Consider the following 57,671-nt stretch of genomic DNA (forward strand, 5'->3'; position numbering starts at 1 on the left):
TCTACCGAGATTGTAATCACGGAAGAGTCGATCGAGGATCCGATCTGATCGAGGTCGTCCTCGCAGGAGATCATTGTTGCAATCAATGCAAAAGGCAATAACCAATGAAGTTTCATAAGATTTTCGTTACTTATTTGTTGGCATTTTCCCAAACAGTATCATAGAACTCATTATAAGCATCGATGTATGTTTCGGGATTCTGATAGGGTAAGAATGGTTTTCCTGATGATTGAGCGTATGTCATAACATCGGGATTTATCATTTCGCTAGCCTGTATTACGCCATCGGAATAATTGATGGCTAATTTCGATAATGTAGCATAATCGACAGGTTCGTTATCCTTGAAATTTAAACTTCCCGCATCAATATCGTCTGAAGTAAGTTTGGCTGCTAAACCTGGTTTAAGTGGAGATTTAAAATCATTTTCATAAACAGAGAAAACGATTTTCGAATCCCTGAATGAGGGATCTTCGGCATATACTTTTTTTATGTAAAGTGGAGCAAGGGCCGTCATCCATCCATGGCAATGAATAATATCTGGAACCCAACGGAGTTTTTTTACAGTTTCCATAACTCCTCTTACATAAAATATGCTTCTTTCATCATTGTCTTCGAACTCGACCCCGTTTTCATCCTGTAAAGTAGCTTTACGCTGGAAATAATCATCATTATCGATAAAATAAACCTGCATGCGTGCAGATTGGATAGATGCGACTTTGATAATAAGGGGATGGTCGGTATCGTCGATGATCAGATTCATACCTGATAATCGGATAACTTCGTGCAGCTGGTTTCTGCGTTCGTTAATCGTTCCGTATTTGGGCATGAATGTCCGTATTTCGCGTCCGTGTTCCTGGATCCCTTGTGGCAGATTCCGACATATAGTAGCGATTTCCGATTCCGGAAGATACGGTGTAATTTCTTGTGTAATAAATAATACCTTACTGGCTTTCATTTTTAAAGTCCTCTTATCTCAAAAATTGTCCTGCAAAGATAATAAAAAAATTATCGTAAAACTCCAAATATTAGAAGTATTAACAAGTCATAGATGCATATCGTATCATTTATATTTCTTTTTGTTATGGTTTGTAAACTTACAGATTTGGTTGAAAAGTCCCTGTATTATAATTTATAGTAATATCGAAACATTTTTTCTTTAATGCTTCTTTGTTTGGGTTTTATTTACTTCTTTTGCATCCGATTTTAAAAGATTAGAAATGAAAGTAATTACTAAGATCGCCGATTTACAACGGGAAGTAGCTGCTGTTAAGGGAGTTGGTGGAAAAGTCGGTCTCGTTCCTACTATGGGGGCACTACATAACGGACATTTACAATTAGTAAAACGTTGTGTATCCGAGAACGATTGCTGTATTGTAAGTGTATTTGTGAATCCCACACAATTTAATGACAAAAACGATCTGCTGCATTATCCTCGTTCTCTCGAAAATGATTGTAAGTTACTCGAATCGGTCGGTTGCTGTATTGCCTTTGCTCCAGCGGTAGAAGAAATGTATCCCGAGGAAGATACGCGTGTCTTTAATCTCGGTAAAGTAGCTGAGGTGATGGAGGGTAAATATAGGCCCGGACATTTTAACGGTGTCGCACAGATTGTTAGTAAGCTTTTTTATGCAGCTACTCCTGATCGTGCTTATTTTGGAGAAAAGGATTTTCAACAAATTGCGGTGATACGCTCGATGGCAAAACTTATCGATTCTCCGGTAGAGATTATCGATTGCCCTATTGTGCGTGAAGAAGACGGCATGGCTTTGAGTAGTCGAAACGCTCGCCTTACCCCTGAACAAAGAAAAAATGCAGTAAATATATCTGCTACTTTATTTAAAAGTCGTAACTTTGCATCTGGTCATTCAGTAACCGAAACGCTTAATTATGTGGTAGATACTGTTAATGCTGTTCCCGGGCTAGAAGTTGAATATTATGAGATTGTCGATGGGAATACTTTATTGCCGGTAAGTGATTGGAATGAGTCGGATTTTATTGTCGGTTGTATTACCGTTTATTGTGGTGAAGTTCGTCTTATCGATAATATTGCGTACCGTCGTTAAAATATAAAGTTGTTTAATAAAAAGAGGATACAATATGTTAATAGAAGTCGTAAAATCCAAGATACATCGTGTAACTGTGACTCAAGCCGATCTGAATTATATCGGTAGTATCACCATCGATGAGGATCTTATGGATGCGGCCAATATCATTGCAAACGAGAAAGTAGATATTGTAAATAATAATAATGGAGAACGGTTTTCGACCTATGTGATTAAAGGAGAACGCGGTTCTGGGGTTGTGTGTCTTAATGGGGCTGCGGCCCGTAAGGTGCAACCCGGAGACATCGTTATTATTATGTCTTATGCTATGATGGATTTTGAAGAAGCCCGAAATTTTAAACCTTCGGTGATTTTCCCCGATACTAAGACGAATAAACTTATTAAATAATTGTAGCTGTACCTGGGAAACAATTTGTTTCTATAATGAGTATGGTACAGGAAATTACCCACCTGTTGAGGTGGGTTTCTTTATCTAAATATGGTACGTGGATGAGATAGTTTCCTGAGGACAGAAAAAATGGAATTTTTGTAATGTTTACACGTAAAGAGATATGGACGGTGTCTTATCCTATCCTGATAAGTCTTGTCGTACAAAATCTTATCAATATAACCGATACGGCATTTTTGGGTAGGGTTGGCGAAGTAGAATTGGGTGCGTCTGCTTTGGCTGGTGTATATTATATGGCTGTGTATATGATCGGTTTCGGTTTCAGTACCGGATCGCAGATATTGATGGCCAGGCGTAACGGAGAAAAACGCTTTAAGGATATCGGCAGTATTATGTTGCAAAGTACCTTTTTCCTTATTTTGTTAGCTGCTTTGTTATGGGGACTTAATGATTTCTGTTCGCCGTGGTTTTTACGATTGATGATAAACTCGAAAGAGATTTATAATGCGACGACCGAATATCTCGATTATCGTATATACGGGTTGTTTTTTTCGTTTATCTCAGCGATGTTTCGGGCCTTTTATGTAGGAATAACCAAAACTCGCATATTAACGGTGAATGCCATTATAATGGCGGTATCGAATATTATTCTTAATTATATTTTTATATTCGGTAAATTCGGATGTCCCGCGATGGGAATCGGAGGGGCAGCTTTAGGATCGGTATTATCTGAATTGATTTCGGTAATCTATTATATCTTATATACCAATGTAAAAGTAGATACGAAGAAATATGCTTTTTTCGATTTTACTCATTTTGATCCGAAGGTGATCGTGAGAGTATTGAATGTTTCTATCTGGACTATGATACAATTTTTTATTCCCATCATAACCTGGTTTGTATTTTTTGTCGCAATAGAACATTTAGGAGAACGTCAGTTGGCGATTGCAAATATCGTACGCAGTGTTTCCACTATATTTTTTATGCCGGTTAATGCATTTGCCGCTACAGCTTGTACTCTTGTGAGTAATGCTATGGGAGCCGGACACCCGGATGAAGTCCCTCGTATTTCGCTGAGGATAATGAAAATGTGTTATATGGTCATTCTTCCCTTGATGTTACTGGTATTTTTATGGCCTTCGTTATTATTACGTATATATACCGATAACCAGGAACTTATACAAGGGAGTATCTTGTCTATGTATGTTATGGTATTGTATTATTTCTTGGCAGTACCGGGTAGTATATGGTTTCATACGGTTGCCGGAACCGGAAATACACGTACTACTATGGTGATCGAAACATTTACGGCTTTTGTATATATGGTTGCTATTTATGTGATAATACTTCTCTTCCGACCGGCAAATGTAGCTTTATGCTGGTTTGTAGAATACATATATTGGGCTGTCTTACTTTTGCTTTCGTGGTTGTATATAAAAAAAGCCCGTTGGCAAAACAAAAAAATATAGAGAATCCCAACCTTTTTTTGTACTTTTGCGTCTTATGGAAAAATTGTAAAAGAAAAAAAGAAATAAGATACTATGTTTGAGAATTTAAGCGAAAGACTTGAACGGTCATTTAAAATATTGAAAGGTGAAGGGAAAATCACCGAAATAAATGTGGCCGAGACTCTGAAAGATGTACGTAAAGCGTTACTCGATGCAGATGTTAACTACAAAGTGGCCAAACAGTTTACCGACACGGTAAAAACAAAAGCGTTGGGAATGGACGTGCTTACGGCTGTTAAACCGGGGCAGTTGATGGTAAAAATCGTTCATGACGAATTGGCGACCCTGATGGGAGGTGACGCAGTGGATATAAACATAACCGGTTCTCCGGCTATTATACTCATGTCGGGGTTACAGGGATCGGGTAAAACGACGTTTTCGGGTAAGCTGGCTAATTTGCTAAAGACAAAACGTTCGAAAAAGCCATTGCTTGTTGCCGGTGACGTATATCGTCCGGCTGCGATCGAACAGTTAAAGGTTCTCGGAGAACAGATACAAGTACCTGTATATAGTGAAGAAGGCAATAAAAATCCGGTTGAAATCGCAAAAAATGCAATTAAACAGGCAAAAGTCGACGGGAATGATTTGGTAATTATCGATACCGCTGGTCGTTTGGCTGTAGATGAGCAAATGATGCAGGAAATTCAATCAATTAAAGATGCTGTAAAACCTCAGGAAATTCTTTTTGTTGTAGATTCCATGACGGGGCAAGATGCGGTAAATACTGCCAAGGAATTTAATGATCGACTGGATTTTACGGGAGTGGTATTGACAAAACTCGATGGTGATACCCGGGGTGGTGCTGCATTGTCGATACGTACAGTCGTAAATAAACCTATAAAATTTGTAGGTACGGGAGAGAAGATGGAAGCACTCGATGTTTTCCATCCGGCACGTATGGCCGACCGTATTCTCGGAATGGGAGACATTGTTTCACTGGTAGAACGGGCTCAAGAACAGTATAATGAAGAAGAAGCCAAACGCTTACAGAAAAAAATTGCCAAAAATCAATTCGATTTCAATGATTTTATAAGCCAGATACAGCAGATAAAGAAAATGGGTAACCTGAAAGAATTGGCTTCTATGATACCGGGAGTGGGAAAAGCGATTAAGGATATGGATATCGATGACAATGCTTTTAAAAGTATCGAAGCGATTATTTATTCGATGACACCTAAAGAAAGGACCAATCCCGAAGTTCTTAACGGTAGTCGTCGTCAGCGTATTGCTAAAGGAAGCGGTACTTCTATTCAAGAGGTGAACCGATTGATTAAGCAATTTGATGAAACGCGTAAAATGATGCGTATGGTGACTCAGACAAAGAATCCGGCTCGAATGATGAAGGGGTTGAAAAGAAGATGACTTTTCCAAAACAGTGATATGATGGAGATTGCCGGCTTTGGATACGAGTTTTTACCTTTCCGTATTACTTTATGCGGGATAGATAAAGACGGAGACAAAGCCGGTAATTTTTTAAGATAACCATAAAATAGATGCTATGCAGTTGATAGACGGGAAGGCTATAGCCGATCAGATCAAAAGTGAAATTGCGCTCGAGGTTGAGCAGATAAAGGCGGCAGGAGGGAAGATACCTCATTTGGCAGCCGTATTGGTAGGGCATGACGGGGGAAGTGAAACATACGTCGCTCATAAGGTAAAAGCTTGTGAACAATGTGGCTTTAAATCGACGTTGATACGGCTCGAAAGCGATGTGACGGAAAAAGAATTACTGGATGTAGTTGACCGTTTGAATAAGGATGTCGATATCGATGGATTTATAGTACAATTACCGTTGCCCAAGCATATCTCGGAGCAGAAAGTGATCGAAGCAATCGATTATCGGAAAGACGTGGATGGATTTCATCCTATTAATGTGGGACGTATGTCTATCGGTTTGCCTTGTTTCGTTTCGGCGACTCCTGCCGGTATTCTGGAATTGCTGAAAAGATATAATATAGAAACAAAAGGAAAACATTGTATTGTATTGGGGCGTAGCAATATTGTAGGGAAACCGGTTGCAACGTTGATGATGCAAAAGTCTAATCCTGGAAATGCTACGGTAACGGTCTGTCACAGTTATTCGACCGATTTAAAAGAGATGTGTTTAAAGGCGGATATTATTATTGCCGCTTTGGGTGTTCCTGAATTTTTAAAAGGAAATATGGTAAAAGAAGGAGCGACAGTTATCGACGTAGGAACGACACGTGTACCGTCGGATAAGACGAAATCGGGTTTTAAACTTACTGGAGATGTTAAATTCGATGAGGTAGCTCCGAAATGTTCTTATATTACTCCGGTACCGGGAGGTGTCGGTCCCATGACAATCGTTTCGTTGATGCGTAACACATTGCTTGCCGGCAAAAAGGCGATATATCAATAATAGTAATTGTATAGGATGCGAAGTTTTGAGCGAAATCTTAAAACTTCGTATCTTCTCTAATTTAATTGCATGAAAACACATTTAATTAATAAGCGATCTTTAGTTATACTGAGGTATTTGTCTGAGGTATTTCTTTTTATTATTATTTCCTTATATGCTTGTACCAGTAATTCTCAGGAAAAACATAACCATAGGTATGGAGAACGATCTTTTAATTATGAATCCCGTTCAGATACTCTTACTCTTTTGTTTGTAGGAGATGCTATGCAGCATTTGCCACAAGTTACGAATGCTAAGATTGAGGGAGGATTTGATTACGACGCCTGTTTCGATAAGATAAGAAATGAAGTGCGATCGGTAGATATTGCTGTAGTGAATTTTGAAACTACTTTAGGTGGAAAACCTTATTCTGGATATCCTCAGTTTAGTTCACCTCGTGAATATGCGGCTGCTTTAAAAAATGCAGGTTTCGGTATATTTCTTACTGCAAATAATCATTGCCTCGATCGTTACACAAAGGGACTAAACCGTACCATTGCCGCCCTCGATACTTTGGGTATAACTCATTTGGGTACTTATACCGATTCGGTTAGCCGAGTACACGAATATCCCTTGATTATCGATAAGAATAATATTCGTATGGCTTTTTTCAATTATACGTATGGTACAAATGGTATCGGTGTCATTTTACCGTCGGTTGTAAATTATATCGATACGGTGCAAATTAAGGCCGATTTGGAAACAGCTAAAATGAAAGGAGCAGAATTGATGATTGCTTGTATTCATTGGGGAGAAGAGTATCATAAAAAACCGACCTATTTTCAAAAACAAATAGCTACGTTTCTACGAAGAGAAGGAGTACAGCTTATTATCGGAGCACATCCTCATGTAATACAACCGATGTCGCTCAAAAAAGACTCTATAGGAGCTTCATGTTTGATTGTGTATTCTCTGGGAAACTTTATCTCGAATATGCAGGATCCCGATACACAGGGAGGCGCTATTGTAAAAGTAAAGGTAATTAAAAATGATCATGGGATCGATATATCTGATGCCCGTTATGCATTACATTATACCCAGCGTCCTGCTCATCGTGCCGGGAAAGGATATGAGGTTCTTCCTGCTGCATCTGTATTGCCTTTTGTAAAAGATTCGTTTCCTTTACTGTATATTCCGATGAAACGATTTGTCGAGAATAACCGACATTTCTTACAAGAAAATAATTATGGGGTTGAAGAATATATTTTTTGAAAAAAAGACGTCGAAGGTATTGTGTGATTAAAAAAAACTTCATATCTTCGCATCGCAATTGAGAAATGGTGAATGTAGCTCAGTTGGTTAGAGCGTCGGATTGTGGTTCCGAAGGTCGTGGGTTCGAGCCCCATCTTTCACCCCAAAGCTATCTGGTTACAGATAGCTTTTTTATTTTATTTACGGAACTAAAAATCCTTTTTATTCGGTATTGTATAAGAAAAGGTCCTGTAAATATGTTATTACAGGACCTGAGAGAATAATATATCGGTGATTATTTCAGTCTTGAATTAATACTTTTTTTGATACCGTGCCTTTTCCCGAAATAATTTTTACAATATATATTCCATTATCGAGGGTACGATAAAATGAACCGTTAATTACAGAAGAAAGTATTTTTTGCCCTTGTAATGTATATAAATCGACTTGTACTTGGCCGTCGGTCGTAATTTGTATTTGATTGTGGGTAGTCGTTATCTTTATATCCGTATCTTTAGAAGTATAATCGCATATACTACTTATATCTCCTATTTCGAATGAGGGGGTCGTAGACATTATGTCTTCGGTAGCAACCATATATGTCTGAAACGGTTTTAATTGTACCGACTGTTTCAATACGAAGTTGTTCCCTTCCAATACATATACATTTGTTGTTTCAGAATTTTTTAATACGTTATTTACATAGATGTTTTTACCGGCAATGGCGTTGTCGGTTACTGTACCGCGGATAAAGTTTTTTTGGACGGTAGGCTCAATGCCTGTAAAAGTGATTTCTCCCGTACCGTTCAGAGCATAGAGGTAGCCTTTATCCGATTCGATTTGAGATAATGAAGTAATATACTCCCAACTATTGTTTTCGGGATTATATGAGATTACATTCAAACAATTATTTTCTTTTGTTTCTGATAAAGTGATTTCATTACCTTCTGCATCGGTAATGGAATTTAGAGTGAAAGGGAATGAGATAGCTTCCCATTTTTGGGCTTGAGAAAAATTATATGTATAATTGATTTGTCCGATTATTTTCTCATTTTCAGTGATTAGCTGTGAATTTTCATTCATGTGGAATACACCGTCTTCATTTGGGTCTAAGGTATGTTCTGTATCTTCGATATTATAATTAATCAGAGCGGAAACGGCAAATAATGCGGTCCATGCATTTACATCGCTGATCGATATTTTGTTTATCGTTTTATTCGGGTCGGTAACGATTCTCATCTCACATAAAGTACGAGTATCACTGTCGTTCAAAGTTCCTGATTTATAATTGAAGAGCCCGGCAGAATAAGCGCCGCCGTTTTTGTTTCCCCAATTACCCATTATCGATTGGTTTGTAACAATTGTTCCATTGGTATAATGTGCTGTTACTGGAGACTGACCGTTATAAACACTAAATCCTAATACCAATATTTCACTAGCATTTACTTTAGTATTGAGAGTAAGTGTTCCACCTCCCGACAATACGTTATTTTTATTATAATCGGCAAGTTTGTATTTGCAACCGGTGTGATCGGAGACAATGTTTCCATCTGTAGGCAATCCGTTTTTCAGAGATTCGTTAACCGATTGCGAATAGAAGATATTACCTTGTCCGTCGCATAAACCTAAGCCTCTCGCATCGTTATATGCATTAGTCGATAGGGTATAGTTTCCTGAAGTACCTGATAATGTCCCCGATTCTGCGATTATGTCCACATTGAATCCTGAGAGAGTAAGGGGGCTGTAATGTTTCATTAATGGCGATGTTTCCATCGGAGCATTCGGATCGTTCATGGCAATGAGGTATTCATTCCATAGTTCTGTCATATTTACAGTTTTGTTAAGCCCATAATATACGGCTTTGGTAAAATTCCAACTGAATCCTAAAGCAATAGGAGCATAGTTGAATCTTTTAATGAATTCGGGATTCTTTTCTTTTGTAAGCCATCCGAAAAAAAATCCGGTATATCGATATCCATCTAAATAGTTACCTCCTGCTGGCCGGTCGGCCATTGTAAAATGGTCATTTAGATAACGTACTGCATCGGCCATACCTTCAATTGCAGCCCATTGCTGGTTTCCGGTTTGGTAGCCCGATAATTCTACCTGTAAAGCATGAGTCATTTCATGTAGTAATACGCCTTTTGTTTCGTACATGAATTTTTCAATTTCAATGTCGGTAGGATTTGATGCATCTCTGAAAAGTTTTTCGATATAGTCGATCGAATAATCGATACCTACGCGTATGTTACCGTTTGCGTCGCTTCCTCCCCATTTAGCTGATGGTGTATTACCCATTCCCGATTTGAGAGTATAAACGAGTGTAACTTTGCTTGGGGAGGGTACTCCGGGTGAGGAGGGATCGTTATAAAGTGTGCGCATAACATCACGCCCCGCAGCATAAATATATTCGTTCATATCGGGTATAAGACGGTGGTAGATTTTCGAACCGGTACGGTCAGTTTCATTATCGACAAGTTCTATTTTACCGAATTTGTAGTTTTCCCAGGGATCGGCATTTTTGTTTTCGCATTTACCTTTTAAGGGGAATAGTATTAATAGTGCGATGAATACTACATGAAATTTTTTTTTCATTTCATTTTATATTTAAAAAGTTAGATATAAGGTTCTGTTCAAAAATTGAAACAGAGAAAATTTATTACAATCATTTAAAATAAGCTAAGAAAATTATCATTATTCAAAGATAAGGAATATTTTGAATGCGTATATTACGGACATACTATTTTGTGATAGTAATATTTATTTAATTATAAGAAATTAAGAGGATGTTTGTAAAAAACATCCCGGTTGCTTTAAACAACCGGGATTGGATGGAAATAGTTGTTTTTTGAATTAAGATATGATTTTTGTTATTTTTTCGGGTAATGCAGGCATTGCTCCTGCACACGAACAGACATACGCAGATGTATCTACTGCGATTTTGTGTGCTTCACATATATCTTTTCCTTTGATTATCGCACTGCAAAATGCTGCGGTGAAAGAGTCGCCGGCTCCAACAGTATCGACTACTTTGACTTGAGGAGTTGTTTGAAAAGACATAGAAGTAGGGGTGAAAACGTAACTACCATTAATCCCACAAGTAAGAATGAGCATTTCTAGTTTGAAATCGGAAACAATTCTTTTACATATTTCCTGTAAGTCGGGTGTATCATAGCCAAACATACGTGAGACGGTGATTAGTTCTTCATCATTGATTTTTAATATGTTGCAATGAGATATCGATTCACGTACGGTATCGGTTGTATAGCAATGTTGCCTTAGGTTTATGTCGAAAATGCGGAGGGATTCTTTGGGTACGAGTCTGATGATATGACGGATGCTTTTACGAGAGATTTCGTTTCTCTGGGCCAGTGATCCGAAACAGATAGCTTTCGCTTTACGGGCAATATCCTCGGCTTCAGGAATAATAGGAATATTGTCCCAGGCTACATTTTCGCATATTTCATAACAGGGGATTCCGTTTTCGTCAAGAGTGATATTTACAGTTCCCGTGGGAAAATCGATTTCGGGTAGTATATAATTTAGTTTTTTCCTTTTTAGATTTTCAATAATTTCTTTACCGAGTTCATCTTTCCCAACAGCACTTATGGCATATCCTTCAAAGCCGAATTGTCCCGAATGATAGGCAAAGTTTGCGGGTGCACCTCCTAATACTTTTCCGGTAGGCAATACATCCCAAAGAATTTCACCGATACCGATAATAATATCTTTGTTTTTCATAAATAATAAATTAACGTTTTCTGTTAGGTTAAAGCCTATAAAATTAGATAAATAATAAGGTATCCAAATTAAAGGTGTGATGAAGAAATGGCAGCTGTTTTTTTAATTTTGAGTAGAAACACAGAAGGGATTACTCATTTTCGGTAGTCCCTTCTGTGTTTTTTATTTATATCGAATTTTTAAAGACGATAAAATTCGAGGTCTTCGATATTGAACTTTTCAATATATTCTGCATTCTTCATTACTTCCGATTCACCGTAATGTATATATACTTCTGCTGAATTTCTGAACGAATTGCATCTGCTCGTATCTTGCAATAGCAGGTGTCCCATAATAATATGTCCTGCCATTTCTACCATACGGCGTGCGTGGAAATCGATATATTCGGGATCTTTAGTTTCGGTAACTGAAGAAACGGTTTTTTCGTATATAGCTGTCATTGCTTTCAACCGGTTTTGTAACGGTATAAGCTCGGGACATATTGGCTGTTCTTCATAGAATTTCATCATGTTGAGATATGTTCCCGTTGTTACGTGACGGATTGCTGCAACTACTTGTAATTGGGTAGTGCCTTCGTAAATAGAAGTAATACGGGCATCCCGGTAAATTCTTTCACAAGCATAGTCTTTCATAAATCCTGAACCACCGTGTATCTGTACACAATCGTATGCGTTCTGGTTACAAAATTCGCTGCCTATTCCTTTTGCCAAAGGTGTAAATGCATCAGCTTGTTTCTGATACATTTTCATTTCGGCACGTTCTTCTTTCTCGAGCTTGCGTTCTTTTGAGATATCTTCGAGAGTTTTATACATATCTACAAAACGAGTTGTTTCGTATAGCAGAGAACGAGAGGCGTCGAGTTTTGCCTTCATTAAAGATAGCATTTCATAAACGGCCGGGAATTCGATAATGGCTTTTCCAAACTGGCGACGTTCTTGAGCATATGACAGAGCTTCGCGATATGCAGCTTCTGATACACCAACCGATTGTGCGGCAATGCCTAACCGTGCACCGTTCATCAATGCCATTACGTATTTTATCAGTCCCATTTTACGGTCTCCGCAAAGTTCAGCTTTTGCATTACGGAAAACCAGTTCGCAAGTGGGAGAACCTTTTATACCCATTTTATTTTCGATGCGTCTAACGGTTACTCCTCCGTCATTCTTGTCATAAATAAACATCGAAAGGCCACGTCCGTCTTTAGTTCCTTCTTCTGACCGAGCCAACACCAATGCGATATGTCCGTCACCGTTGGTAATAAACCGTTTTACACCGTTGAGATACCAGCAACCGTCGGTTTCGCTGTAAGTGGCTTTTAGCATTACGGCTTGTAAGTCCGATCCTGCATCGGGTTCGGTCAAGTCCATAGCCATTGTTTCACCGGCACATACTCTCGGTAAGTATTTTTGTTTTTGTTCTTCGCTGGCAAATTCATAAATTGTTTCTGCACAATCTTGCAATCCCCATATATTTACAAAACCAGCATCTGCCCGGCTCACCATATCAGCTGCCATTATATAGGGTACTAATGAGAAGTTCAACCCATTGTAACGGCGGGGAAGAGAAATGCCCATTAAACCGGCATTGATTAATGCTTCGAGGTTTTTTTCTGTGCCTGATGCATATTTTACATGTCCATCGATAACTTGAGGTCCTTCATGATCGACACTTTCTGCATTTTGAGCAACAATCTCACCACTGATTTCTCCGGCTATTTCAAGGACTTTTTCATAACTATCCATTGCATCCTCAAAATCGAAAGGGGCATAATCGTATTTTTCAGCATCGCTGTAATCTCTTTCTTTCAAGGCGACCAGCCGCTTCATGAGCGGATGATTTAAGTGATGTTTCAGATCACTGTTATCTAAATAGAAATTAGACATATTATTTAATCGTTTTTGTTTTTATTACTTATATTTTCTCATCCCTGCATTTTTCAAAATATCATCGTATTTGTATAATCAGTTCGTATCCTTTCTTGTGGGATTATTTTCTCTGATCCCTGAGAATAAGTCGTGTCGGCCTGAACTGAAACTTCCAATATGATGAAGTTGAAAACGACATTTATTTAGAAATACTTTGTCATAAGGATAAGAGTTTGTCGAAATTTATTATTTAGAATTCTTCTTGTAATATTTTATCATTTTAGGAAGAATATCTTCAACGGTTCCGGTAATTACATAATCGGCGATCGTATTTATCGGGGCATTCGGATCGTTGTTTACCGAAATTATAATAGAACTATCCTGCATCCCGGCAATATGTTGAATTTGTCCCGAGATACCGCAAGCGATATATAATTTCGGACGAACGGTAACACCGGTTTGGCCGATCTGCCTTTCGTGTTCTGCGAAACCGGCATCTACGGCTGCACGTGAAGCACCTACTTCTGCTCCGATTGTATCTGCAAGATCGTATAATAGCTTAAAATTTTCTTTCGACCCTACGCCATAACCTCCGGCTACGATGATCGGTGAGCTTTTGATGTTGATTTTCGATTTTTCCATGTGACGTTCGATCACATCAACTGCAAAATCGGTATCGTAAACATATTTTGAAACATCGAGCTTTACGATTTCTCCTTTATATGTGGGAGAGACGATTTCTTTTTTCATAACGCCTTCCCGCACGGTTGCCATTTGAGGACGGCATTCGGGGTTTACAATGGTCGCTACGATATTCCCTCCAAAGGCAGGACGTATTTGATATAAAAGATTTTCATACTTTTTCCCCTCTTTTTTGTCTTCGTGAGGACCAATTTCGAGAGATGTACAGTCGGCGGTAAGACCGCTATGCAAATAAGATGATACTCGCGGACCCAGATCGCGACCGATACTGGTAGCTCCCATCAGACAAATTTGGGGCTTTTGTTCTTTAAAGAGATTTACCAATACCGATGTATGTGGGAGTGATGTATAGGGAAATAATCTTTTGTCATCAGCCAGATATATCGTATCGGCACCGTAGGGAAATATTTGTTTTTCTACGCCATCGAGGTTACTTCCTACGACGAGAGCTTCGAGTTTACAATTTAGTTTATTAGCCAGGGAACGACCTTTTGTCAGCAATTCGAGGCTTACATCGGCGATAATGCCGTCTTCTATTTCGCAATATACAATTAAATTGTTCATAAAATACTTTTTAGAGAGTTAATGAATATCACCGGTATTATCCGATGGTGTGGTTTACGATCAACTCTTTCATCAGTTCGTCGATCTCATTATCCGATCCGCTGAGCTGTTTGCTCTCTTTAGCTTGGAAAACCACATTTTCTATCGATTTCACTTTTGTCGGAGATCCGGCTAACCCTACTTGATTAAGGTCGGCATCTACATCGGATACGCTCCATTCGGTGAGGTTCAAATAAGGTCGTGATTCGTATAATTTATCGAAATAGTCGTTATCTTGATTTTGCCTTTCGCTGATGGTTTTTGCATATTTATATTTTTGTATCAGTCTTGCGTTGCGCGGACGACAATCGTCGGCACTTCCATTTACTGTGATGACCACAGGCGTTTTACATTCCACTATTTCTATACCCCGTTCGAGACGACGCTTTACGGTTACTTTATCATTATCTGCTTTAATAATTTTTTCGGCGTAAGTGATCTGAGGTATTTTTAATTTTTCGGCAACCTGAGGACCTACCTGAGCTGTATCACCGTCGATAGCCTGACGGCCGCCAATGATAATATCATAATTTTTCAGTTTACGTACTGCGCAAGCCAAAGCATAAGAGGTTGCAAGTGTATCGGCTCCGGCAAAAGCACGGTCGGTCAGTAAAACTCCGCCGTCTGCACCTCTAAAAAGTCCTTCTCGTATGATATCGGCTGCACGGGGAGGACCCATAGTCAATAAAGATACGGTAGAACCCGGGTGTTGGTCTTTTAATTGCAGAGCCTGTTCGAGTGCATTCAGGTCTTCAGGATTAAAGATTGCAGGCAGGGCGGCGCGGTTAACAGTACCGTCTGCTTTCATTGCATCTTTTCCTACATTTCTTGTATCAGGTACTTGTTTAGCAAGTACAATAATTTTTAAGCTCATAATTAAATCGGGATATAGATTATAATATTTTTGTTTATTTTTAATTACGTCAGTTGTAAATCACAAATTTACGGAATGCTTTAAAATAGCCAAGTATTTTCAACGAAAAAATATCTTATCAGAGATATAAAGCCTACCGAGAATTTTCGATGATTCTTTGTTTTATTCATAACTACTTCCATCGAAACAATGCGTACAGATACATTCTTTAGGTAATCCTATCGATTTTACGAGTGTTTCTATCGGATTGAATTTTAATGTAGTTATATTTAATTCTTTACAAATACTGTCGACCATTCTGCAATATTTCGGTGAATTTGTCGTAGCATATTCCGAAAGGTCTTTATCATGATTTCCTTCCAGTTTTTGTATTGTACGGCGGGTAATCAGTTCGAGATCCGATTTAGATGCCGTAAAATTGAGAAATTTGCAGGGGTAAATCAAAGGCGGACAACTGATGCGCATATGTACTTCTTTTGCTCCATAGCGATAAAGATCGTTTACATTATCCCGTAACTGAGTTCCTCTTACGATAGAATCGTCGCAGAATACGACTTTTTTATCTTTGAGCAGGCTTTTATTGGGAATTAGTTTCATTTTGGCTACCAGCTCTCTCATTTCCTGATTGGGGGGAGTAAAACTTCTTGGCCAGGTAGGAGTATATTTTACGATTCCCCGCTGATAGGGTATTTGTTTACCTACTGCGTATCCTAAAGACATGCCTACGCCGGAGTCTGGAATTCCGGAAACAAAATCAGCTTCTATATCGTCTGTTTTTCCCATTTCGAGTCCACAATCAAATCGCATGGTATCGACGTTTTTTCCTTCGTATTCGCAAACAGGATAACCATAATATACCCATAAAAAAGAACAAATTTGCATTTTCTCCCCCGGTTTCCGTAATTGGGTAAATGTGTCTGCAGTAATGTGTACGATTTCTCCCGGGCCGAGATTGTATTCTGTTTCGTATCCTAAATTGGGGAAACTACAGGTTTCTGAAGAAACGGCATAGCAGTTTTTTCCTTTTCCTAATAAAACAGGAGTTCTTCCATATTTATCGCGTGCTGCGATAATCCCGTCTTCGGTAAGTAAAAGAATCGAACAAGATCCTTTGATACGGTTGTATACGTTCTCGATTCCTTCGACAAAGTTTTTCCCTTCTATAATGAGCATCGATACCAGTTCCGATTGATTCGTGATGCCGTTGCTATGTTCGCAGAAATGGTTTCCTTTGGCTAATAATTCTTTTTCGAGTTCGGGTATATTATTGATTTTAGCGACGGTAACGATCGCAAATTTTCCTAAGTGTGAACTTATAATAATTGGTTGAGCGTCGGTGTCGCTAATAACACCGATCCCCGAACACCCTGAAAATGAAGGAAGATCATCTTCGAATTTCGACCGAAAATATGAGTTTTCAATATTATGTATTGCACGAATGAAATTCCCGTTATCTTGTGTAACCATACCGGCTCTTTTTGTTCCCATGTGCGAATTATAGTCTACACCGTAAAACAAATCGGCAACACATGATTTTTTCTTTATAGTTCCAAAAAATCCTCCCATAGTTATTCTGATGTCTTTAGTTTTTTTGAGCTTGTGATGATATATTACTGTATTTTAAATAAAAAGGGAGAGTGCTCGTTCGTACGTCACTCTCCCTTTTAAGGATCAGTTATTTACCGTTTTGTTTTTCTACCCATTTACGTGCATTTACAAAAGCTTCGATCCAGGGTGTAACCTGGTCTTCGTTTTTACGGTCATAAGGATAATAAGCCCATTGCCAGGGGAATATTGCTCTTTCGAGATGAGGCATCAAAGCTAAGTGACGACCATCTTCCGATGCAATACCGGCTATAGCCCAGGGTGAACCGTTGGGATTTGCCGGATATGCGTCGTAACTGTACTGTGCGACAACATTGTATTTATCTTTATCGTATGGTAATTCAAACTTACCTTCACCATGGGCTACCCAAATTCCTAATTTGCTGCCCGATAATGAACCGAACATAACTGAATTGTTTTTCGGTATGGTAAGACCGATAAATTCCGATTCGAATTTATGAGAATCGTTGTGACGCATTTTAGGTTTCTTCTCATGATCGGGAGTGAGCAAACCGAGTTCGACCATCAACTGACAGCCGTTGCAGATTCCTAAACTTAAGGTATCTTTACGGGCATAAAATCTATCGAGGGCTACTTTGGCTTTTTCGTTCCATAAAAATCCTCCGGCCCATCCTTTTGCCGAACCTAAAACGTCAGAGTTGGAAAAACCTCCGCAATATACGATCATATTTACGTCTTCGAGCGTTTCCCTGCCACTGATAAGGTCGGTCATATGCACGTCTTTTACATCGAATCCTGCCAAATAAAGGGAATATGCCATTTCACGATCCCCATTTACTCCTTTTTCACGTATAATGGCTGCTTTTATGCCGTTATGTTGACGCCGGTCGGGATTAATTCCGTATGAAGATAGTTTTCCGGTGAAAGAGGAATTAAATTTAATTTGTATCGGTTGTTGTTTATAATTTTCGAAGCGGTCTTTTGATGATTTTTCTCCGCTTTGTTTACGATCCAATAGGTATGAGGACGAATACCAGACGTCTCGCAGGTGATCGATACCGAATTGATATTCGGCTTCGTCTTTTTTGACGAGTAAATGTCTTTCATTACAAGGGCGTCCTATTTTCAGAAAACCGATTCCGTTATCTTGTAATATTTTTTCTACTTGTATTTTATCTTTTACTTGTATGAGTATACCCGGGTTTTCACTGAATAGAATTTTAATAATATCTTTTTCAGCTATCTTATCGAGATTAATTTCGAGTCCACCTTCTACATTGGCGAAATTCATTTCTAATAAAGCGGTGATCATTCCTCCGGCCGAAATGTCATGGCCGGCAAGTATAAGTCCTTTGTTTATCAATTCTTGTATAGTCTCGAACGCCGAAGCAAAATATTCACTATCTTTTACTGTCGGTACTTCGTTTCCGATTTTATTCAGAGATTGAGCAAAAGCAGATCCTCCGAGTTTGAAAGAATCGAATGAAAAATCGATATAATAAACGGCACTATTGCGATCGTGTACAAGAACGGGGGATATCACTTTCTTAACATCCGATACTTCTGCTCCGGCTGAAATGATGACTGTTCCGGGTGAATATACTTTTTCATCTCCGTATTTTTGCGTCATCGATAAACTGTCTTTACCGGTAGGAATGTTTATACCCAATTCGCAGGCAAAACGGCTACAAGCTTCTACAGCTTTATAAAGTCGTGCGTCTTCTCCTTCGTTTTTACATGGCCACATCCAGTTTGCACTTAAGGAAACGCTTTGCAACCCTTCGCTGAGAGGTGCCCATATTATGTTAGTCAGTGATTCGGCAACCGCCAATACCGATCCGGCTTCGGGATCGGCCATAGCGGCTTGGGGAGCATGGCCTATAGAGGTTGCGATACCGGCTTTTCCCCGGTAATCGAGGGCAACGACTCCGCAATCGCTAAGCGGAAGTTGTATTTCTCCCTGACATTGCTGGCGGGCTACTTTACCGGTTACCGAACGGTCTACTTTATTTGTTAACCAGTCTTTGCAAGCGACAGCTTCGAGTTGCAAAACATTTTCGAGATATTCGTGTATTTTACTTGTTACGTATTTTACGCCTTGATATGTTTCGATAATTGTTTTATCTTTCATGACAGTACGCGGTGCTTTTCCGAACATATCTTCCATTGCGAGATCAATAGGTCTTACTCCGTCTGCTTGTTCGAATACAAATCTCATGTCTCCGGTAGTTTCTCCTACTACATACATGGGAGCTCGTTCCCGATCAGCTATTTGGCGTACTTTTTCGATGTCTTTTTCTTGTATTACCATTCCCATTCGTTCCTGGCTTTCGTTCCCGACAATTTCTTTTGCCGATAAGGTAGGATCTCCAATGGGCAGTTTATCCATTTCTATTTTACCACCTGTGCTTTCAACTAATTCCGAAAGGGCGTTCAGATGCCCCCCGGCACCGTGGTCGTGTATCGATACGATGGGGTTTTCATCAGCTTCAGCCAAGGCTCGTATCACATTAGAGGCCCTTTTTTGCATTTCAGGATTAGCCCGTTGAATGGCGTTTAATTCGATTGCGTTGGCATACACACCGGTTTCTACTGAAGAAACAGCTCCTCCACCCATTCCGATACGGTAATTATCACCGCCCATTACCACTACTTTTTGTCCGGCTTCGGGAGTTCCTTTTAATGCATCCCTCATTGTCCCGAATCCTACGCCTCCTGCCAGCATGATTACTTTATCATACGCAAATTTTTTGTAATTTTCGGCATGTTCGAAAGTTAATAAAGATCCACAGATAAGAGGTTGTCCGAATTTGTTACCGAAATCAGATGCTCCATTAGATGCTTTCACTAATATTTGTTCTGGAGTCTGATATAACCATTTACGCTCGGGCATGGCATTTTCTTCCCATTCACGACCTTCTTCGGTACGTGGGTACGAAGTCATATATACGGCGGTACCTGCTATAGGGAGACTGGCTTTTCCTCCTCCCAGACGGTCTCGTATTTCTCCTCCGGTACCTGTTGCTGCTCCATTGAAAGGTTCGACTGTAGTAGGGAAATTATGAGTTTCGGCTTTTAACGAAATGACAGTTTTTATGTCTTTTATTTCGAAATAGTCGGGTTTGTCTTGCGAAGCGGGTGCGAATTGTTCGACTTCGGGGCCTTCGTTAAAAGCGACATTATCTTTATACGCTGATACAAGACGATTCGGGTTGTATTCTGAAGTCTTTTTAATCAGTTTAAATAACGAACTTTCTTTTTCTTCTCCATCGATAATAAAAACACCGTTGAATATTTTGTGGCGACAATGTTCCGAGTTTACTTGAGAGAAACCGAAAACTTCGCTGTCGGTAAGCTTACGGCCGATTTTTTTACTTAGCTCATTTAAGTAGTTAACTTCGTCATCACTCAGGGCCAAGCCTTCTTGTTTATTATAGGAGACAATATCGTCGATATAAACGATAGGATCGGGTTTTTTATTTATTTCAAATATTTGCTGGTTCAATCCATTATACATGCGTTGCAACATGGGATCATGTTCTGCATCTTTGTCTTTTGCCGCAAAATATTCTTCAATACGGGTTATTCCGGATAGTCCCATATTCTGGGTAATTTCTACCGCATTTGTACTCCAGGGAGTAATCATTTCTTTCCGGGGGCCTATAAACCATCCGCCGAGTTGTTTGTCATCCGTTACTTCGGCTTGGCTGAAAAGCCAGCACAACTTCTCTTTCTCTTCAGGGGAAAATGAGTGATCAGCTTCTACGGCTATCACTGTCTGATCTGGTGTTTTGAAAAAAAGAACCATTTTTTGTTATTTAGTTGTTCGATCTATGCAGTATGGAATGCCTGGAAATGAAAAAATATGATAAATATCTTATACTCAAATTGCTATTGTATTTATCTTTATATTTTCAGTTTAATAAGGTTTGCAATTCCCCTGCAAAATTAATCAAAACCTGCATTCTTTAAAACATTTAAGACAAAACAATTTATGCGGTTTTCACAATTAACTATTATATTTGCATTCACAAAGTATATTTTTCATCTTTTATAAATAGAATAAAACTGATAATAGTGGATTTAATGCTATACACGATCATAAGGGGAGTAGCTATCGGTTTGCTGGTTTCTGCACCGATGGGACCCATCGGAGTCTTATGCATTCAACGTACTTTAAACAAGGGCAGGTGGCCCGGATTCGTGACTGGTTTAGGAGCTTCTTTATCTGATTTGTGTTATGCTTTACTAACAGGCTTCGGGATGTCATTTATTACTGATTTTATAGAAACAAATCAGAATTTGTTGCAGATATTAGGCAGTTTTGTTTTGGTTGGTTTCGGGGTATATTTGTACCGTCAAAATCCGGCGAAAAATATCAGGAAGCAAAGTAAGAATATAGGTACTTATACACAGGATTTCGTAACGGCTTTTTTCCTTACTTTGTCAAATCCGCTTATACTGTTTCTATTTATCGGGTTATTTGCTCGCCTTAATTTTTTCCTTCCCGAATCTCATTTACCTGAATATATTGCCGGATACATATCGATAATTATAGGTGCTATAGGTTGGTGGTTGACTATAACTTTCTTGGTAAATAAAATACGTACCCGATTTAATTTAAGAAGTTTATGGATGATAAACCGCGGAATTGGCATTGTCATGGTTATTATGTCTTTGGTAGGTTTTATTATGGGAATAGATGCGTATTTCAATCTTAAATTAATTTAATCAATAATGCTATGAATAAATCGATTGTTGTCCCGTATATTGCTAATCTGGATAATGTTGCACTCGAAGATCTTTCTGATATAATGGAAGAAAAAGCAGCTCGTCAGAGTATTGAGTGTGTAAACTGGCCTGGTCAGTTTAATTATAAACCGATTACAGTATTTAATATAGCTCGTAGCGATAAATATCTGTATATTAATTTTTTTGTCCGTGGAAATTGTCTCTTGGCGGTTACGACTTCAGATAACGGACCGGTATGGGAAGACAGTTGTGTGGAGTTTTTTATGCAGGTTCCGGGAGAGCAGGAATATTATAATTTTGAGTTTAACTGCATCGGTACTGCATTGGCTGCAAAGCGTAAGAGTAGGGAAGAGTGTGAGCATTTTCCTCTCGAAAAAATGGCTTTAATTAAAAGATATGCTTCAGTCGGCAATAAACCTTTTCAGGAAATGCAGGGTATTTTCGCATGGGAACTTTTAGTGGCCATTCCGTTTGAGTTGATGGGTCTTGATGGTAAGGCTCTCCCACCGAAAATTAAGGCGAATTTTTATAAATGTGCCGATAAAACAAGTCTTCCTCATTTTTTGAGCTGGAACCCGGTGAAATCTCAGTCCCCTGATTTTCACCGTCCCGAATTTTTCGGAGAATTGATTTTCGATGCTGAATAATATAGAATAATGGTAATATATGCAAGGCGGAAAATATATTTTTCCGCCTTGTTTTATGGGTATTTATTGTGGAATGTATCCTTTATATTTTCCGGTAAGTTCGTTTCGCATGAGATATTGTGCGGTTTGTAACATCGAGAATACATAATTTTTCATACTATCCTGTAATGCCGGATTTATTATTTTTTCCTGTTCTACACTGTTCTTTACATGAAGTAACCATTCTTGTTTGTCGGCTGGCCGGTTGATATAAAAATGGTCATGATCGATGCACCCTATTGCGTCGTCGGATGTAAAAAAGATATAAGGCCTTTTATCATGAAGCAGATCGACTCCAAATCCGTTATTCGTATAATCTATATTCAGTAATCCGAGTAGGGTGGGACCTATGTCGATTTGTCCGCCCAATGCATTATTCGCTTCAGGTTTTATATAATTCGGAGAATAAAATAGGCAAGGGATATGGTTGTAGGATAGTGGCATATCGCTGTGAGGTTCACCGACTTTTTTCCCGTGATCTCCAAAAAATACGAAAATTGTATTTTTGAACCACGGTTTTGATGATGCTTGTTTCATAAAGTCTGCGATTGCCTTATCTGCGAATTCTACAATACGAGTTTCATCGGTATGACTGTGTGCTTTAAAATCTTTCGGAACGATATAAGGGGGATGATTGCTGATACTTAGTAAAACACTAAAAAAAGGATCTCCGTTTTTCGATTCTCGATCGATCGTTTTAAGGGCATATTCGTATAAAAAGTCATCCTGCACTCCGAAGCTGTTGACTACTTTTTCTTTGGGGTAGTTCTCTTGGGAATAGATTTGGTCGAATCCGTTAGTTCGTAAAAATCCGTTCATGTTGTCATATTGTGATTCATGAGTCATAAAAAATAAAGTCGTGTATCCGTTATCTTGTAAAATTGTAGGTAATCCTGCATAAAACGGAATGACAGCTCCTTTCATCGAATTGTGCTTCATTAGTGCAGGATATGAATACAATACCGAATGTATTGCATGGTTAGTGTGAGTCCCTGCCGAATAGAAATGATCGAAGCATAACGAATTGTTGGCAATGCTGTCGAGAAAGGGTGTTAATTCTTGTGTGTTGCCGTATCTTTTTAATAATTTGGCCGACATCGATTCCATAAAAATGAGAATGACGTTTTTTCGGTTCGGTTCTCCTATATGAGTGATATTGCGTGCGATCGGAGAAATATCGGGTAGAGAGTCGGTTATGTTCAGTTCTTGCCGAACGAGCTTTATTGCTTTTGTATCGTCCATGAGTTTTATTCCTTGATTTTCAGATTTTGAAGCTTCGAGAGAACTTCTCAGAAGGTTAAAAGAAGGACTTATTCCCAATTGATTTAAAAAAGTATTGTTACAATAGTATGCCGCGCTTACCCGTATCGGGTTATAACCGGTTCGTCCTCTGATGCCGAAGAAACATGCTCCAATGATAAGGACAGAACATCCTCCGATCGCTAATTTAGTTACTCCTGTCGTTTTTTTTACGGGCGATCCTATTTCCTTTAAAAACATTTGTAAAAGACGGTGGGTTATAATATAGAAGGATATAATGATCAATAGGAGAAAGCCGAATGCCAGCAGGTAAGATAGTTCGCCGAACATCATGCCTACCGTGGTCCCTACATAAGAAAACCAGTTAAAAATAGATGCATTTATATGTTTGAAAAAATAATCGAAATAAGGAATGTCAGCAGCCGAAATGGTAAAAGCAATGCTGTAAAAGATGCAAAAGTATAGGTTGATACTCTTATAAAGTCTTTTCCCGTAATAGTTGAACAGTGAACTGATAGAAACCGTTATCAGAGGTAATACAAGAATGTAGCACGCTACTACGTTATCCATCCATAATCCCCTGAGAAAGGCTTGTGACTGTATCAGAAATCCTCGACTGGCTTCATCGATATAACTATGACCTTGTATGTACAAAATAATTCTGAACAGGGTAAATATGGCAAGTCCGAGAAAATGTATTGACAGGATATACCGTAGAGAAATAAAATATTGTTTCATTTTAATGAAAGATATATGAATTTTATGCTGCAAATATACTTTTAATTTTATTCAAAAAATAATAAGCCGGTTTACGATGAAATACCTTTTTATTGAAATGTTAAAAGAATACTTCTGATAAAGGAAAAGATATGACTGCGAATGTAGAACTTATTACTATTGTTTATAGGCATGGCAGGTAAAAAAATACCCTGTCTATTTCGAAAAGACAGGGTAAAGTTATATAATCATAAATTTTTTTTAATCTTCTTCGGTATAACGAATAATCGTTTGTTCACGATCGGGACCTACCGAAACAATTTTAATAGGAACTTCTAATTCGGTTTCGAGAAAATCGAGATAGGCATTAAATTCTTCGGGGAATTCATCTTCGCTCTGCATTCCGGTCATATCGGTTTTCCAACCGGGTAGTTCCACATAAACAGGTTCTATTTTTTCGTCGATTTCGAAAGGGAATTCTGTAATTTCTTTTCCATTTATTTTATAAGCGACACAGGCTTTTATCGTATCGAAACTATCGAGTACATCGCTCTTCATCATTATTAGGTGGGTAACGCCGTCTATCATAATGGAATATTTCAGGGCTACCAGGTCTATCCATCCACAACGACGTGAACGTCCGGTAACAGCCCCGAATTCGTGACCGATGCGCCGAATGGTTTCTCCCGTTTCGTCAAATAATTCGGTGGGGAACGGACCGCTACCTACCCGTGTACAATATGCTTTAAAAATACCATAAACATTTCCTATTTTACTGGGGGCTATGCCTAAACCGGTACATGCTCCGGCACATATGGTGTTTGAGGAGGTAACAAACGGATAAGATCCGAAATCTACATCGAGTAGTGTACCTTGCGCACCTTCTGCAAGTACCGACTTTCCTTCTTTCAGGTAATTGTTTATTACGTGCTCACTATCGATAAGATTGAATTTTTTCAGATATTCTGCTGCTTCCATCCATTGGGCTTCGAGTTCGGCAATGTCATAAACATAATTAAGCGATTTCAGTATTTTCTCGTGTTTCGCTTTTGCTTCGGCATATTTGCGGTTGAAATCATGTAGCAAATCTCCCACTCGTAAACCGTTACGACTTACTTTATCGGTATAAGTAGGACCTATTCCTTTCCCGGTAGTTCCTATCTTGGCCGAACCTTTCGCTGCTTCATAAGCCGCATCGAGCATTCGATGAGTTGGCAATATCAGATGTGCTTTTTTTGAAATATACAAACGTTGCGTAAGATCATGTCCGCTTTTGGCAAGTTCTTCGGCCTCCTGTTTGAACAATAATGGGTCGAGAACGACACCATTTCCGATTACGTTTATTTTACCTCCTTGAAATATACCTGAAGGAATAGAACGTAATACATATTTCTGACCGTCGAATTCTAAGGTATGACCAGCATTAGGCCCTCCTTGGAAACGGGTAACGACATCATAGTTGGGAGTAAGTACGTCTACGACTTTTCCTTTTCCTTCGTCTCCCCATTGCAATCCTAACAGAACATCTACTTTCATTGGTGTTTAAATTTATTGTAATAATTATTTTCTCTACAGACAAAAAAAAATCCACTTATTTGTGGATGGCCTTTTTCTTTTCGGCTTGCGCACACCGGTTACATATACCGTACACGTAAAGTGTATAATATGTTGTGGAGAATTTGCCGAATTTTTTATTGGCAAGTACGTTCAATAAATCTTGGTCTTTTACTTCTTGTACCTTTCCACATAACGTACATATCAGATGATGATGGCTAACGGTATTATAGGCTTTTTCGTATTGTGCGGGATGATGGCCGAACTGATGTTTTCGAACGAGACCTGCATTCACGAAAAGATCGATCGAATTATACACAGTAGCTTTACTTACTCGGTATTTACTTTTAGCCATAATCTCATACAACGAATCTACATCGAAGTGTTCATTCGTTGAATAAATTTTGTCGAGAATAGCGTATCTTTCAGGGGTTTTTCGTAACCCCTTCGATTCAAGATACATCGTAAGTTTTTGCCTTACAATTTCTTTTGTTTTTTCTTCTGGTATCATCTTATTCGTACGATACAAAGATATATATTTTTATGAGAAGCACAATAACAAGTAGTTCAATATATTTTACAGAAATTAAAAACTTTCGGTTATAAATTCGTATTCATCATCTATTATTTGTTTGGCTTCTGTGTTTCGGAAAGAATTATGCATAGGTATCCATTTGTCGAAAGATAATTTTATTGTTCCGGCATTATCGAGACCGGTATGCATAGCCTTTATTATGCTGTTCAGTGCGATGGTCATAGTCGTACTGTTATTCCTGTCGATAGCGTTTTGTGTTGCCTCTATGAGTGAATTCAGCATACTTGCAGAAATATATTTCTTCTCGCTAATTATTCTCCCGGCAAGCTGAAATCCTGTATATTGAAGCATGTCGTTATTCTGTGAGATCCATTCTCGAGCTTTTTTTTCGGCGTAAGGAGTTTTATTAAATAAGTGCATACATGCTATATCTGATAATTCCCTGAAACGGATGTTTTCCGCCCATTCCTGCATTTCTTCCGGTTGCATTTCTTCTGGAGGAAACAAAAGTATGGCTAATATGTTCGATTCGCGCACATCTTCATTGCGTAGTGTCCGTGATAACGTGGCGTCGGGATAATAATCTTGTGCTATACGTTTTATCAAGGGGAGCGTAAGGCCGAAATTGATACGATAATCCATGCCTTTTTCTCGCATACTTCCCGATACGATACCGTTCATCGCCATTCTGAATTTCCTTTTTATCTCTTTTATTTTTTCATCCATATTTTAATATCCGATCTGTAATTATAAGCACCGACTTGTATTTTTTAATTGTTATAATCGGGTAATAATGAATAATCTTTAGAATATCGTAACATCTGTTGAGCATACCCTTCTTTATATGTGACATTTATATCGGATATATTTCCGTTTTTATCATATACCGGTATGTATACCGGATTGATAAATCCTTTATAGGGAGCTATGTTTAATTTCTTATATCGTTCTAAAATTTCTCGGTGTAATACGGGATCTACTTTTACGGCATAAGTTTCTACCAATTCTTTTCCGGCGTTAAAGTCTCCTGTCGATTTTATGCGTTGTATTTCAGCGAGTAAATCTCCGATTATTTTTCTCATTTTTATGTAATCATTGATGACGACATATGTTTTTTCTTCTTTTTTGCGTAATTCAACGACTTTATCGGGCATTCCTTTTTCGTAAATCCACCGGGCGATAAGCTGTCGGTTACGCATATGTGATTCTTCTAAATTATTACCGGGTAGGATGCGTGTAAGTTGAGTCAAAAGACCATTCATCATGTATTTGTAATATTCCGCTTTGTATGCTTCCTCATCGGGTAATAAATTTAATTCCACTATGCGGGAGTCGGCTATATAATAAAGGGCGAAAAGGTCGGCACGGGCTTCTTCTAATGTGGCTCCGTATGCTTTCAGTGCATCAGGATCGGTTCCCGGAAGCAGTTGTCCTGAACCGTGTCCCAAACATTCGTGCAGGTCGGTGTGCAAATTATCGGCTAAAAATCCGTATTTTTTTATTAACTCTTTTTCATTTTCACCCCAAATGAATTCTTCTGCAAAACCATTATTTTGCGATGCTCTGTCGTAGGCTTCGGTGATATTTTCTATGGTAACCGATTTAGATCCGTGTATCTGTCTTATCCAGTTTGAATTCGGAAGGTTTATACCGATAGGAGTAGAAGGATAAGTATCTCCGCCTAAGATTGCAGCTGTAATTACTTTGGCTGATACTCCTTTTACTTTTACTTTTTTGAATTGTTGATCTACCGGGGAATTATCTTCGAACCACTGTGCATTTTCACTGATGATTTGTGTACGTTCGGATGCCTGTTTATTCTTGAAATTTACAAGAGATTCCCAACTCCCTTTTATACCGAGGGGATCTCCGTATGTTTCGGTAAAGCCGTTGATAAAGTCGATTTCTGAGTTCGTATCGTTTACCCAAAGAATCGCATATTCGTCAAATTCTTTCAGGTTACCCGATCGGTTGAAATCGATCAATTTCTGAATTGATTTTTTTTGATTTTCGTTCTCTGCTACAGATTTTGCTTGCTCGAGCCAGTAAACTACTTTTTCGAGAGCTTCGGTGTATAATCCGCCGATTTTATAAATTTCTTCGTATATTTTCCCATTGCGTTTCACTAAACGGCTATTGAGACCGTAAGAAATAGGGTGAGGGTCATCTTTCTTTTTTACATGACTATAAAAAGTTTCGACCTCGTTTTGTGTAACGCCATCGTAATAATTACCGGCAGATGTAGTAATAAGATCTTCTCCTTCTGTTTGATTTACTCTTTTTGCATCTGTCATCGGAGAGAAGATTACCGGAACAATATTTTCTAATAAAGATTCTTTTGATTCTCCTTTTTTTAATGGAAGGTATTTGTCTTCTATCGATTTTACAGCTTTAATAAAATAGTTCTCAGGAAAGCCGGGCATCATTTTATCGGTAGAATAATGGTGATGAATTCCGTTTGAAAACCAGATACGTTTCAAATAAATTTCAAAATTTTTAAATTCTTCAGTATCTCTGTCTCCTTTAAAATAAATATAAATTGCTTCGAGAGTCCGGCGTATTATTAAATTCCAACGATTGTTTTGGTCGTACAATATATCCCGTCCTTGCAGTGCGGCTTCAGACAGATAATATAATAATTTTTTTTGTCGAAGCGTGAGTTCTTCAAATCCTGTAACTTTGTACCGGAGTATTTCAAGATCGGCAAATTTTTCTACTCGATAAAAATTATTATCATTATGTTTAGAAATAGTTTCTGAATTCATAATTACTTTTTAAACAGAAAATTTATTCTGATAAATTAAACGATCGCTTTGCATCATTGGTTGATGATTTATATGCAAAAATACGAAAAACAGGTAAATAATAACCCCGCTTTTCGTATTTCTGTATCTCTAAAGATTGTTTTACCGGTTATTCCTCCGGTTTGTATTTTTTCGATATTATAATAATTACATTATTCTTTAATTTGTATTTATACTTATTATATAATGTCGGATTTTTTTCCTCAAATTCTTGTGCGTTATTTAGTATTTCTAAAGATTCTATTCTGTCTTGTCTTAATTTTTCGAAGTCTGATTTACTGATTTCTTTTCCGTCTAAGAAAAAAAGAGTTTTGTCTAAAAGATTAGAATTTCTTATAGGACTTACTTTTAATTTCAATTTTTCTCCCGGAGTAATTGATGCCGTATCTTTCTTCATTCTAATGATGATTACTCCATTTTTAGCTTTTTCTCCGTATAAATCAACTCCGGTTTTATCTTTTATTACCGAAATAGATTGTATTTTTTCCTGATTTAGTTTTTTTATCGATGAATAGGGGATTTCTTTGTCGTCGAAAATAACCAATGGCTGTTTTTCGGGAGAATTATCGGAAAGTCTTATTATTGTTATGTTCGAAGTATCGGTTGCCGTTTCGGATGCGATAGTTCGTTTTTCTTTAATATGTTTTCGGGAAGAAGGGGAGCCCGATTTTTCAATAGGTTCAAATTTTTCAAGATTTGTTTTTACTAATGCCGTAAAATCATTAATTTCGTCATTTTGAAATTTGTTTAACTCATAAGATAACTCGGGTCGTGCAAAACCTGTAACGACCAAAGCCGCAACGGGAAGTATGCAAAGATACTTTAACCGTGCCCACGGATTTGATTTTTTCTTTAACATCATAGTGATTCTTTTTTTAAGTTGACTGTGATTAAAGCTGTTGGCCATAGAGTAGAGCCTTGTGCCGACAGCTTTTTTTATTAATAACATTTGATATTTTTCGATATTTATTCCTTTGTCGAGAACTTCTTTATCGGCTTCGAATTCGTGTAAATTTTTTAATTCTTGTTTCAATAGCCATGCAAAGGGGTTAAACCATTGGTAAATACATATAAATTCCGCTATAATAAGATCCCTCGAGTGTTTGGCTTTTAAATGGGCAGTTTCATGAATGAGTATTTCTTTTACATCTTCGCAATAATCTTTTTCAGATATAAAAATATACCGTATCCAACTAAAGGGTGATATTTTCTCGTGATGGCGGATGAGTATAAATTGTTCGGTCAGATTTTCTTTCCGGTTGTTTATAATAATTTTTATTAGGCGGCTAACCGATAAAAATATTTTAGATATAAGTACGGTGACACCTATAAGGTAGATTAGTAACAGAAGTTTTCCAATAATAAATGGGGTATTATCGGCAATTGTTACAGTATTCATTGCTGAAGAAAGAGTGAGAGAAACAGGTAACAGTTCTCTTACCGAGATTATTGTATTCTGAACGCCGATACTTGAGGGAAAAGATATTTTAAAGGCGGGAAGAATTACCGACGAAGATAAAAAAAAGAGTATAACGAAACGGTTTAAACGATAGAAAGTTTCCTTGCCATAGAATAATTTATAAATGATGTAATAAATCATCAAGCATAACGAGGATTTAAGAATATATAAAAAAAAGCTTTCCATGTTATGATGGATTAATGTGTGTGTGTGACTTTATGTATCAGTTCTTGTAATTCTTCAATCGAAATTTTCTCTTCCGAAACTAAACAAGATACCGCACTTAAATAAGAGTTATCGAAATACTTGCTGATAACATTCTTTAAAGACTTCTTACTATATTCCTCTTTTTCTATGAGGGGGTAATATTGATATGTTTTACCAAAGGTTTTATGCCCGAGGTATCCTTTATCTTCGAGCCCTCTTACGATAGTTGATAAAGTATTGAAATGAGGTTTGGGCTCTTCATAAAATGAAAGTATTTCTCTAACGAAAAGTGGTCCTTTATTCCAGAAATAAGTCATTAGTTCTTCTTCTTTTGCAGTAAGTGATTTCATAATTATTCAGATTTTCTACAAATAACTAAAACTTTTAGTTTATAAACTAATTATTGTAGTTAAATAACTAAAAAATATAGTTATAAAATAATGTTACCGTATCGGCTATAAAAAAGACGGATAGGGTAAACTTTGAAAACAAGATTGCCCTGCCCGTCTTTTATAATCGATATGATTTTTATAGATTAAGCTTCTCTTTTAAAAGTTTATAACCCGAAATGCTCGCTTTTATTTTATTTCCGTTTTTAAGTAAAACAGCATAATTTTCTTTTCCGAATAATTCTACACGTAGTATAGTATCTACATTTACAATGTAAGAACGGTGTATTCTTGTAAAGCGATCAGGTGGCAGATGGCTTTCGAAATATTTCATGGTTTGCTCTTTTAAATATTCTCCCGAGGTGGTAACAATAGAAACGTAATCGCCTGCGGCCTGCAGATAAATGATTTCGTCATTAGAAATAACATGTATTCTCTGTCCGTCTTTTACTGCGATACGACCGGTCATGCCGATAGTCGAGATTGATTGTTCCTGTTCCAACGCCATTCGCTCGTTTTTCCAGCTTTGTAACTCTAGTATGTGAAACCATTCTATGGTAATGATCCAAGTAGCTGTCCCTAAGAACATACGTATAGGAAGGGTTGTCGCATAAGAGTATTTAAAATCTGCAAATAAGTAATTTACAATAGCATATATTATAAAACAACCTGCCAACCATACTAAAAGAACCGCAAAGCTCATTAATATTTTCGTTTGTATCGAATAGATAAATTTCATAATATACCATAATCCTCCACAGAATGCCATCAGTAATAAAACCGATAATATACTATCTACGATTGCCGGAGCAGGAGATATACTTCCATAATAAAAAAACAATAGGCATTGTGAGAGGCTTAAGAATATGCAGATTCCCGAAAATAGGACAGTTCTTTTCGAAGAACTCATAAAAGGGTGGCTCAGCATACTTTTTTTAGTTTTTTATTTCAATTCCGCTAAAAGATAATGTTCCGCGAAGAATAAGCGATCGGTCGTTATGAATATTGGAAGAGTGAATTCTCTTATCATCGTATCCGCCTGCGAAAGGAATGATTTCAGATCGTATATTCCAGCTTGAGGGAGTATAAATTTCGATTCCTCCGAAGTTACAATCTATTTCCAGTAATGTATCACCTTCGCCTAAGGTCGTACGTCTGAGGTCGAGTATGACGGACCCGAAGCGATTTCTTATTTTCCCGCCTTTGAATGTTTCGTCCAATATAGTTTGTCTTATGCCTCCAAGAGAGTTATCGACATTAATAAAGCCATCGGTGGATATGAATTCTGTTTTTTCGTTTCTTCTGAATTTACATTCGTGTTTCGGATGATAAAATATTTTTACGATAATGAGTATACCGAAACCCATTAACAGAACTGGCCAGAAATAAATATTGAAATTTCCATTGATCATACCGATTACAGGCATAAGAAAATATATTCCTATGGCAGAAGTGACTAGACCGCTTACAAAATGGCCTTTTATTATTGAAAATATACCGATTAATGTAAGTAACATTTGCCATGACATGATTATGTTATATACATAGGTATCTATTATATTTAAATTTTTACATAATACTATGATCCCCGATGCGATAAATAACAGTGCGGTAAAATAACCCCATCCCGATTGATTTCTTTTTCTTTTTGATGTTTCCATAATTTTGATGTTTTTATGTTGTTGAGGCGAATGTAATACGAAGCAGCTTATTGAAAAATCATTATTCTTTTATAGTCTGCTATTTCCCGATTAAAACCGGAAAAATACCGTTGAAATTTCTTTTATGAAATTTTTTGAGAGATAAAAAAAACACGTCCTCCCTTTTATAATGATATAAATAAAGGAGAGGACGCGTCGAATTTATTCATTAATGTAATTATTACTCTACATATAAAACCAATCCTTTTAAATATTCACCTTCAGGGTGATAGATATTCACTGGATGATCGGCCGGTTGTGTCAATTGGTGGATAATACGAATACGCCGTCCCGAAATTGCAGCAGCGCTGAAAACCGCTAATCTGAAATTTTCTTTTGAAACGACTTGAGAGCAGGAAAAAGTAAATAGTATTCCACCGGGTTTTATTTTTTCAAATGCTTTGGCATTTAATTTTTTGTATCCTTGAAGGGCGTTATGCAGTACCTTTTTATGTTTGGCAAAAGCCGGAGGATCGAGAATAATCAGATCGTATTGATCTCCCATACGGTCGAGATATTTAAATGCATCTTCGGCAAAAGCCTCATGACGTTTGTCTCCCGGAAAATTTAATTCGACGTTTTTGCAAGTTAAATCTATTGCTTTGGCAGAACTGTCTACCGAATGTACCAATTTAGCACCCCCACGCATAGCATAAAAAGAAAAACCACCGGTATAGCAGAACATATTCAGAACCGAACGATTTTTGGAATATCGTTCGAGTAATGATCGATTTTCCCGTTGATCGACAAAAAATCCGGTCTTTTGTCCTTTTAACCAATCTACATGGAACTTCAGCCCGTTTTCAGTAGCTACATTTCCGGCATCTCCTCCGATGAGATATTCATTTTCAGGGTCGAGTTGTGCTTTGTAAGGTAATGTGGTTTCCGATTTATAATATACATTTTTTATACGATCGGGGAGTATGGCTGTAAGTGCCTCGGCGAGAATATGTCGGGCGTAGTGCATTCCGGGTGAATGCGCCTGCATAACTGCTGTATGATCGTAGATATCGATAATAAGCCCCGGCAAGTTGTCGCCTTCTCCGTGTACAAGCCTGAATGTATTGTTATATTCTCCATTATCGAGGCCGATACTTTTACGGAGATCGTAAGCGGTACGCAGTTGTTTTTTGTAAAACCCGAGGTCGATAACGGTCGATTCAAAAGATAAAACCCTTACGGTTATACTTCCGATCTGGTAGTGCCCTAATGCAATAAAATTACCTTTGCAGTCGGTTACTTCAACGATATCGCCTTCTTCCGGTTGAGGAGAATATTTTTGTATGGCTCCTGAAAAAATCCATGGATGAAAACGATTTAACGATTCTTCTTTTCCCGGTTTTAAAATGACTTTACTATATGACATCTTGTATTTCTTTTTTATTTAAAGAAAAAGCGGAATATATCGTTTCCATTTGCAAATATGAGTAGAGCAAAAAGAAAGGCCATTCCAGCAATCTGTGCATATTCCATGAACTTTTCATTCGGTTTACGTCGTGTAACCACTTCATAAATGAGGAATAGTACATGGCCTCCGTCGAGGGCAGGAATAGGCAATATGTTCATAAAGGCAAGAATAATAGAAAGGAATGCCGTCATGTTCCAAAAAGTTTGCCAATCCCAGGTTGCCGGAAACAGATTTCCGATAGCTCCGAAACCACCCAGACTTTGAGCTCCTTCTTTTGTAAAGATGTATTTTAGACTGCTTACGTAGTCGACTAATTGAGTCACTCCCTTTTTTATCCCTTTTGGAAATGATTCCCAAAAGCCATATCTTGTTCTTTCTACTTTATAAATTTCGGTAATAGGAGTGAGTGCAATACCGATTTTACCGCTTTCGTCGACTTTTACCGGAGTTTCTTTGGCAATGCCGTTACGATAAAAATTTATAGTAACGGTTTCATCTTTATGTGCACTCAAATTTTTTAGCAGGTCTGTGATATCAGGAATAGAAGTATTATTAATAGCTACCAGGCTATCACCTTTCATAAGACCGGCCATAGCTGCACCGCCGCCTTTTACGGCTTCTTTTACTACTACCGGATTCTGATAATAGGCAAATCGTGTATTTTCACCGATCAGTTTTTGCATAAAATCCGCCGGTAAGTTTATTTTTACTTCTTTACCGTCTCGAAGTACGGTAACTTCTTTTGCCTCGCACATGGTTTGTACAGTACTGCCATCGAGAGATATGAGAGGTTTCCCATCGGCTGATAAGGGGATATCCCCATTTCTGAATCCGGCTTCGAGAGCTGTTTGACTGAAAGCAAGACCTGATTTTGCATTTTTAAAAGGCAGGTATGCGTCTCCCCATGTAAACGTGATCATCGAATAGATGAATAAAGCGAGGATAAAGTTAAAAAGCACTCCGGCTATCATAACCATGAGACGTTGCCCTGCAGGTTTTGATCTGAACTCCCAGGGTTGAGCCGGTTTTGCCATCTGTTCTTTATCCATCGATTCGTCTATCATTCCTGCGATTTTTACATAGCCGCCTAATGGTAACCAACCGATGCCGTATTCGGTTTCACTGTTTTTAGGTTTGAATTTAAAAAGACTGAACCAGGGATTAAAGAAAAGGTAAAACTTTTCTACTCTGATTTTGTAGATACGTGCAAATATGAAATGGCCGAACTCGTGTACAATCACCAGTATCGACAAACTTAAGATCAATTGCAAGGCTTTAATTAAAAAGGTCTCCATTTGTTTATTCTATATATAAATAAGTATAAATTTAAATCACAGTTAATTGTTCTATAGCTATTTTGCGTGCTTCTGTATCGGTATGTACATAATCTTCGTAGCTGGGTGACTTTATATAAGATACTCGTTGCATAGTATCGGCAATAAGGTCTGCAATTTGTAGGTAGCTTATTTTTTCTTTCAGAAAAGCATTTACAGCGACTTCGTTTGCGGCATTCAGTATACAGGGCATATTCCCTCCGACTTTCATAGCTTCGTATGCAAATCCCAATAAAGGAAATTTACCGATGTCGGGACGTTCGAATGTAAGTTGCGCATATTCTTCTATACAAAGTTTTTTTCCATTATATTTTAAACGATTGGGATAAGAGAAGGCATAACGTATCGGTAGTTTCATGTCAGGAATGCCTAATTGCGCTTTTATGGCACCATCTTGAAATTCAATCATCGAATGTACAATCGATTGAGGATGTACGGCAACTTCTATCTGTTCGGGTTTTACATCGAATAGCCATTTAGCTTCGATGACTTCAAATCCTTTATTCATCATTGTGGCGGAATCAATGGTGATTTTAGCCCCCATTTTCCATTTAGGATGTTTTAGTGCATCATGCAATGTTACGTTGCAGAGTGCTTCTTTGGGGAATGTGCGAAACGGACCTCCGGAAGCAGTAAGAATAATTTTTTCGATAGGATTGTGTGTTTCTCCTGCCAAACATTGAAAAATAGCCGAATGTTCAGAGTCGACAGGAATTACCGGCGTTTTATTTTCTAATGCCAGTTGTTTTATTAGTTCGCCGGCTACCACCAGCGTTTCTTTATTGGCAAGGGCAATTGTTTTTTTCGATTTGATGGCTCGGATCGTAGGGCGTAGTCCTGCATATCCTACCATAGCGGTGAGCACTATATCTATAGGAGCCGATTCGACAATTTGCGCAATAGCATCCGTTCCTGCATATATTTTTATCGGCAGGTCGGCTAAAGCCTCTTTTAAAGAATGATAGTGATCTTCATTAGCTATAACGACAGCTTCGGGTACGAATTTTCGGGCCTGTTCGATAAGCCGTTCTACGTGATTGTTAGCCGTCAATGCATATATTTCAAATAAGTCGGGATGATCCGATACCACATCAAGTGCTTGTGTACCGATAGAACCGGTCGATCCCAATATTGCGAGTTGCTTTTTCATTATTGTGTCGGTAATCTTCATAAAGCAGGACAAATATACGAATAAAATTAACAATGCCCCATGCTTTTATGCCTCACTTTTTGAATTAAAAATCGATATAATCTACCGGATTAAGGGGGATGCCCATATGCCATAATTGGAATTCGATCATAGGTCTGGGGTCACCGTCTTCTTTTTTAGCAGAAAGTGTCATCGCTATGTTTTCTCCGCTTTGAACTTTATCCCCGACCGATTTCAGTAATGCTCCATTATATTTATAAATCGAAATAAAATTGTTGTTATGTTGTAATTCTATAACATAGTCGTTTTCGGCGGTATAGTGGGCCGAAATGACTGTGCCTTCGAGGGTTGCAGAAACGGGAGTATTGTTAGCCGGTAATATATCGATTCCGAAATGGCCTTTTTGAGGATCGAACTTTTGCATTACCGACCCTTTAACCGGAGGATAAAAAATAAATCCATCGGTCGGAATATTGTGATTTAGTACATTTAGCATGTATTTTTCTTCTTGTGCATATTCTTGTACGAATTCGGTCGTTATATCGGATCGGCTGAGGAAAGAGTCGTTGGGAAAGGATAACAGGGAATCTTTTATTTGTTGCATCGAATCGATCTTTATATCACCGGTGAGTATGCGTGTGAGATTTTTTAAATAAGCGTCTTTGAGTTCTATTTCATTAGATAGAGAATCGATACGTAATGCATTATCGATAATCAAATCTCGAGTTTCCGATTTAAGATATCCCGGCAATAAAGTACGTAACGGTGTCCCTGCTATTAAATAAGTAGCTGTTATGAAAATAACGAATACTAAAGCGCAGAAAAAAAGAAATGCCCCTAAACGGGAAAGTCGAAAAGTCCATACTTCTTCTAATGTGTTTTCATTAAAAAAAGATAGTTTGTATTTCGATCGCATCTTTTTCCAGAAAGAGCGTAGTTTATATTTTTTATGCATATATAATGTTTGTTATCAACAGGATATATCAACTGAATAAGGTTGATTATCAGTACGATGCAATATTACTAATTTTATATGATAATAACAAATCGATAAATGATTTAGAGCCGTTACTTAAATATCTTTTTTGTTTTATTATTCTTTTCATCTGCTTTTTATTCTACCTGAATGAACAGAATGGGGATTAAGGTTGTTTTACATTCAAATTAATTTAAACTGCGTTACAGTGTGTATTCACCGGTCGCTTTCAGGCCTGCCGTACCGGATATACGTTACCGACGCATAAACAATTGTAAACTAAAAAATAACAAAGTGATGAAAACAAAGCACATTTTTTATTCAATGGCATTGGCTTTGATTGCCTCTTGGGCCTATATCGAGAGTGGAGCGGCTCAAGTGGCCGTGGTTGAAGCGGAGGAAGTATCCGTTACGGAAGTGGTCCCCGGTAAAGTACATTATTATTCGCCTAAAGTTGGTAACAACTGGTATATATCGTTAGGAGCAGGTGCTCAGACTTTTCTGACTGAACACAAAGGTGATGCACAATATACATTGGCTATGAGTTTTGCTCTGGGTAAATGGATTACTCCTTATGTGGGGATTCGTATTAACGCTATGGGTGGTTCGTTACATTCTTTATGGCCCGATAAAACTCATATGTTCCATACAAGATATGCAGCTGTTTACGGTGATTTAATGTGGGATCTTACCAATGCCTTAGGCGGTTATAACGAGCGCCGTGTCGTATCCGTCATTCCGTTTGCCGGTGTGGGGGGTATTTACGGATTCCATAATCCCGAAGCCAATCGTAAAACTTATGGTTTTCCGGTTTCTATCGGTATGAAAATAAATTTCCGTCTGGGTCATTATGTAGATTTCTTCTTGGAAGGTCGTGCAAATGCCATGACAGACCAATTTAACGGTGTAATTCAGGGAAGACAGATTGAATCGATCGTATCGGCTATCGGAGGTCTTACCGTTAAATTCGGTAAAGAACGTTTTGTTGCATATGATGCTTATGCAGATCGAATGGTTATAAATGGGTTGAATAATCGCGTTAACGAATTGCGTTCACAACTCGAAGTTTGTGAATCTCGTGAATGTCCGCCTTGTCCCGAACAAGAAGTCGTTGTTCAGGAAGTTATTGCCGAAGTTCCGCAGAATTGTAATACCGACTTGGCAGCAGTAGTACGTTTCCGTATCAACAGTGCCGTTGTATCTAACGAGGAAATGGTAAATGTTTATAATATCGCACAATGGATGAAGAAAAATCCCGATTGTAATGTTATGGTTTCGGGCTATGCCGATAAAGAAACAGGTACTCCGGCTTATAATCTGTCGTTGAGTAAAAAACGTGCCGAAGCCGTTGTTAAGATACTTACCAGCAAATACGGTATTAATGCAAATCGCATACATATGGAAGGTATGGGAAGCAATAAACAGCCTTATCCTAACAATAATAACTGGAACCGTGTGGTAATTTTCTCTGGAAAAGCTGCTAAATAATTATAAGGTTTAACACTCTTAGATGAAGAAAGCCGGTACCGAATTTATTCGGACCGGCTTTCTTTATCTAAATGATTGTCGAATTTATAATATGTTGCTATCGACAAAAGTCACATAATTATTAAATAATTCTCCCGACAGATAGTGATTTCTTATCATTATATTATCAAAATAAACGATCTTTTCGTTATCAGGATATGGAGGTGTAAGATATTCTATTATGAGTCCTTCTTCATAGTTGTCGAACCATCTCCAGCGAAAAGGAAAATTATCTACTCGAGTGCCGGTGGTATAACGAAAAATTCGGCGGTCCATGCCACTTCCGTTAATACTGAAAGTAAGTTCGTGTTCGACATTTATTCCGCTGGAATTATCTAAATAATAATCGACCCAAATTTTATTACATAAAGCGTAAGTAGAAGGAGATCTACTATCGTTTGGCGGGATACGGGGTTCGTCTGTAACATCGCATGCACTCATCCACATTCCTGTAAACAGAATCGACAGAAAAACCTTTAAGTTACATTTTTTCATCTCTATATATTTTGATTGAAGGATTTCAATAGTAAATATACGATTATTTACAATACGGGAAATAAATTGATATTTAAAATTGCCGGTAAAAAATAAAAACGGTTGCGGCTAAAGGCTGACATCCGTTTCTATATCATTTAAAACTCAAAAATAACTACTGGTAACAAAGCTATTTTTATCGTGGCTGAGTTTTATTTTCGCTTATTTATTTAAAATATATTCTTTAATCCATTTCCCTACTTCAGACGTTTTGTATGATTTGTCTCCCGAAGCAATATCTTCTGTTACCACACCTGCCTTAATGGATTCATCTACTGCCGTGCGTATTACACGGCCTTCATCCATAAGCCCGAAAGCATATTCGAACATCAGTGCAGCCGACAATATCGTTGCGATAGGATTTGCTATGTCTTTTCCTGCTGCCTGCGGATAAGATCCGTGGATGGGTTCGAACACCGATGTGTGCAAGCCTATGGATGCAGAAGGAAGCATTCCCAAGGAACCGGTTATAACCGATGCTTCATCGGTCAGGATGTCGCCAAACATATTTTCAGTTACAATTACATCGAAACGATTTGGCCATTGTATCAGTTGCATAGCCGCATTGTCGACAAACATATATTCGGTCGTTATATCCGGATTTTGTTTTTCTATTTCCTGAGCTACTTCACGCCAGAGTCTCGAAGTACACAAAACATTGGCTTTATCTACAATCGTTACCTTTTTTTTACGTTGGCGGGCGTATTTATAGGCGAGTTCTACAATACGTTTTATTTCTTCTCTGCTATAAACACAAGAGTCGAAAGCAACGTTATTATCCTCGCTTCTGCCTTGCGGCCGCCCAAAATAAATACCTCCGGTAAGTTCGCGTATACACATGAGGTCGGTGCCGGTAACGATGTCGGTACGTAAAGGCGATTTATGTATCAGGGTTTCGAAAGTCGTTACCGGGCGGATATTGGCATAAAGTCCTAATTTTTTTCTCATCCCCAATAATCCCTGTTCGGGACGCACTTTAGCGGACGGATTGTTATCGTATTTGGGATCGCCGATTGCTCCGAATAGTACGGCATCTGATTGCATACAGAGCTCATGAGTTTCGTCAGGGTAGGGATTTCCTGTTTGTTCAATGGCGCAGGCTCCTACTAATGCATGTTTATAAGTAAGGTCGTGACCGAATTTTTTACAAACGGCTTCGGTTACCTGTAATGCTTGTGATACGATTTCGGGACCGATCCCGTCACCCGGGAGTATGGCAATGTTCATTTTCATAATTGTATATTGTTTTTCGTTTGATTTGTTAAGGGTTTAAAAATTATTCATAGATATCTGGTTCAACATTTTGAGGGTTGCTTGTATGGCAGCTTCCGTTTGGTCGGCATCGAGTCCACGTGTTTTAAATGTATGTCCGTTATGATTCCAGGTAATGATCGTTTGTACAAAAGCATCGGTACGCCCTCCGGGGGGGATATCTACCATATAGTTCGTTAGCATAGGAAACGGTTGTTTTAAATGTACCTTATATATTTTTCGTAAAGCTTTCATAAAAGCATCGTATTGTCCGTCTCCGATAGCAGTTTCTTCGTATTGTATTCCATGTATTTCCATTTTTATTACCGCTACAGGTCTTAATCCCTGAGCCAGTGAAAGGGAATAATTGAGAATGCGTATGGGTTGTTCTTTATCGTTATGTTTTAAGACATCCGAGATAATATAAGGAAGATCGTCTTGAGTAACGACTTCTTTTTTATCTCCGAGAGCGATAATACGCTCAGTTACTTTTTTCATCGATTCTTCATCGAGTTCGATTCCTAATGCTTCGAGATTTTTACGGATGTTAGCTTTTCCTGAAGTTTTTCCCAAAGCATATTCACGAGTACGCCCGAATCTTTCAGGTAACAGTTCGTTGAAATATAAATTATTTTTACTGTCTCCATCGGCATGCACCCCGGCACATTGTGTAAATACATGTTCTCCGATAACCGGTTTGTTTGCCGGAATTCGTATACCCGAATATGATTCTACTACCCGGCTTACCTGATTGACTTTGTTTTCAGCGATATGTGTATGTATATTTAACTGATCGTGTAATACGGCTAATACACTGGATAGGGGAGCATTACCGGCTCTCTCACCGAGTCCGTTGATTGTGCAGTGTATGCCTTTCACTCCAGCTTTTACAGCTGAAAATACATTAGCTACAGCTAAATCATAATCGTTATGTGCATGAAAATCGAAATGCAAGCCGGGATACTTTTTTACCATATCACGACAAAATTCAAATGTCTGATAAGGATTTAAAACTCCGAGTGTATCGGGTAACATAAATCTTTTTATTGGCTCGGTATGCAATGTTTCTATCAGTGAGTAAACATATTCCGGAGATTGGGACATACCGTTCGACCAGTCCTCCAGATAGATATTTACCGACAGTTTGTTTGCTATAGCCTGATTTATGACCTTTTTTATATCTTCGATATGTTGGAAAGGTGTTTTTCGCAATTGTTGTTCACAGTGTTTCAAAGATCCTTTACATAACAAATTGATCACTTTTCCACCGGCTTTTTTAATCCATTCTACCGAAATTCCTCCATCGATAAATCCCAATATTTCCACTTTTTCGGCATGTCCTCGTTTAGCGGCCCAGTCACAAACCCGTTTTACAGCTTCGAATTCACCTTCTGATACGCGTGCGGATGCGATTTCAATACGATCTACTTTCAGTTCTTCGAGCAACAAGCGGGCTATGCTCAATTTTTCCTGTACTGCAAAGGAAACACCCGAAGTCTGTTCTCCGTCGCGTAAGGTAGTATCTAATATTTCGATCTGCATAGGTTGTTATTTTTTTATTTCGATAGAAGCAAGAATATAAGATATCAGGAATTTTTTTTCTCCCAATTTTCGATCTTATCTTTTTGACTCAACAGATAGTCGATGTCATCATAACCGTTGAGGAGACAATTTTTTTTATATGGATTTATGTCGAAAGACTCAGATGTTCCGTTACTGTTGTTGGTAATAGTTTGGTTTTCGAGGTCTACTGTTACGGTCGTTTTTGGATCTTTGTCGATTGCTTCGAAGAGTATTGCCAAGAATTTTTCTGACACGACTACCGGTAAAACACAGTTGTTAAGAGCATTGTTTTTAAAAATATCGGCGAAAAAACTCGATACTACGACTTTAAAACCATATCCTCCTACGGCCCATGCGGCATGTTCACGGCTTGATCCGCTGCCGAAGTTTTTCCCTGCTACCAGTACAGTTCCTGAATAAGTAGGGTTATTTAAAACGAATTCGGGTATAGGATTGCCTCCTTTATCATATCTCCAGTCACGAAATAGATTCTCACCGAAACCTTCTCGGGTTGTCGCTTTAAGGAAACGAGCTGGTATTATTTGATCTGTGTCGATATTTTCCATAGGAAGAGGAACACAGGTGGATGTTATTTTTACAAATTTATCGGTCATTTCAATTCGATTTTCTTAGTTTATAAATGATTTTGTATTGAGGGGTGCGGAATCATAAAAAATCTCTGGGATCGGTTATTTTTCCGGTTATAGCTGCAGCTGCGGCTACTAAGGGCCCTGCCAGAATCGTACGGGCTCCGGGTCCTTGTCTTCCTTCAAAATTTCGGTTCGATGTGGATACGGCATATTTTCCTGCCGGTACTTTATCATCGTTCATAGCCAGACAAGCCGAACAACCCGGTTGTCGTAATTCGAATCCTGCTTCGGCCAAAATTTTATCTAACCCTTCGGTGCGTATTTGTTTTTCGACTTTCCATGATCCAGGAACTAACCATACGATAACATTGTCGGCTTTTTTATGTCCTTTTACAAAATGGGTAAATGCTCTGAAGTCTTCGATACGTCCATTAGTGCAACTTCCCAAGAAAACATAGTCGATAGGTTTTCCCATTATTTTCTCGCCAGGTTTGAATCCCATATAAGCCAATGATTTTTCGAAAGAGATTTTCCCTGCGTCATCGATGTTGCTTAATTCAGGGATGCATTCCTGTATACCCATTCCCATTCCCGGATTTGTCCCGTAAGTAATGCGAGGAGCGATATCTGCAGCGTCGAAATTAACTTCTTTATCGAATATTGCATCATCATCGCTCTTCAGTTTTTTCCAGCGGGCAACGGCTTTTTCCCATTCTTCGCCTTGAGGTGCGAATTCCCGCCCTTTCATGTAAGCAAATGTCGTTTCATCAGGGGCGATCATACCACCGCGGGCACCCATTTCTATGCTTAGGTTGCACACGGTCATTCGCTCTTCCATACTTAAAGAACGGATGGTTTCTCCTGCGAACTCTACAAAATAGCCCGTAGCTCCTCCAGTCGTCATTTTAGAAATTACATATAATGCGATATCTTTTGCAGTGACACCTTTTCCGAGTTTTCCGTCTATTGTAATACGCATTTTTTTCGGTTTGGGCTGTAATATGCATTGTGAAGCCAATACCATTTCTACTTCACTGGTTCCTATACCGAAAGCTACCGCTCCGAAAGCTCCGTGAGTAGAAGTGTGGCTATCTCCGCAAACAATTGTCATTCCCGGTTGGGTAAGTCCGTTTTCAGGACCGATTACATGTATAATTCCATTTTTTTCATGTCCCAGACCAAATAATTCGATGCCGAACTCTTGAGCGTTACGAGTGAGTTCTTCTACTTGTTTTTTCGATACGGGATCGGTTATGGGTTTGTCCTGATTGAGTGTAGGGATATTGTGGTCGGGGGAACAGGTTGTTTTTTCGGGGCGGAAAACTTTGAGTTTACGCTCGCGTAGTCCGTTAAAGGCCTGCGGACTTGTAACTTCATGGCAATAATGCCGGTCGATATATAATTGGGTGGGACCGCCTTCTACTGTAGATACTATGTGTGAGTCCCAGATTTTGTCGAATAATGTTTTCATCGGATAGGATTGATTTATATGTCTTTTATCTTGTTTTTACTCTTTGGTAATAATTTTATATTACAAATTTATTAATTGCATCGATAAATGCTTCTACCGAAGCCGCAATAATATCGGTATTGGCCGAAAATCCGTAATAATGAGTTCCTTCGTATGATACGGTAATATGTACTTTTCCTACGTCATCGCTTCCTTTAGTTATAGCTTGGATAAGAAATTCCTGTACGGTCATTTTCCGATGTATGATCTGTTTTACGGCATTGATTGCTGCATCTACCGGCCCGTTACCAGAAGCGGCAGCTTCGAATTTCTCACCGGCGATACTAAGGCATACGCTGGCGACGGACTGTACTCCGACTCCCGAGGTTACCTGTAAGTATTCGAGATGGATACGGGCATTTTCCGAGCGGTGTTTTCCTACAAGCATGAGTACATCATCATCGTTGATATCTTTTTTACGATCGGCCAGTTTAAGGAAATCCTCGTAGGCTTTATCGAGTTTTTCTTTATCGAGATCTACCCCCAGTATATGCAAGCGATGTTTCAATGCAGCTCGTCCGCTACGGGCTGTCAATACGATCGAGTTTTCATCGATACCTACATCTTTCGGGTCGATGATTTCATAGCTTTCTCTGTTTTTAAGTACTCCATCCTGATGGATTCCAGAAGAATGAGCGAATGCATTTCTGCCTACAATCGCTTTGTTGGGCTGTACAGGCATATTCATTAAACTGGAAACCATACGACTGATTCCGTAAATTTTCTGTGTATTTATGTTGGTTTCGATATTTTTTTCGCGGTGGCTTTTAAAAATCATAGCTACTTCTTCGAGAGAGGTGTTTCCGGCTCTCTCCCCGATACCGTTTATCGTTACTTCAGCCTGACGGGCGCCGTTGAGAATTCCTGAGATCGTATTAGCCGTAGCCATACCTAAATCGTTGTGACAATGTGTGGCTATTACGACATTGTCAATGCCTCTTACATTTTCTTTAAGAAAGCGTATTTTTTGTCCGAATTCTTCAGGTAGGCAATATCCTGTTGTATCGGGTATATTGATAACAGTCGCTCCGGCTTTTACCACGGCTTCTACCACACGTGCCAGATATTCGTTATCGGTACGTCCGGCGTCTTCAGCGTAAAATTGTACATCTTCAACATATTTTTTTGCATATTTTACTGCTGCGACAGCCCGTTCGATAATTTCTTCTCGGGTAGAATTGAATTTGTACTTAATGTGTGAATCGGAGGTTCCTATACCTGTATGTATTCTTTTATGTTTTGCATATTGCAGGGCTTCGGCTGCCACTTTTATATCGTTTTCTACAGCACGGGTAAGTGCACATATCGTGGGCCAAGTAACGGCTCTTGAAATTTCGACTACCGATTTGAAATCTCCCGGACTCGAAACAGGGAATCCGGCTTCGATAATATCTACACCCAGCTCTTCGAGAGCTTTGGCTACCTGAATTTTTTCAACTGTATTCAATTGGCATCCCGGAACCTGTTCACCATCTCTCAGAGTGGTGTCGAAAATAAATAATTTGTCTGACATTTTCTATATGTGTTATTTGTTTTCTTATATAAAAACAACCTTTCGCACATGGTGTGAGAAAGGTTGTCTGAATTATTTTTTTGATTCGTTATCGTTGTTTATGTGCGCGCCTGTCTCACTTTCTGTCGGAGAATCCCGATAGAATAATATATAGGCTGCTTAGTAGATTAAAAAAACGAATCTTCATATTTTTATCTTTGATGATTTCAATTTTATGTTGCAAATATAAATATACTTTTTAAAATGCAAAACAAAAACTGAAACTTTTTTGAATAAAAATATTTATTCTTATTACTTTTATCGGGTTTTATTGTATAAATTATAAGTTTTGGTTTTTCCCCCAATCTGTTATACAGCATATTATGGTTTGTGCGCATTCATATAAAAAAAAGAGGAGACCCTTGTCGGTTCCTCTTTGTAAAATCTCGTATATGCGAGATTATCCCAAATAAGTTTTCAGCAGTTTGCTACGTGAACTTTGTCTTAATCTTCTGATGGCTTTTTCTTTAATCTGGCGTACGCGCTCTCTTGTGAGGCCGAATTTATCGCCGATTTCTTCCAGTGTCATTTCCTGACATCCAATACCGAAAAACATTTTGATTATATCACTTTCTCTTTCGGTTAAAGTAGCAAGAGCTCTGTCAATTTCTTTTGCAAGGGACTCATTGATGAGTGAACGGTCGGCGATTGGTGAATCGTCGTTGATCAGTACATCGAGTAAGCTATTATCTTCTCCTTCGACAAAAGGGGCATCTACCGAGATATGACGACCTGATACTTTCATCGTATCCGAAATCTTATCTACGGGAATGTCCAATTCGTCGGCAAGTTCTTCCGGAGAAGGGCGGCGCTCATTTTCCTGCTCGAATTTAGAGAAGGCTTTACTGATTTTGTTCAGTGAACCTACCTGATTGAGTGGAAGGCGAACGATACGCGATTGTTCTGCCAAGGCTTGAAGAATCGATTGGCGAATCCACCAAACGGCATAAGAAATAAATTTGAATCCGCGGGTTTCGTCAAATTTTTCAGCAGCCTTTATCAGTCCGAGATTTCCCTCGTTAATTAAGTCCGGCAGACTTAACCCTTGATTCTGATATTGCTTGGCAACCGAAACAACGAAACGCAGATTAGCCCGAGTAAGTTTTTCTAAAGCTACTCTGTCGCCTTTCTTAATGCGTTGAGCGAGTTCTACCTCTTCTTCGACCGTGATCAAGTCTTCGCGTCCGATTTCCTGAAGATACTTGTCAAGAGAAGCACTCTCCCTGTTTGTAATTGATTTTGTAATTTTTAGTTGTCTCATTTTGCAAAATGAAAATTTGGAGTGCAAATATAACGTTTTTTTGCTAATAAATTTGCTTTGTTGCTTATAAAAAACTATCGTATAAGGCTTTTTTTCGCAAATTGCAATTTATAACTTAAACGTTTAATAAAACGATTTGTTGCGTTATATATTGTGTATTAAGTATATATTTATAAAAAAGCACGGTTCGGGAACATCTGTACGTTCTGTAGAACCGTGCTTTCAGATGTTTTTTATCGTTATATTACTTAGGGTCGGCCGTATCGTTAAGATCTACCGCATAGTATCCGTTTTTACCATTGGGATATATACCGGTGATGAACATAACTTTATCTGCCGAATCACTGCGTACGATCGAGTTGAATATTTCTTCTACGTCATTTACAGAAGTAACTGGGTTGTTATTAATTCTCAGGATAATAAATCCGTTCCGAATTCCTGATTTTTGTATTTTACCTTCTTTAATACCATCGACTTGTACACCATAACGTATATTGAGTTCTTTGCGGGTCTTGTCGCTCAGTTCTTTAAATGCTGCGCCGAGTGTATTAATGTTTACAGCCTTGGTAATCGATGTATTTCCCTGCCGGTTTTTAAGTACAACCGAATAGTCTTTGTGTTCTTTGTTTCTAATAACAGTAACTTTCACTTTATCTCCAGGGCGATACCGGCTGATCTGCTCTTGTAATGCGGCTGCATTCTTAACTTTTATGCCATTAATAGCGATGATGATATCGCCTTTCTTTATACCGGCTTCCATAGCTCCGCTTCGGTCTTCCACTTCGGGAATGTAAACCCCTTCTTGAGCGTCGATTCCGAATTGTTTTGCTGTTTCAGAATTTATGTCGATAATACTTACTCCCAGATAAGCTCGTTGTACGGTACCGTATTGTTTCAGGTCGGTAATAACTTTACTTACGATACTGGTAGGTATAGCGAAAGAATAACCCGCATAGTTTCCGGTTTCTGAATAAATGGCGGTATTGATTCCAACCAGTTCTCCATTGGTATTAACGAGTGCTCCGCCACTATTACCGGGATTAACGGCTGCATCGGTTTGTATAAATGACTCGATACCCAGGCGACCACCTCTTTGTCCTTGTCCCATACCCAGTGAACGGGCTTTTGCGCTAACGATTCCAGCAGTTACAGTGGAGGTGAGTTGGAATGGATTACCGACAGCCAGTACCCATTCGCCGATTTTTAATTTATCGGAATCACCGAATACAATTGTCGGAAGATCTTTTGCATCTATTTTTATCAGTGCCAGGTCTGAATAAGGGTCGGCTCCGATAAGTTTGGCATTGAACGTACGATTATCGTTTAGGGTTACTTCCAATTCATCGGCTCCGTCGATGACATGATTATTGGTAACGATGTAACCGTCGTTCGATATGATTACACCCGAACCCATTCCTATACGCGGCTGTGGTTTCATGTTACCTCCTCCCCGTTGTCCGAAAAAGAATTCGAAGAAGGGATCTTGCTGCATATTAGGATATTGATTTTTTGAGGTAGAAGTGCTTTTTATACTTACGACGGCATTTACCGTACTTTCTGCCGCTTTGGTAAAATCGGTCTCTATTGCAGGCGAATGAGAAGTAATAGCATAACCGACAGGACGAGCAAAACCGCCGTCTATTTCGGTATTATTCTTCGTTGAGGCAAAGCCTGTATTATTCAGGAGTGAATATACGCCAATAGAGATACCCGAACTTACAATGGCTACAAGGATAAATCCAATTAGTTTTCTTCTGTAATTTTCCATAATTATTTTATTTCTTCAAATGTTAAAATATTGTCGTATTTAAATATTCGACACGTTAAAATTAATACAACATTCGTACGGTTATTCTTACATGTCATACTTTTTAGAAACTTTTAATAGCAACTGTATCAACTTAACAGCACTTAACTGATGATAGACGGTTCGGTGACATGCTTACCCGACATTTTGTCATATAACAGCTATTTTTTTAATATTCATTTTTTTATTCTGTCATGTAAAGGCGTAGTAACGTTCTTTTGTTGTTTTTAGTTGCATAATCGTTGACAATAAGTTATCTTTGCGTTATACAGCAGGGTAGTCTGTCGCCTGTGGTCTCACAGGAGGAAAGTCCGGGCAACACAGAGTACCATATTTCTTAACGGGAAGCTATCTGTGAAGGTAGAGTAATGTAACAGAAAATAACCGCCACTTTCGGGTGGTAAGGGTGAAAAGGTGAGGTAAGAGCTCACCGGTCTTTGCGGTAACGCGAAGAGCCGTACATCTTATGGGTTGTAAGGTTATGTATACCGACGTTGTAGGGCTACTCGTCCGATGTCGGGGGGTAAACCGCTGGAGCCTTGTGGTGACATAAGGCCTAGATAAATGACAGACGCCTTTTATTAGGTACAGAACCCGGCTTATCGCCCTGCTGTTTTCTTTTTTCTATAAATATTTCAGGAAAATGGCAAAGGTTTCTTGGATAGTCCGGTTAAGAATTAAATTCCGCCGTGCACTCAAATTTGTTTTGGAAGATATGTGGCGTATCACCGAGAATGAAGTCTCGGGAACTTTCAAACGTTTTATCAATCTTATCAAAATAATTTCTATTTCTGTCAGACGTTTTCAGGAAGATGATCTCATGTCGAAAGCTTCGGCTCTGACATATAGTACTGTTTTGGCAGTTGTACCTGCCTTGGCGGTTATTTTTGCCATCGCTAAAGGTTTTGGATTCCAAAATATTATCCAGAGCCAGCTTTTTGATTATTTACCGGCTCAAAAAGAGGCTTTGAGTCATGCTTTGGGGTTTGTCGATGCTTATTTGGCCGAGGCTCGTAACGGAGGTGTTTTTGTAGGTGTAGGTATCGTATTTCTTTTCTGGACAGTTATAAGTTTGATGGGAAACGTCGAAAATGTATTAAATGATATTTGGCAGGTAAAAAAAGACCGGTCTTTTTACCGGAAAATTACCGATTATACTTCGATGTTTATTATTTTGCCTATTCTTATGATCGCATCGAGCGGTTTGTCTCTTTTTATTTCATCGGGAATTAATAATAATTTGTATCTAAATTTTATCAGCCCTGTTGTAAGAGGATTGATTTCATTTAGCCCTTATTTTCTTACTTGTTTGCTTTTTACCGGTATATATATTTTGTTTCCCAATACAAAAGTGAAATTTTGGAATGCTTTTATTGCCGGTATTATTTGCGGATCGGCATTTCAGTTATTTCAATTTTTGTATATAAGTGGTCAGATATGGGTTTCAAAGTATAATGCTATTTATGGAAGCTTTGCTTTTCTCCCGTTATTTTTGCTGTGGATGCAGCTTTCATGGCTCATCTGTATATTCGGGGCGGTTCTTTCATTTTCCGCTCAGAATATTAATAATTATAATTTCGAGAGAGACACGAAAAACATAAGTCGCCGGTATAAAGATTTTTTTTCTATTCTTGTAGCGTCGGTGATAGTAAAGCGGTTCGAGCAGGGGAAAAAGGCGTTTACTCTCGAAGAAATATCTAATAATTATCATATTCCCATAAAGCTTACGGCACAGGTATTGCAATTATTAATGAATATAGGCGTTATTTCTGAAGCGGTAACCGATGATGAAAGAGTTATGGCCTACCAGCCTGCAATGGATATTAATTTAATTTCGGCGGGTTTGGTGTTATCCCGACTCGATAAACTGGGATCTGAAAATTTTAAGATAAACGAAGAAATAGAATATAAAGGACAGTGGGAGACATTATTACGATCGCGGGAACAAATGTATCACACTGCAGACGAAGTCCTTCTTAAAGATCTGGATGTTGTGTAAATGCTTTATTTCTCGTTTTATCTTTTTTCGAGTGATTTTAGCAGATCGGCTACAATAAAGGAACTGCCGCCAATGAATATAAAATCATCTTTGTCGCTTTCTTTCAGTGCAGCTTTATAAGCTGCTTCTACTGTAGGATATGCATTCCCCGAAAGCCCTATAGCTTTTGCTTTGTGTTTTATCTCTTCAGCGGGCATAGCTCTGGCAACACTGGCCTGGGTGAAATAATAAACTGCATTCTTGGGGAGCATTTGTAAAACCCCGTTAATGTCTTTGTCATTAACCATACCCAATACGATTCGCAAAATGCGATATTTTTGTTGTGATAATTGGTATACGATATATTGCATTCCACCTGTATTATGCCCTGTATCGCAAAAAACTTGTGGTGAATTATTTATTGCTTGCCATCTTCCTTGTAATCCGGTTAGAGATGTAATATGGGAAAAGCCTTCGTAAACGGCCTCTGGATGTATGTGATACCCCGATTTTATCAGTTGTTCGATTGCCGTTAATACGGTAGCCGCATTTTTTTCCTGACAGTATCCCCCTAATTCTCCATATAGATGAGGATAGGTGTCGTTTTCGAAAAACCATCCTCCGTTTTCGTTCAGAATACTCTTTTTTATCGGTTTTATTTCTTCGGCAAAAAAGATCGGAGCTCCGATCTTTTTTGCTTGTTTCTCGAAAACTTCTTTTACTTTTCCATTTGCTTCACCGATGATGACCGGAATATTTTTTTTCATAATTCCTGCTTTTTCAGTGGCGATTTGAGATAAAGTATCTCCCAAGAATTGCATGTGGTCGTAGCTGATGTTTGTGATAATACTCAGATCGGGGGAAATTATATTGGTGCTATCGAGTCTGCCGCCGAGACCTACTTCGATAATAGCTACGTCTATTTTACAAGAGGCAAAATACTCGAAAGCCATCATCATTGTGAGTTCGAAAAATGAAGGATGTATATAACGGGTCGGTTCCAGATGTTGACGGGTAAAATCCATAATAAATTCTTTGGATATCATTTCCCCGTTAACTCTTATTCTTTCTCTGAAATCGACTAAATGAGGCGATGTGTATAATCCTGTTTTATAGCCGCTCTGTTGTAATATAGCGGCAATTAAATGAGATGTAGAACCTTTTCCGTTGGTACCAGCAACATGTATAGTCCTGAATTTTCGATGGGGATGCCCGAAATATTCGTCGAGTGCTTCACTGTTTTGTAATCCGGGTTTGTAGGCGGCAGCTCCGATCTGTTGAAAAACAGGCAATTGTTTATATAAGTATGAAAGCGTTTCTTCGTAATTCATTTTTATTCTCGGTGATTAATATATGATATACCCTGCAATACCGGCAAGTACGATCACCCATATGGGATGTATCTTAGTATAACGAACCAGCAAAAACGATACGACTGCTATAAGTACGCTGGGTAAATAATCGGGGAAATTTTCTTTATTCATCAGTATAAGAGCAGCCGATGCTATAAGTCCTACGACGACGGGACGCAGGCCTGAAAATATACTTTGTATATATAGGTTATCCTTATGTTTCAGGAGTAAATGACTTACCAGAAGTACCAGGATAAATGACGGTAAACAAACGGCAGTTGTAGCCAATATCGATCCCCATATACTGCCGCCCGTAGCTACATAACCGATATAGGTAGCACTGTTTATGCCGATAGGGCCCGGTGTCATTTGTGAAATGGCGACGATGTCGGTAAATTCTTTTGAAGTGAGCCACGGAGCCGATTCTCCGTAATGCACTACTTCTACAGCTTCATGTTGTATTAGAGAAAGCATGGCATAGCCACCACCGAATCCGAATAGTCCGATCTTCAGATATGCCCAGAGTAAATTTAGATATACGATCATTTTCTATCGCTATTTATGATTCATTGATGTTTCCTCTTCTTATCGATATATCGATAATAAACTATTCCTCCTACCCCCCCGGCCAATACGAAATATACCGGTGAAATACCGCATAACCAGATTAGTAAAGCCACTCCAGCAGGTATCCATATATTTTTTATATTGATGCGGGCCGATTTTGCCGTAGTCAGTACTGGTGCTACGATAAGAGCTACAACAGCAGGGCGTATTCCTTTAAAAATACGTTCGATTACAGGGTTGTTATACGATTTTGAAAAGAACATCGCGATTAGCAGGATTAGAACAAAAGAGGGTAGGACAGTACCTAATGTTGCGATAATACTGCCTTTAGTTCCTCTTAGCTTATTTCCCACCATAATCGAGATATTTACAGCCAGAATTCCAGGTAATGACTGTGAAATCGCTAGGGCATCGAGAAATTCTTCTTTAGAAAGCCATTTATGCTTGTCGACCACTTCTTTTTCGATAATTGAGATCATGGCCCATCCTCCGCCGAAAGTGAAAGCTCCGATTTTAAAAAAAGTAAAAAACAGGTCCGGATATATACCCATATCTTATGTTTATTTATTTACATATCGTTTGGCAAAGTTATGTAAAAACAAACAAGAACGCAAAGAGTCTAATAAAACTCTTTAGCGTTCTTCTAAAATTATGCCGGACTAATAAAAATATAATCGGTATTTTACAGGGTAGAGGAAAATAAAAAAACTTATTTATATTTTTCTATTACCTCTTTTAATGTTCCCGCTTGCATGACGCCCGATTGGCGCCATAGGATTTCTCCTTTTTTAAAAACAATGAGAGTGGGTACTGATTGTATACCGTATTTAGCCGATATAGCGTTGTTTTTATCTACATCGATTTTCAGAATAGTAGCTGTATCGCCGATCATTTTCTTTAATTCTTCAAGAATCGGTTTCATAGCTTTACAAGGTCCGCACCATTCGGCAAAAAAGTCTACCAATACAGGTTTATTCGCAGATATTATTTCATCGAAATTATTCATAACATTTAAATTAATCGTTTATTCAGTTATAAATATAACATTTTTTTTGCTGAATAGTTGTATTATCTCTACAATTTTGCGGTATAGGAAGCATTCATATTTCGATTCTTCACAGTTATTTCTTTTTTCTTGACATAATGTGGTTATTAATGTTCTTAAAATGAGGTTTTAATGAAATCTACCATATTTTCTGTAAGAAAATAAAGTGTAAAAAATTTGCAGAAATCAAAAAAGTCACTACCTTTGCATCGCTTTCGAAAGGAAGTGAGATCTTTTTTAGGAGAGATGGCAGAGTGGTCGATCGCGACGGTCTTGAAAACCGCTGTACTGAGAGGTACCGGGGGTTCGAATCCCTCTCTCTCCGCAACAAACGCTGAAAATCAGCAGATTGCAAAACAAACACCCAGTTTTACACCCAAGAATGTAAAGTCTGGTGTTTTTGTTTTATTTAAGATAATACAACCACTACATAATAAAAGAGTAGCGATATTAAAAGAATCCGATGAGAAAAGACTAATATTTATCTATCCATTCACTTTGATTTTTCAGGACTTTACATCGTCCTGAAAGTATTTGTTATTGTATTCCAACGTCAGGAGTGGATTATAATACAAGTTTTTTGTGTGGATAGAATTTCGTTTTGCTTAATGTACGAAAGTACTTATCTATAAACGCATGAAATATTAGCACAATGAATCATTGGAAATCAACTTTGGCCGTGATAGGAATAGGCCAACTCATATCTATTTTAACAAGTACGATTGTTGGCTTCTCCATTATTTTTTGGATTAGCAACGAATTTAAATCCCCGACAGCTTTATCTCTGGCTATTTTAGCTGGATTTTTACCACAATTTGTATTAGGCTTGTTTACCGGGGTCTATGTTGACAGATGGAATCGAAAGAAAACGATGTTTTATTCGGACTTGTTCATCGCGTTCTGTACCCTATGTCTTTTTATTGTGATAACCAAGGGTTATAAAGACCTTTCTTTTTTTTATCTATTGACTGCTTGTCGTTCAATAGGCAGTACGTTTCATGCACCTGCTTTACAGGCAAGCATCCCTCTACTGGTTCCCAAGCACCATCTTGTCAGGGTATCAGGTTTGTACCATTCCATTCAATCCTTCAGTGAGGTGATAGCTCCCGTTGTAGGGGCAAGCCTCGTTGTTTGGCTTCCCATACAGTATATTCTGCTCATAGATGTGATCGGAGCTGTTGCTGCTTGTCTGACCTTACTTTGTGTCCAGATTCCTTCTCTTCAAAAAACGAAAGTTCTTCCAGATTTCAAAAAAGAACTGACGGAATGTTGGCATACCTTGCGGCGTACAATGGGCATTTTGCCTTTATTCGTATGCTTTACGCTGGTGACTTTTGTCCTTATGCCTGTTTTTACGTTATTTCCTTTTATGACGCTTCTGCATTTCAACGGAAACATTTTGCAAATGGGAGTTGTGGAAATGGGTTGGGGCTCAGGGGCATTGTTGGGCGGTTTAGTACTTGCCTGTAAGGCTTTGAAAAGCAAGCAAACATTAGTGATGCATACGGCTTATGTGATATTGGGATTGTATCTGATTAGCGCCAGTTATTTACCATCAAGCGCATTTATAGGTTTTGTTTGCCTAACATTTACAGGAGGCATAGCCTATTCCATTTACCATGCGCTTTTCATCGCTATTATTCAGCAGAACTTGGCTTCGGACATGCTTGGACGGACTTTTTCTCTCATCTTTAGTTTGAGTACCTTTCCATCAATGCTGGGTATCGTAGCTTCAGGATATTGGGTGGAAGCATGGGGTATCACATCCGTCTTTATGATCAGCGGATGGGTTATCTTTCTGATTGGAGTGGGTGCAAATTTTATTTCTTCAATCAAGCAGTTGGATAATTACGCATAGTATTATTTATTAAAGAATTATTATATGACAAAGAAAGAACACACTACGATTACAGAGTTATTTCAAGTTTTGGACTTGTTGGAAAGCCTGGACATGCAGTTTTGGTTGGATGGAGGCTGGGGAGTGGATGTCTTGTACGGACAGCAAACCCGCTTGCATAGAGATATTGACATTGATTTTGATGCCAATTATACAGACCAACTCCTTGGTCTTTTGCAGGAGAGAGGATATCAAATTGAAACAAATTGGTTGCCCACCCGTGTGGAACTGTATAGCAAAGAATTAGGCTATATTGATATCCATCCTTTTGTCTTGAATGCGGACGGCACTTCCAAACAAGCCGACTTGGATGGAGGCTGGTATGAATTTCAACCGGACTATTTTGGAACAGCAGTCTTTGAAGGCAGAAGCATCCCTTGCATTTCTGCAAAAGGGCAACAAGTATTCCATTCGGGCTACGATTTAAGAGAGAAGGATATTCACGATTTATCTATAATTAAACAATGTATAACAACAATGAGCCTAACAATTAGATAAGAACAAGAAAATGACAGAAAAACAAATTGTCTGGTATATCTTACTTACAGAAGTAAAGATAGACAGTGACACCCAGTCTGTCACATCCCTGAGTGTAGCTCCATTGGCAGTCTTGCCGGAATTCCAGCGTAAGGGAATTGGGGGGGGGATGTTGATTCAGTAAGCCCATCAGAGGGCAGCACTTTTGGGTTACGGCACAGCAGTCGTATTGGGGCATAAAGAGTATTATCCTCGATTTGGCTATCGCAAGGCTATCGATTTAGGAATTGAATTTCCTTTCGAAGTCTCTCATGAATATTGCATGGTGGCTGAATTAATACCTGGAGCTACTGAGAATGTGAAAGGTATGGTTTGTTATCCAACTGACTTTAAATAGTTTAACAAGTAAAATTCATTATATAACTCGGACTGGGTATTTCAATTTCCCAGTCCGTATTCTGATAGTACTTATTCAATTGGAAGATTGTGTTGCTTCAAGAATGAAAGTTTATCCCAATACCCTCTTTGAAAGACGATTTTGTTATCTTTTACATGAAAAAATCCGCATCCACGAAGTCCAAGAGAGTCTTTCCATTCCATGATAGCCCATTCGCCATCTTCAAAAATATTTTCCACCATACAAACCATTTTAGCAGTGGCAAATTCATTCACAAACATTTTGTAGATTGATTCTTTACCTATTATTGGTTCGTTTGCGACTTGATGATTTACTGCATTAGTAGCATACAGCTCTGCTATATGATAAGCATCTGCTTTGTTAAAGCAATCTATCCATTTTTCCAAAACTTCTTTAGGCTTCATTTTTTATAAATTCTTAGGATTTTGATTCTGTAATAAAAACAATCTGTTTGGATGCATAGATACTTGATTTTATTAATAATAGGCTAT

47 protein-coding genes, 2 tRNA genes and 1 other RNA gene (1 of these 50 cut by a window edge) are annotated in these 57,671 nt (G+C 38.4%); 15 read left to right on the forward strand and 35 right to left on the reverse strand.

Going from position 1 to position 57,671, the window contains the following annotated elements; all coding sequences use genetic code 11:
- Together NMU02_RS03950 and NMU02_RS03955 are read right to left on the reverse strand one after the other, a co-directional pair.
- Nucleotides 1–116, reverse strand: the beginning of a protein-coding gene (locus NMU02_RS03950; protein WP_255025958.1) for a DUF4270 family protein. 1,345 nt of this gene lie to the left of the window's left edge; the window shows 116 of its 1,461 coding nt (coding positions 1–116); it begins with the start codon at nucleotides 114–116; the stop codon falls past the left edge of the window.
- Nucleotides 117–130: 14 nt separating this feature from the next.
- Nucleotides 131–955, reverse strand: coding sequence for a glycogen/starch synthase (locus NMU02_RS03955; protein ID WP_255025959.1), 825 nt, complete (start codon nucleotides 953–955; stop codon nucleotides 131–133).
- A gap of 262 nt (nucleotides 956–1,217) precedes the next feature.
- Here NMU02_RS03955 and panC point away from each other — a divergent pair, with 262 nt between their 5' ends.
- From panC to NMU02_RS03990, 7 genes are all read left to right on the forward strand, one after another.
- The gene (panC, locus tag NMU02_RS03960) at nucleotides 1,218–2,063 is read left to right on the forward strand and encodes a pantoate--beta-alanine ligase (RefSeq protein WP_255025962.1); all 846 of its coding nucleotides are present in this window, start codon (nucleotides 1,218–1,220) and stop codon (nucleotides 2,061–2,063) included.
- 34 nt (nucleotides 2,064–2,097) lie between these two features.
- Entirely contained in the window at nucleotides 2,098–2,451 is a 354-nt protein-coding gene (gene panD, locus NMU02_RS03965; RefSeq protein ID WP_255025963.1) for an aspartate 1-decarboxylase, read from the forward strand.
- Nucleotides 2,452–2,594: 143 nt separating this feature from the next.
- Nucleotides 2,595–3,920, forward strand: a complete 1,326-nt coding sequence (locus NMU02_RS03970) for an MATE family efflux transporter (RefSeq protein ID WP_290427106.1) — start codon at nucleotides 2,595–2,597, stop codon at nucleotides 3,918–3,920.
- A gap of 72 nt (nucleotides 3,921–3,992) precedes the next feature.
- Nucleotides 3,993–5,321 carry a signal recognition particle protein gene (gene ffh, locus NMU02_RS03975; protein ID WP_255025964.1) on the forward strand — a complete coding sequence of 443 codons (1,329 nt, stop codon included), beginning with the start codon at nucleotides 3,993–3,995 and terminating at the stop codon, nucleotides 5,319–5,321.
- A 136-nt stretch (nucleotides 5,322–5,457) separates the two neighbouring features.
- The gene (folD, locus tag NMU02_RS03980; RefSeq protein ID WP_255025965.1) at nucleotides 5,458–6,339 is read left to right on the forward strand and encodes a bifunctional methylenetetrahydrofolate dehydrogenase/methenyltetrahydrofolate cyclohydrolase FolD; all 882 of its coding nucleotides are present in this window, start codon (nucleotides 5,458–5,460) and stop codon (nucleotides 6,337–6,339) included.
- Nucleotides 6,340–6,408: 69 nt separating this feature from the next.
- The gene (locus tag NMU02_RS03985) at nucleotides 6,409–7,590 is read left to right on the forward strand and encodes a CapA family protein (protein ID WP_255025966.1); all 1,182 of its coding nucleotides are present in this window, start codon (nucleotides 6,409–6,411) and stop codon (nucleotides 7,588–7,590) included.
- 68 nt (nucleotides 7,591–7,658) lie between these two features.
- Nucleotides 7,659–7,735: transfer RNA gene (locus tag NMU02_RS03990), tRNA-His, on the forward strand.
- A 134-nt stretch (nucleotides 7,736–7,869) separates the two neighbouring features.
- On the opposite strand, the gene NMU02_RS03995 is transcribed toward NMU02_RS03990, so the two are convergent.
- The 7 genes from NMU02_RS03995 to purL form a co-directional block, all read right to left on the reverse strand.
- Complete coding sequence (locus tag NMU02_RS03995; RefSeq protein ID WP_255025967.1) at nucleotides 7,870–10,164, reverse strand: basic secretory protein-like protein; 2,295 nt, start codon at nucleotides 10,162–10,164, stop codon at nucleotides 7,870–7,872.
- A gap of 258 nt (nucleotides 10,165–10,422) precedes the next feature.
- Nucleotides 10,423–11,310 carry a carbohydrate kinase family protein gene (locus NMU02_RS04000; protein WP_255025968.1) on the reverse strand — a complete coding sequence of 296 codons (888 nt, stop codon included), beginning with the start codon at nucleotides 11,308–11,310 and terminating at the stop codon, nucleotides 10,423–10,425.
- 179 nt (nucleotides 11,311–11,489) lie between these two features.
- Complete coding sequence (locus NMU02_RS04005) at nucleotides 11,490–13,193, reverse strand: acyl-CoA dehydrogenase family protein (protein ID WP_255025969.1); 1,704 nt, start codon at nucleotides 13,191–13,193, stop codon at nucleotides 11,490–11,492.
- 228 nt (nucleotides 13,194–13,421) lie between these two features.
- On the reverse strand, nucleotides 13,422–14,441 hold the full coding sequence (locus NMU02_RS04010; protein ID WP_255025971.1) for an electron transfer flavoprotein subunit alpha/FixB family protein: 1,020 nt from the start codon (nucleotides 14,439–14,441) through the stop codon (nucleotides 13,422–13,424).
- 37 nt (nucleotides 14,442–14,478) lie between these two features.
- Nucleotides 14,479–15,354, reverse strand: a complete 876-nt coding sequence (locus tag NMU02_RS04015; RefSeq protein WP_255025972.1) for an electron transfer flavoprotein subunit beta/FixA family protein — start codon at nucleotides 15,352–15,354, stop codon at nucleotides 14,479–14,481.
- A 162-nt stretch (nucleotides 15,355–15,516) separates the two neighbouring features.
- Nucleotides 15,517–16,920, reverse strand: coding sequence for an amidophosphoribosyltransferase (locus tag NMU02_RS04020; RefSeq protein ID WP_255025973.1), 1,404 nt, complete (start codon nucleotides 16,918–16,920; stop codon nucleotides 15,517–15,519).
- Between the two features lie 109 nt (nucleotides 16,921–17,029).
- On the reverse strand, nucleotides 17,030–20,728 hold the full coding sequence (purL, locus tag NMU02_RS04025) for a phosphoribosylformylglycinamidine synthase (protein WP_255025974.1): 3,699 nt from the start codon (nucleotides 20,726–20,728) through the stop codon (nucleotides 17,030–17,032).
- Between the two features lie 278 nt (nucleotides 20,729–21,006).
- Here purL and NMU02_RS04030 point away from each other — a divergent pair, with 278 nt between their 5' ends.
- Complete coding sequence (locus NMU02_RS04030; protein WP_290427107.1) at nucleotides 21,007–21,651, forward strand: LysE family translocator; 645 nt, start codon at nucleotides 21,007–21,009, stop codon at nucleotides 21,649–21,651.
- Between the two features lie 11 nt (nucleotides 21,652–21,662).
- Entirely contained in the window at nucleotides 21,663–22,319 is a 657-nt protein-coding gene (locus NMU02_RS04035; RefSeq protein WP_255025975.1) for a carbohydrate-binding family 9-like protein, read from the forward strand.
- Between the two features lie 63 nt (nucleotides 22,320–22,382).
- Here NMU02_RS04035 and NMU02_RS04040 read toward each other — a convergent pair whose 3' ends face one another.
- The 13 genes from NMU02_RS04040 to NMU02_RS04100 form a co-directional block, all read right to left on the reverse strand.
- On the reverse strand, nucleotides 22,383–24,356 hold the full coding sequence (locus NMU02_RS04040) for an LTA synthase family protein (RefSeq protein WP_255025976.1): 1,974 nt from the start codon (nucleotides 24,354–24,356) through the stop codon (nucleotides 22,383–22,385).
- A 240-nt stretch (nucleotides 24,357–24,596) separates the two neighbouring features.
- Nucleotides 24,597–25,871 (reverse strand): adenylosuccinate synthase, encoded by a 1,275-nt coding sequence (locus NMU02_RS04045; protein ID WP_255025977.1) that lies wholly within the window; start codon nucleotides 25,869–25,871, stop codon nucleotides 24,597–24,599.
- Between the two features lie 55 nt (nucleotides 25,872–25,926).
- Nucleotides 25,927–26,400, reverse strand: a complete 474-nt coding sequence (locus NMU02_RS04050; protein WP_255025978.1) for a Fur family transcriptional regulator — start codon at nucleotides 26,398–26,400, stop codon at nucleotides 25,927–25,929.
- A 75-nt stretch (nucleotides 26,401–26,475) separates the two neighbouring features.
- Entirely contained in the window at nucleotides 26,476–27,150 is a 675-nt protein-coding gene (locus NMU02_RS04055; RefSeq protein WP_255025980.1) for a DNA alkylation repair protein, read from the reverse strand.
- A gap of 44 nt (nucleotides 27,151–27,194) precedes the next feature.
- A complete protein-coding gene (locus NMU02_RS04060) occupies nucleotides 27,195–29,189 on the reverse strand; it encodes a dipeptidyl peptidase 3 (protein WP_255025981.1) in 1,995 nt (664 codons plus the stop codon).
- A gap of 148 nt (nucleotides 29,190–29,337) precedes the next feature.
- Nucleotides 29,338–30,873 carry a M56 family metallopeptidase gene (locus tag NMU02_RS04065; RefSeq protein ID WP_255025982.1) on the reverse strand — a complete coding sequence of 512 codons (1,536 nt, stop codon included), beginning with the start codon at nucleotides 30,871–30,873 and terminating at the stop codon, nucleotides 29,338–29,340.
- An 11-nt stretch (nucleotides 30,874–30,884) separates the two neighbouring features.
- Complete coding sequence (locus tag NMU02_RS04070) at nucleotides 30,885–31,244, reverse strand: BlaI/MecI/CopY family transcriptional regulator (RefSeq protein WP_255025983.1); 360 nt, start codon at nucleotides 31,242–31,244, stop codon at nucleotides 30,885–30,887.
- A gap of 178 nt (nucleotides 31,245–31,422) precedes the next feature.
- Nucleotides 31,423–32,211 (reverse strand): LytR/AlgR family response regulator transcription factor, encoded by a 789-nt coding sequence (locus NMU02_RS04075; RefSeq protein WP_255025985.1) that lies wholly within the window; start codon nucleotides 32,209–32,211, stop codon nucleotides 31,423–31,425.
- A gap of 7 nt (nucleotides 32,212–32,218) precedes the next feature.
- On the reverse strand, nucleotides 32,219–32,944 hold the full coding sequence (locus NMU02_RS04080; RefSeq protein ID WP_255025987.1) for a cell wall-active antibiotics response protein: 726 nt from the start codon (nucleotides 32,942–32,944) through the stop codon (nucleotides 32,219–32,221).
- A gap of 220 nt (nucleotides 32,945–33,164) precedes the next feature.
- Nucleotides 33,165–34,349: a class I SAM-dependent rRNA methyltransferase gene (locus NMU02_RS04085; protein WP_255025988.1), complete on the reverse strand. Its 1,185-nt coding sequence runs from the start codon at nucleotides 34,347–34,349 to the stop codon at nucleotides 33,165–33,167.
- Between the two features lie 14 nt (nucleotides 34,350–34,363).
- Entirely contained in the window at nucleotides 34,364–35,686 is a 1,323-nt protein-coding gene (rseP, locus tag NMU02_RS04090) for an RIP metalloprotease RseP (protein WP_255025989.1), read from the reverse strand.
- 31 nt (nucleotides 35,687–35,717) lie between these two features.
- Nucleotides 35,718–36,875, reverse strand: coding sequence for a 1-deoxy-D-xylulose-5-phosphate reductoisomerase (locus NMU02_RS04095; protein ID WP_255025990.1), 1,158 nt, complete (start codon nucleotides 36,873–36,875; stop codon nucleotides 35,718–35,720).
- Between the two features lie 85 nt (nucleotides 36,876–36,960).
- Nucleotides 36,961–37,830 (reverse strand): murein hydrolase activator EnvC family protein, encoded by an 870-nt coding sequence (locus NMU02_RS04100; protein ID WP_255025991.1) that lies wholly within the window; start codon nucleotides 37,828–37,830, stop codon nucleotides 36,961–36,963.
- A 318-nt stretch (nucleotides 37,831–38,148) separates the two neighbouring features.
- Between NMU02_RS04100 and NMU02_RS04105 the strand changes: the two genes are divergently transcribed.
- On the forward strand, nucleotides 38,149–39,339 hold the full coding sequence (locus NMU02_RS04105; protein WP_255025993.1) for an OmpA family protein: 1,191 nt from the start codon (nucleotides 38,149–38,151) through the stop codon (nucleotides 39,337–39,339).
- 84 nt (nucleotides 39,340–39,423) lie between these two features.
- Here the strand turns inward: NMU02_RS04105 and NMU02_RS04110 are convergent, their stop codons facing one another.
- The 8 genes from NMU02_RS04110 to NMU02_RS04145 form a co-directional block, all read right to left on the reverse strand.
- Entirely contained in the window at nucleotides 39,424–39,873 is a 450-nt protein-coding gene (locus NMU02_RS04110) for a hypothetical protein (protein WP_255025994.1), read from the reverse strand.
- A gap of 201 nt (nucleotides 39,874–40,074) precedes the next feature.
- On the reverse strand, nucleotides 40,075–41,145 hold the full coding sequence (leuB, locus tag NMU02_RS04115; RefSeq protein ID WP_255025995.1) for a 3-isopropylmalate dehydrogenase: 1,071 nt from the start codon (nucleotides 41,143–41,145) through the stop codon (nucleotides 40,075–40,077).
- Between the two features lie 36 nt (nucleotides 41,146–41,181).
- Entirely contained in the window at nucleotides 41,182–42,705 is a 1,524-nt protein-coding gene (locus NMU02_RS04120; RefSeq protein ID WP_255025997.1) for a hydroxymethylglutaryl-CoA lyase-like TIM-barrel protein, read from the reverse strand.
- Nucleotides 42,706–42,749: 44 nt separating this feature from the next.
- Nucleotides 42,750–43,340, reverse strand: coding sequence for a 3-isopropylmalate dehydratase small subunit (gene leuD / locus NMU02_RS04125; protein ID WP_255025998.1), 591 nt, complete (start codon nucleotides 43,338–43,340; stop codon nucleotides 42,750–42,752).
- A 52-nt stretch (nucleotides 43,341–43,392) separates the two neighbouring features.
- Nucleotides 43,393–44,787, reverse strand: a complete 1,395-nt coding sequence (gene leuC / locus NMU02_RS04130; RefSeq protein WP_255025999.1) for a 3-isopropylmalate dehydratase large subunit — start codon at nucleotides 44,785–44,787, stop codon at nucleotides 43,393–43,395.
- Nucleotides 44,788–44,842: 55 nt separating this feature from the next.
- Nucleotides 44,843–46,339, reverse strand: a complete 1,497-nt coding sequence (locus NMU02_RS04135) for a 2-isopropylmalate synthase (RefSeq protein WP_255026000.1) — start codon at nucleotides 46,337–46,339, stop codon at nucleotides 44,843–44,845.
- 439 nt (nucleotides 46,340–46,778) lie between these two features.
- Nucleotides 46,779–47,639, reverse strand: a complete 861-nt coding sequence (locus NMU02_RS04140; RefSeq protein ID WP_009319324.1) for a sigma-70 family RNA polymerase sigma factor — start codon at nucleotides 47,637–47,639, stop codon at nucleotides 46,779–46,781.
- Between the two features lie 244 nt (nucleotides 47,640–47,883).
- Entirely contained in the window at nucleotides 47,884–49,407 is a 1,524-nt protein-coding gene (locus NMU02_RS04145) for a Do family serine endopeptidase (RefSeq protein ID WP_255026009.1), read from the reverse strand.
- Between the two features lie 307 nt (nucleotides 49,408–49,714).
- Here NMU02_RS04145 and rnpB point away from each other — a divergent pair.
- Together rnpB and NMU02_RS04155 are read left to right on the forward strand one after the other, a co-directional pair.
- Nucleotides 49,715–50,064: RNase P RNA component class A (gene rnpB, locus NMU02_RS04150), an RNA gene on the forward strand.
- 25 nt (nucleotides 50,065–50,089) lie between these two features.
- Nucleotides 50,090–51,445: a YihY/virulence factor BrkB family protein gene (locus NMU02_RS04155; protein WP_255026010.1), complete on the forward strand. Its 1,356-nt coding sequence runs from the start codon at nucleotides 50,090–50,092 to the stop codon at nucleotides 51,443–51,445.
- Nucleotides 51,446–51,462: 17 nt separating this feature from the next.
- Here NMU02_RS04155 and NMU02_RS04160 read toward each other — a convergent pair whose 3' ends face one another.
- The 4 genes from NMU02_RS04160 to trxA form a co-directional block, all read right to left on the reverse strand.
- Nucleotides 51,463–52,755, reverse strand: a complete 1,293-nt coding sequence (locus NMU02_RS04160; RefSeq protein WP_255026011.1) for a bifunctional folylpolyglutamate synthase/dihydrofolate synthase — start codon at nucleotides 52,753–52,755, stop codon at nucleotides 51,463–51,465.
- Between the two features lie 15 nt (nucleotides 52,756–52,770).
- Nucleotides 52,771–53,319 carry a chromate transporter gene (locus NMU02_RS04165; RefSeq protein WP_255026210.1) on the reverse strand — a complete coding sequence of 183 codons (549 nt, stop codon included), beginning with the start codon at nucleotides 53,317–53,319 and terminating at the stop codon, nucleotides 52,771–52,773.
- Nucleotides 53,320–53,342: 23 nt separating this feature from the next.
- Entirely contained in the window at nucleotides 53,343–53,894 is a 552-nt protein-coding gene (locus tag NMU02_RS04170) for a chromate transporter (protein ID WP_255026012.1), read from the reverse strand.
- 158 nt (nucleotides 53,895–54,052) lie between these two features.
- A complete protein-coding gene (gene trxA, locus NMU02_RS04175; protein ID WP_255026013.1) occupies nucleotides 54,053–54,349 on the reverse strand; it encodes a thioredoxin in 297 nt (98 codons plus the stop codon).
- A 279-nt stretch (nucleotides 54,350–54,628) separates the two neighbouring features.
- Between trxA and NMU02_RS04180 the strand changes: the two genes are divergently transcribed.
- From NMU02_RS04180 to lnu(AN2), 3 genes are all read left to right on the forward strand, one after another.
- A tRNA-Ser gene (locus NMU02_RS04180) sits at nucleotides 54,629–54,713 on the forward strand.
- A 327-nt stretch (nucleotides 54,714–55,040) separates the two neighbouring features.
- Complete coding sequence (gene mef(En2), locus NMU02_RS04185; protein ID WP_005924254.1) at nucleotides 55,041–56,246, forward strand: macrolide efflux MFS transporter Mef(En2); 1,206 nt, start codon at nucleotides 55,041–55,043, stop codon at nucleotides 56,244–56,246.
- 24 nt (nucleotides 56,247–56,270) lie between these two features.
- Nucleotides 56,271–56,783, forward strand: a complete 513-nt coding sequence (gene lnu(AN2), locus NMU02_RS04190; protein ID WP_005924251.1) for a lincosamide nucleotidyltransferase Lnu(AN2) — start codon at nucleotides 56,271–56,273, stop codon at nucleotides 56,781–56,783.
- A 447-nt stretch (nucleotides 56,784–57,230) separates the two neighbouring features.
- Here lnu(AN2) and NMU02_RS04195 read toward each other — a convergent pair whose 3' ends face one another.
- Nucleotides 57,231–57,584, reverse strand: coding sequence for a nuclear transport factor 2 family protein (locus tag NMU02_RS04195; protein ID WP_004308780.1), 354 nt, complete (start codon nucleotides 57,582–57,584; stop codon nucleotides 57,231–57,233).
- Nucleotides 57,585–57,671 lie beyond the last annotated feature (87 nt).

It is taken from the genome of Coprobacter tertius (assembly GCF_024330105.1).
Taxonomy (GTDB): Bacteria; Bacteroidota; Bacteroidia; order Bacteroidales; family Coprobacteraceae; genus Coprobacter; species Coprobacter tertius.

Bases quoted from the DNA above. Each gene is read 5' to 3' on its own strand.
- NMU02_RS04140 (WP_009319324.1), bottom strand. From the start codon at position 47,639: ATGAGACAACTAAAAATTACAAAATCAATTACAAACAGGGAGAGTGCT.
- leuC (WP_255025999.1), bottom strand. From the start codon at position 44,787: ATGAAAACATTATTCGACAAAATCTGGGACTCACACATAGTATCTACA.
- NMU02_RS04035 (WP_255025975.1), top strand. From the start codon at position 21,663: ATGAATAAATCGATTGTTGTCCCGTATATTGCTAATCTGGATAATGTT.
- leuB (WP_255025995.1), bottom strand. From the start codon at position 41,145: ATGAAAATGAACATTGCCATACTCCCGGGTGACGGGATCGGTCCCGAA.
- NMU02_RS03955 (WP_255025959.1), bottom strand. From the start codon at position 955: ATGAAAGCCAGTAAGGTATTATTTATTACACAAGAAATTACACCGTAT.
- NMU02_RS04100 (WP_255025991.1), bottom strand. From the start codon at position 37,830: ATGCATAAAAAATATAAACTACGCTCTTTCTGGAAAAAGATGCGATCG.
- NMU02_RS04005 (WP_255025969.1), bottom strand. From the start codon at position 13,193: ATGTCTAATTTCTATTTAGATAACAGTGATCTGAAACATCACTTAAAT.
- NMU02_RS03995 (WP_255025967.1), bottom strand. From the start codon at position 10,164: ATGAAAAAAAAATTTCATGTAGTATTCATCGCACTATTAATACTATTC.
- NMU02_RS04015 (WP_255025972.1), bottom strand. From the start codon at position 15,354: ATGAGCTTAAAAATTATTGTACTTGCTAAACAAGTACCTGATACAAGA.
- NMU02_RS04080 (WP_255025987.1), bottom strand. From the start codon at position 32,944: ATGGAAACATCAAAAAGAAAAAGAAATCAATCGGGATGGGGTTATTTT.
- panD (WP_255025963.1), top strand. From the start codon at position 2,098: ATGTTAATAGAAGTCGTAAAATCCAAGATACATCGTGTAACTGTGACT.
- NMU02_RS04095 (WP_255025990.1), bottom strand. From the start codon at position 36,875: ATGAAAAAGCAACTCGCAATATTGGGATCGACCGGTTCTATCGGTACA.
- NMU02_RS04000 (WP_255025968.1), bottom strand. From the start codon at position 11,310: ATGAAAAACAAAGATATTATTATCGGTATCGGTGAAATTCTTTGGGAT.
- NMU02_RS04145 (WP_255026009.1), bottom strand. From the start codon at position 49,407: ATGGAAAATTACAGAAGAAAACTAATTGGATTTATCCTTGTAGCCATT.
- NMU02_RS04120 (WP_255025997.1), bottom strand. From the start codon at position 42,705: ATGCAGATCGAAATATTAGATACTACCTTACGCGACGGAGAACAGACT.
- trxA (WP_255026013.1), bottom strand. From the start codon at position 54,349: ATGAATAATTTCGATGAAATAATATCTGCGAATAAACCTGTATTGGTA.
- NMU02_RS04110 (WP_255025994.1), bottom strand. From the start codon at position 39,873: ATGAAAAAATGTAACTTAAAGGTTTTTCTGTCGATTCTGTTTACAGGA.
- NMU02_RS04030 (WP_290427107.1), top strand. From the start codon at position 21,007: ATGCTATACACGATCATAAGGGGAGTAGCTATCGGTTTGCTGGTTTCT.
- NMU02_RS03970 (WP_290427106.1), top strand. From the start codon at position 2,595: ATGTTTACACGTAAAGAGATATGGACGGTGTCTTATCCTATCCTGATA.
- NMU02_RS04065 (WP_255025982.1), bottom strand. From the start codon at position 30,873: ATGGAAAGCTTTTTTTTATATATTCTTAAATCCTCGTTATGCTTGATG.
- NMU02_RS03985 (WP_255025966.1), top strand. From the start codon at position 6,409: ATGAAAACACATTTAATTAATAAGCGATCTTTAGTTATACTGAGGTAT.
- purL (WP_255025974.1), bottom strand. From the start codon at position 20,728: ATGGTTCTTTTTTTCAAAACACCAGATCAGACAGTGATAGCCGTAGAA.
- leuD (WP_255025998.1), bottom strand. From the start codon at position 43,340: ATGACCGATAAATTTGTAAAAATAACATCCACCTGTGTTCCTCTTCCT.
- NMU02_RS04075 (WP_255025985.1), bottom strand. From the start codon at position 32,211: ATGCTGAGCCACCCTTTTATGAGTTCTTCGAAAAGAACTGTCCTATTT.
- ffh (WP_255025964.1), top strand. From the start codon at position 3,993: ATGTTTGAGAATTTAAGCGAAAGACTTGAACGGTCATTTAAAATATTG.
- NMU02_RS04070 (WP_255025983.1), bottom strand. From the start codon at position 31,244: ATGAAATCACTTACTGCAAAAGAAGAAGAACTAATGACTTATTTCTGG.
- NMU02_RS04195 (WP_004308780.1), bottom strand. From the start codon at position 57,584: ATGAAGCCTAAAGAAGTTTTGGAAAAATGGATAGATTGCTTTAACAAA.
- NMU02_RS04160 (WP_255026011.1), bottom strand. From the start codon at position 52,755: ATGAATTACGAAGAAACGCTTTCATACTTATATAAACAATTGCCTGTT.
- NMU02_RS04040 (WP_255025976.1), bottom strand. From the start codon at position 24,356: ATGAAACAATATTTTATTTCTCTACGGTATATCCTGTCAATACATTTT.
- rseP (WP_255025989.1), bottom strand. From the start codon at position 35,686: ATGGAGACCTTTTTAATTAAAGCCTTGCAATTGATCTTAAGTTTGTCG.
- NMU02_RS04085 (WP_255025988.1), bottom strand. From the start codon at position 34,349: ATGTCATATAGTAAAGTCATTTTAAAACCGGGAAAAGAAGAATCGTTA.
- NMU02_RS04050 (WP_255025978.1), bottom strand. From the start codon at position 26,400: ATGATACCAGAAGAAAAAACAAAAGAAATTGTAAGGCAAAAACTTACG.
- NMU02_RS04060 (WP_255025981.1), bottom strand. From the start codon at position 29,189: ATGAATTCAGAAACTATTTCTAAACATAATGATAATAATTTTTATCGA.
- panC (WP_255025962.1), top strand. From the start codon at position 1,218: ATGAAAGTAATTACTAAGATCGCCGATTTACAACGGGAAGTAGCTGCT.
- NMU02_RS04010 (WP_255025971.1), bottom strand. From the start codon at position 14,441: ATGAACAATTTAATTGTATATTGCGAAATAGAAGACGGCATTATCGCC.
- NMU02_RS04045 (WP_255025977.1), bottom strand. From the start codon at position 25,871: ATGAAAGTAGATGTTCTGTTAGGATTGCAATGGGGAGACGAAGGAAAA.
- NMU02_RS04105 (WP_255025993.1), top strand. From the start codon at position 38,149: ATGAAAACAAAGCACATTTTTTATTCAATGGCATTGGCTTTGATTGCC.
- NMU02_RS04170 (WP_255026012.1), bottom strand. From the start codon at position 53,894: ATGGGTATATATCCGGACCTGTTTTTTACTTTTTTTAAAATCGGAGCT.
- NMU02_RS04055 (WP_255025980.1), bottom strand. From the start codon at position 27,150: ATGGATGAAAAAATAAAAGAGATAAAAAGGAAATTCAGAATGGCGATG.
- NMU02_RS04155 (WP_255026010.1), top strand. From the start codon at position 50,090: ATGGCAAAGGTTTCTTGGATAGTCCGGTTAAGAATTAAATTCCGCCGT.
- NMU02_RS04020 (WP_255025973.1), bottom strand. From the start codon at position 16,920: ATGGGAGGATTTTTTGGAACTATAAAGAAAAAATCATGTGTTGCCGAT.
- NMU02_RS04135 (WP_255026000.1), bottom strand. From the start codon at position 46,339: ATGTCAGACAAATTATTTATTTTCGACACCACTCTGAGAGATGGTGAA.
- folD (WP_255025965.1), top strand. From the start codon at position 5,458: ATGCAGTTGATAGACGGGAAGGCTATAGCCGATCAGATCAAAAGTGAA.